The sequence below is a fragment of the Psychrobacter sp. KFRI-CH2-11 genome (assembly GCF_038239325.1).
Taxonomy (GTDB): Bacteria; Pseudomonadota; Gammaproteobacteria; order Pseudomonadales; family Moraxellaceae; genus Psychrobacter; species Psychrobacter celer.
In genome coordinates this window covers 1,384,113-1,441,783 of sequence record NZ_CP151283.1, presented here as the reverse complement: position 1 = coordinate 1,441,783, position 57,671 = coordinate 1,384,113, and the positions used below count along the sequence as shown (strand labels likewise).

The following is a 57,671-nucleotide window of genomic DNA, read 5'->3' as shown; positions in this document are numbered from 1 at the left end:
GCTACCAGCAACAAGCTTGTCAAGAAAACAACACACTGGGCATCAACTCTGCAATCAAAGTAGACAACTATATCGCAGGCAAAGTGACCGGCAGCCTCGATACGCTAGCGTTTTTGGATGTGAAGTATGTCAATGACTTGGGCATTGAGACACCGAACCTATTTACCACCTTTGCAGGTAGCTTTGAGAAAAAACAAGCGGGTACCCCGTGGCAAGGCAGCTTTGAGTATCAGGACGGTCTGGGCGGACAAACGCTAACCAGTAGCGAGAAAAACTGCAATGTCACTTATACCATCAGCGACCGCTCTAACTTTAAGACCTACCCACTTGATTACCGCCTAGGTGAGCTGAATGTAGATGTCAGCGGCAATGGCAGTCAAAAAGTCGCGACATGGCAAAACCCGCGAAACACACAATATATACTGGTCAGCCAAATCGATATCAACAAAGCAGAGACTGGCGCGAACGGCTATGTACAAAATCTGGTATTGTCCGCTGGTGAGACGACCTTTTCTCCGCTTATCCCAGCTAGCTCGACCAACTACGCTATCGTTGTACAAGCCTTTGACGCGGCAAACGATCTGATCGGCTATCAAGCGGTGGTGCAAGACTTGCCTGAATCATTATAGATAAGCGCAGCACAGCCTTTCTGTCTTGGCTCAAGCTTTGTAGCCTATGTCTCATAACCTATGACTTATAGTCTATAACTTGTGACTCATGGGCGACTACGCTCCGGTGGTGTTTTTACAGTCATATATGACGCGTTAAAACGTTGACATCGAGGGGCAGCTTCTTTACCATCTTATCTAATGATGACCTGTCAATTCCCCTAGTGAATTGACAGGTTATTTTTATTTTGGTGCCTAGACTTTTATTTTATCCTGAGGGCGTGTCTTTATTTCAAAAATGGTGATAAAAATGAGACAAATTGCGGTCAAACAAGGAAAATAGCGCCGTTAATATTGAGATATAAACCCGCTATTTAACGATGTTTGGCAAAATTTGGCCATTTTTAGCACATTTAGATAACTATCGAGTGAATTGAAGACACGCCCTAGTCTATATGCGCTTGTTCATATAAATTATCGGCATCATCATCTTATACCATTTTCAAAGAGTGCAATATATAGCTGATGGCAGTCTGCCAGTACGCTTCTTAGAGCAGCACGCCAATCGCCGTACGATACTTGCTGGCTTTAGTTTTTATGATTGAACGCTTTGAAAATGGTGTGGCTGTTTCCCTATTCATTTGTTGATGGCGCGTTTGACGCCTCAACGATCATTATCGTCAAGAATAAAAAGTTGCTCACTATGGTTTTCCCATTATCCTTTAGAGATTTTAGAAGCTACAGCTTACGCTTAGGCGTGCTGGCACTTCCTATTTTGATTACCCAGTTTTGTCAGGCGGCGCTGGGTGTGGTAGATGCCATCATGGCAGGTCAGGTATCCGCGCTTGATTTGGCGGCCGTGGCTGTCGGCTCTGGTATCTGGCTGCCGCTGTTTTTATTGGCCACTGGCATCTTGATTGCCACCACGCCTCTGATCGGTGAGGCCATCGGACAAAACGAACACAGTAAAGTACCTCATATCACCCAGCAGTCTTTGTGGACTGCTGGGGTTATCGGTATTGTTGGCTTCATTATTGTGAATTTGGCACCCAATATCCTTGGTATCATGGGCGTACCAGCAAACATCCAACCAATAGCGACACAGTACCTACATGGTGTATCGTTTGGGTTTCCTGCGCTGGCCGTTTATGCTGTCCTTCGCAGCTACTGCGAAGCATTGGGTCGGCCTGAGCCGGTAACCATTATCAGCATCATTGGTCTGTTAGCGGACATCCCACTTAACTATATCTTCATTCATGGTTTGTTTGGGATGCCTGAGATGGGCGGTGCAGGCTGCGGTGTGGCTACAGCTTTGGTACTATGGATAAACGTGCTACTGCTTGCTACCTATACCAGCTTTACCAAACGGCAACAATTTGCCAGTACCCGCTTTTTTTATGGTTTCGCTAGTCCTAACCGTCAGCAAATCAAAAAACTGCTAAAACTGGGCATTCCCATTGGTGTTTCTATCTTTTTTGAGGCGAGCCTCTTTAGTTTGGGCGCGCTTGTCATCAGTCCGCTCGGCGAGCTGGCGACCGCATCGCATCAAGTCGCACTGGCGGTGACCTCTCAGCTGTTTATGATACCGATATCGGTCGCGATGGCACTGACCATCATGATATCCAATCGTTTTGGCGAAAAAAACCTGCTGGCACTGCGGCAAGTACAGGCAACGGGGCTGACCTGGACGATACTCATTGCCCTCACATGTATGCTAGGGATTTGGCTATTTCGACCACAGCTGGCAGCAGCCTTTACCGACAACCCTGCGGTCATCGCTCAGTCTATGCATTTGCTGGTATTTGCTCTTGGTTATCAGCTGTTTGACGGCTGGCAGGTCAATGTCGCGGGGATACTGCGCGGTATGCAGGACACCACTGTACCGATGTGGGTGACGTTGTTTTGTTATTGGGTGGTGGCATTGCCGCTGGGTATTTATTTGGTACGTTTTACCGATGTCGGCGCTCAAGGGTTTTGGATGGCACTGATTACGGGGCTGTTTTTATCCTCTATCTTGTTGACGCTGCGCTTGCGTTATCAACAAAGACGTCTAACGGCGCTTTGGGGTTAGGGCTATCATACAAATGTACGACCGGACGCAGTACGATGTACAAGCAGCATGGCTCAAAAACCACATCGATAATGATAAATCGTAGTGGGTTTCTTACTAAAACAGCTAGATTACGTCAAAATATGTAAAAATTCTCAGTTAACAACTGTACATTGATTGCTCATTGGCCTGAATCTAGGTATCATTAGCAATCAAACAATATTTAGTTACACTATTTCTCGAATTTAGTACAAGGCAAGATAAAAACTATGGATATTGAAAAAATACGCACCCTCATCGCCCTCATGGAAGAAAGTGAACTGGTCAATCTAGAAATCAGCTCTGATGACGAACACATCAGTCTCACTCGTCACTATGATGCCCCTGTACCGACCATGATGGCCGCTCCTACTGCTGGCGCAGCACCAGTGGCTGCAGACACAAAACCAGCAGCAAAGGCAGGTAGCGTTGAGACATCGCCAATGGTTGGCGTTTTTTATTCTGCCCCAAGCCCCAATGATCCGCCGTTTGTTAAGGTCGGCCAAAAAGTACAAGCGGGCGACACGCTTGGTATTATCGAAGCGATGAAAATCATGAACCCTCTTGAGGCCACCCAAAGCGGTGTCATTGACGAGATTTTGGTAGATAACTCTGAAGTTGTGCAGTTTGGTCAACCTGTCATACGCTATAAAGCGTAACGATATTTGCCTCACTTTACTTCATACTGATTGAGTCTTTAGCACTTTATTTCGGCACCTTATTTTGGCACTTTATACCGTTTCACGTTGTTGTAAGCTGTCACTACCTACCGATGCCGAATACGGCTATCAAATGCCGAGGCTCCCCATCAAGGCTCAATCAATGTCTGCCGCGTCAAAAAGGATGACCCCATGATAAAAAAACTGCTCATTGCCAATAGAGGTGAAATCGCCCTACGTATCGTTCGAGCCTGTAAGGCGTTAGGTATCGAAACCGTCGGCGTCTACTCCACCGCAGATGCCAATCTTATGCATCTGCGCTTTGTTGACGAAGCTATCTGTATCGGCAAACCCAATGCCAACCAAAGCTACCTCGATATCAATACGATCTTGACGGCGGCAGAAATAACGGGTGCTGACGCCATCCATCCAGGCTACGGTTTTTTATCTGAAAATGCTGAATTTGCCGAACAAGTAGAAGAAGCAGGACTGACCTTCGTCGGTCCCAATGCCGATCATATCCGCTTAATGGGCAACAAAGTCTCGGCGATTAATGCCATGAAAAAAGCAGGCGTGCCAACCGTCCCAGGCTCTGTGGGCGCAGTCACCTTGCACAATGCCGAAGAGCAAGCCCGCAATATCGGCTTTCCGCTTTTGATCAAAGCTGCCTCTGGTGGTGGTGGTCGCGGCATGCGCGTGGTCGAGCGTTTTGATGAGCTGATTGGACAAGTACAAGCCGCCAAACAAGAAGCGGAACTGTGGTTCGGTGATGACACCGTCTATATGGAGCGCTATCTACAAAACCCGCGCCACGTCGAGATACAAGTGTTAGGAGATGGTAATGGTAACGCCATTCACCTCTATGACCGTGATTGCTCACTACAGCGCCGTCACCAAAAAGTACTAGAAGAAGCCCCTGCCCCTGATATCCCAGACGATGTGCGCGAGCCTATCTTAAAAGCCTGCGTAAAAGCCTGCGAGCTGGTCAAATATCGCGGCGCGGGCACCTTTGAGTTTTTGTTCGAAAACAACGAGTTTTTCTTTATCGAGATGAACACGCGCGTGCAAGTAGAGCACCCTGTGACTGAGATGATCACCGGTATCGATGTGGTCGTCGAACAGCTCAAAATTGCAGCCGGTTATGGTCTGTCTTATCGTCAAAGCGAGATCGAAGTACAAGGTCATGCGATTGAGTGCCGTATCAATGCCGAGGACGCTGCTACTTTTGTCCCCTGCCCAGGCACCATCTCTCAGCTGTTTACACCAAGCGGTGCAGGCGTGCGTTTTGATTCACACCTCTACCCTGGCTATGAAATACCGACCTATTATGACTCACTCATTGGCAAGCTGATTTGCCATGGTCAAACGCGCCAACAAGCGGTGTCCAAGACCCTGCATGCGCTTGATGAGCTCGTCATTGAAGGCATCAAAACCAATATACCGCTGCATCGCGATGTGATTTTGGCGGATGACAATTTTGTCCATGAAGCCCAAAACATTCACTACCTAGAAAGAGAGCTTTTAACGCCCAACAATGCCAAAGCCGACTCATAATTTGGCTTGCTGTATGACTCAATAAAAAACCGCCAATCAACGATTGGCGGTTTTTTTGACCAAATAAGACATATACAGATAAAGGCAAGGCTACTGATACTGATATAGACTTTATTGGCTGGCTGTGTTTACGCCGCTCGATACTGCGCAAACCCCTTCTAGCAGCAACGGTATCAATTTTTAGGGATTTAACCATGTCAGCCTTTATGAGAGCTTATGGCAGGATTCTATGAAAATTCATAAAGCATTCGTTACCCTCAGGATCTGCGCACCACTGCATTTGGTTGCCATCATGGTACAAAAACGCAATGAGTGCCTCATCGGTCTGATCAATTTGATTGCCTGAGCAGTCTACTTCGTTATTATCATAAACGGTCTTGAGGGCGATAATAGGCAGCCCTTCCTCGCGGTGTGTCACCAAGTAACGTCCGTACGTCCATTCCTTACCACTTACCGCCCACATCTCATTATCCGCACCAAAGTTATACAACTCACGGCATTGATTGGACTTAGCAGTTGAAGCGAGTAAGTTTTGATCGGTATTTGGCTCAGTCTGTAGGATACGCTCCTCGCTTTGTGTGAGTATCCCGCCTGCTGCGGCACCCTCCTTAATCTTCGGCTCGCTATTCGCTGACGCCAGTCTCTCTTTTCGGGCCGCTTGCCGCGCCTGCGCGTCTTTGGTCATCGTGATACTACTGTCCAAATCTATCTCCCACTGCCCCGCGATAGCAGGACTGATATGGGTCGTGATGGTCGGTTTGGTCACAACTTCACCATTAGCAGGCAATGAGGCCAAAATAGAGGCCAAAGTAAATGAAGCAAATGATATAGGTTCCATAATTAACCTTTGATTTATTGTTTTATAGTAGGTGCTATATACATTAGCGTAAGTCTTAGACACCAAAAACACAAGTAACTTTATGCTATTAGTCGTAACGCCACCAGTGCTGTCTGTGTCTCACACAAAACAACGCCATAGCGCCGCTTGCATGATGCAAAACGCTATGACGTTATAATATCCAATAGTAGGGCTGTATCACCTGCTGTCAGATTTAGGCGGCGACCGCACCGACTGCCTGAGCAAAGGCCGATAGCGCGCCTTTTAGCATCGCCGATACCGTACTGCTGCACGTACCGATACCAGAGTACACCTCACCATCGACATTTAACTGAATGTAAGCGGCGGCATTGGCGTTGGTTTTGTTGTCTCGATTGGTATCATCATCGATGCCGTGACCACTATTATGCTGCGGGTTGATTGCATGCTCAGCATAATTGATGATGTGCAATGACTTCCCTGTATGTTGGGCCAAACCATTGATAAAGGACGACAACGGCCCATTACCAGTACCATCGATGTCGATGATATCGCCATTCATCTGCACTTGACCATTAAAGTAGACCTCGCCGCCTTTATTATTGACACTATAGTCTAATAGCTCAAAACTGCCTTGCTGCAGATAGGTGTCTTCAAAGGTTTGCAAGATTTCGTCATTTTGCAATTCGCGCGCCACGCGTTCGGCTTGTCTTTGTACCACACCACTAAAGTCGATCTGCATCCAGCGCGGCAAGTTAAAGCCGTAGTTACGCTGCAAGATATAAGCGACGCCGCCTTTGCCCGATTGGCTATTGATACGGACGACATCTTGGTAGCTACGACCAATGTGCGCAGGATCAATTGGCAGATAGGCCACATCCCAGATATCGTCCGTCTCGTCTTGATGTCTTTCATTATAATCGAGCGATTTTTTGATGGCGTCTTGGTGCGAGCCACTAAAGGCGGTAAACACCAGCTCACCGACATACGGATGACGCGGATGCAGTGGCAAGTTATTGCACTCGCTCACCACCTGTACGATTTCGCTCATGTTGCTAAAATCAAGCTCAGGATCGACACCTTGGCTAAATAAGTTCATAGCCATGACCATGACATCCATGTTGCCTGTGCGCTCGCCATTTCCGAGCAACGTGCCCTCGATACGATCGGCACCCGCCAAGACGCCAAGCTCTGCGGCTGCCACCGCGCAGCCGCGATCATTGTGCGTATGCAAACTGACCGTCACATGCTCTCTGTGGGTGAGATGACGGCAAAAATACTCAACCTGATCGGCAAAGACATTGGGCATAGAGGCCTCAACCGTGGCGGGTAAGTTTAAAATCACTTCCTGCCCATTTTGGGGTTGCCATACCTCACAGACAGCATCGCAGACTTCTACTGCATATTCAGTCTCTGTCTGGCTAAAGCTCTCAGGAGAATACTGAAAGACCCATTCGGTTTCAGGATATTTGGCCGCATAATCTACCAATAGATTGGCCCCAGCGATTGCTATCTCTTTGATCTCGGCTTTGTCTTTACCATAGACTTTTTCGCGTTGGACACGGCTCGTTGAATTATAGACGTGGACAATCGCCCGCTTAGCGCCCTTCAACGACTCAAAGGTACGAGCGATCAAATGCTCACGCGCCTGTACCAATACTTGTAAGGTGACATCATCAGGCACATGGTTTTCTTCGATAAGTTTGCGGGCAAAATCAAACTCAACCTGCGCGGCCGATGGAAAGCCGATTTCGATCTCTTTAAAACCGACGGCAACCAAAGTCTTAAAAAAGCGCATTTTTTGCTCGATGGTCATCGGATCAATCAGTGCTTGGTTACCATCACGCAGATCCACGCTTGCCCAGATTGGTGCTTTGTCGATTGTTTTACTCGGCCATGTGCGATCTGGCAGCGAAGGAGCAAACGCAAATGGACGATACTTTTTATAATCAAAAGCAGCATTTTTTGGGGTAATCTTGGCAGCTGTGCTTGCCGCCTTGCGTGTGGCTTGGTCAGACATAATCAATCCTTAGATGATATCAAGGGTTATGGGTTTTACAGGATGGTTGATGATTGGATTTATGTTTATCATACGAGATAACCACTCTTTATGCCATCATAATATCAAAGTTTGTCAGCCGAAAATCAGCTTTCTTCTGTCTTATTTGAGGCTATTTTGGTGAAAAACTCCGCATTTATCACTATAATTAGTATATTTCACTAATAAGATGGATATTTATGTCAAACAGCCATATTGATAAAGGGTTTTCTGTAGAGATTGACGAGACCGACAGAGCGCTATTACGCTTGCTGCAGACGCAAGCGCGCATGAGTATCACGGAGCTGGCAGAGCAGGTCAATCTCTCGGCGACGCCATGCGCGCGCCGCATCAAGCGCTTAGAAGACACCGGTATCATCACCGGCTACCACATACAGACAGACGCGCAAAAGCTCGGCTACCCGCTTGCCGTCTTTATCGCCATCAGCATGGATCGTCATACTGCCGAGCGTTTTGAGATATTTGAGTCAAAAATTCAAAGCTTTGATGAAGTGGTGAGCTGTAGTATCGTCACCGGTCGTACAGAGGACTATCTGATTAAGGTGCGGGTACGCGATATGGCGCATTATGAAGAGTTTTTATTGCATCGCCTCAATCGTATCGAGGGCGTCGCCCAAGTACATACAAGCTTTGAGCTGCGAGAAGTGTTTAGCCGCAATGTGGTTTGACGGTTATATTAGGGCGTGCCGCGCTGGCAACTTAAATCTAACCAAGGACACGCCCTAGGTATAATAGGTGCAATAGATACAACAGCTACAATCATTTGTGATTTTAGCTCACCGTCTGCCCCAGCATCTGTACCCGCTGATCGCTAAACATGTCCATATCGGGCGCAAGCGTACGCATAAAACGATCAAAATACAGCATCTGCTTGGTCAATAAGGCAAAGTCCCGCGGGAAATGAATACCATGACGTTTGCCAACTTCCACGATTTCTAGCATCATCTGGTTGAGCTCGTCGGCTTGCTCTTTACTATTAAATGGCACACCGCTGGTAAAGGCTTTGTCCTCTGCCATGATGGTCTGCATCATGCGCTGCAAGTCATCGCCCAGTGCGGCGACATCCACCTGATGGCTCTCGTGCGTCATTTCCATATCGACCATATGACGTGCCATCGCTTGATAGTCACTGTCTTGCATGGCCTGCATCATTCCCATACAAGCGCGCCAGCTCTCAGCTTTGAGCCTACCCACGATTCCAAAGTCTAAAAAGCCAATGCGTCCATCGGTCAGCAGCATCAAATTACCCGCATGCAAATCTGCATGAAAACTATTACACAGCATCAAACTGGCAAACCAGGTGTTTAAGGTATCCGCCATCACCTGCGCAGGGTCGGCACAGTACTGACGCATCAGCACTTCATCGACCATTGATACCCCATACAATCGGCTCATGGTCAACACGCGCTTGGTGGTCAGCGCCTCATATACTTTGGGCGCGACCACGCGAGTATTGCCAGATACCGCTAAAAACTGCTGAAAATCTCGAATGTTTTGCGCTTCAGCGATAAAATCCGTCTCGGCCAGCATACGCAACCGAATCTCATCGATGATCGGTGCGATACTGGCAAATTTCATCGATGGCATCAGCAGCTCAAGCAGTTTGGTAACCCCATACAATACGCCCAAATCCGTCTGCATGATGGTCTCGACACCAGGTTTTTGTACCTTGAGCACCACCTCATCACCATTATGTAGGCGCGCAGCATGCACTTGGGCGATAGATGCCGACGCCAGCGGTGTCGGGTCGATATGCGCAAACTTATCCTCAAGCGTCATGCCATCCGTTGCCAGCTCTTCATTTAATATCTGCTCGATATAGGTGTACGACAATGGCGTGGTTTGATCCAAGCAGCTCTGAAACGCTTTGACATACTCACGCGGAAACAACGATGGCGTGCTGGCGATAAACTGGCCTATCTTGATATAAGTGGTGCCAAGCTGCTCAAAGGTTTCTTTTAATAGCCGCGCGTCTGGCTTTTCACCTTTGGCGACTCTGAGCGCCGAGAGGCCTGCCACACTTGCAGTTTGACGAACCCGATTGACGACATTGAAGGTGTGTTTTAATAAATGCGGACGATGAATTTTCATAAAAAATAACTTATACCACGATCGATTGAGTTTAGGCATGGGCGCAGACAGGGCACGCTGGGTCTGGACGATAGCCCATCAGCCGCTGCTGCATCTGGCTACCATCCCATATCAGTAGCTTATTTGTCAGTGGATTTTTGGTTAATCCTAGATATTGCAGCGCCGCATTGGCTTGTAGGTTGCCCATAATCGCGGTCGTACTTGCCAGCACACCCGAGTTGGCACAGTTTCGCTCATCTGCCTCTGCATCGATGAGCACCGAGCCAAAGACACAATGATAGCAGCCCGTCTGCCGATGCGGCTCATACAAGGCCAGCTGCCCTTGCATGGCGATCGCTGAGGCAGACAATAGCGGAAGCTGATAGCGCACACTGATGCGATTGATCATATCGCGGGTAGCAAAATTGTCTGTACAGTCCAATAATAAATCAGGCTTGCCAGATGCCATGCCCAGTAGCTCATAGGCATTGTCTTCGCTCAGCCTTGCCACTGACCCACGCGCCATTATCAACGGATTGATTTTTTCTAACATCTGCGCGGCTGTCAGGGCTTTGGCTTTGCCGATGTCACTAGGCAAAAACAGCGTCTGCCGCTGCAGATTGCTGGCCTCAATCACATCATCATCGATCAAATGGATTTGTCCAAGCCCCGCCCGTACCAGCGTCTCAGAAGCCGGACACCCAAGGCCACCGGCTCCTATCATAACGACGCGCGCTGATTTTAAACGTAACTGAGCATCGACATCCCAGCCCTCTAGCAGTATCTGCCGCGCATAACGCATCAGCTCGCTATCTGATAGCGGCTGTACCTCTGTCGCCTGCGTCATATCTTTCATCACACTCTTTCACCACGATTTGTTAGAAAAAATATCTAAAAAGCCCTTTATGCCAGATGCCCCAGCGTCACCCGATCGTTTCCGCCATAGTCTTGCACCGTCTGTACCGCGCCAAAGCCATGGGACGAGAGTATCTGACGCACCGCCTCACCTTGATCAAATCCGTGCTCTAGCGCCAGTATCCCGCCTACACGCAGATATTTAGGTGCCAGCTGCGTGATATGCTCGATATCAGCCAGACCATGATTGGACGCACTAAGAGCGCTCATTGGCTCGGCTCTCAAATGTGCCAAGTGCGCATCTTCCTCATCGATATAAGGCGGGTTTGAGACAATCACATCAAACATCATGTCGGTCGGCAGCGACTCATACCAACTGCTCTGGATAAAATCAATATCCCCCACTTCATTGATCAGCGCATTATACTTAGCAACCTCTAGCGCTTCAGGCGAGACATCGAGCGCAACGGTATGCCAATGATCATACCGCAAGTGATGCTTTAACTCATGCGCCAAACTGATCGCGATACAGCCTGAGCCAGTGCCTAAATCCAAAAGACGTTTGGGTGTAGGATGCTCGTCATTTATCGGCTGCGATTGTATCCATTGTAGTACTTGCTCGACCAATACCTCGGTGTCGGGCCGAGGAATGAGGGTATGCTCATTGACAGTAAAGCTAAGCGACCAAAACGCTTGTTGACCAGTCAGATATGCCAATGGGATACCGGCCTGCAGTTTTTCGATACCTGCATAAAACTGCGCAAGCTCACTTTCTGTCAGCTGATACTCTTCGTCAGTGATCAAAAATAAGGACGGTTTATCAATGACCGCCAGCAGCCAATCCGTAAACCAAAACGAAGGCAAACGGCTATTGTCAGCCTCATCCGATAGCTGGCGAATGTACTGTTTTAGATGTTTAATACTAGACATGACTACCGCTTATATTTTTCATATATATTCTCAAACGCCGACATTAACTACAGAGCCCTAACGATATAAATGACCACTACTCTGATGCACGAGGCGGCGCTTTGGTGTCAGCCAAGTTAGGGTTTGCCTTGGTCAATGAAGGCACGCCCGCACCATTATCATCATCGTCATTATCATTATCATAAATATCATCATTATCACCGATGACGATGTGTTTATCGACAAAATAAATCAGCGCCAAAATTGGAATACCAATGGCAAAGGTAAAAATAAAGAAAAACGGATAACCCATGCTATCGACGATAGAGCCAGAATAGCCGCCCATCACCTTAGGAATCAAGGTCATCAATGAGGAAAAAATCGCATACTGCACAGCCGTAAAACGTATGGACGTCAAAGCAGACAAAAAAGCGATAAACACAGCACTGGCCAGCCCTGCCGCCAAATTATCAAATATCACCGCCATATACATGATAGGCAGGCTGCCTGGATTATAAGTCAAAACCACAAACAATAAATTGGTCGCACATGCCAAGATGGCACCAATCATCATGGCATGCATGATACGAAATCGCTGCGCTAACAGTCCACCCAAAAAGCCACCAGCGATGGCCATAATCACCCCAACCAGTTTTACCGCATTGGCGATGTCGGTTTTGCTAAAGCCCATGTCTTGGTAAAACACATTGGATATGACCCCAGCGACGATATCAGAGATACGATATAAGCCGATCAGCGCCAGTAGCAAAAGCGCTTTCATACCATAGCGTCTAAAAAAATCAACAATCGGCTCAATCCATGTCGCCATGGCAATTTGTTTGTTGACTAGCCCCGCCTGCACCAGCGCAAAGCCTGCTACTAAAGCGACTGCCAAGCTCATCAATAAATGCAGCGTCTCACTAACAAAGCTGACAAACACCCCGTCAAACGCCGGCAAGAGCTGCCCTGTCAATACATAGGCGGCGATAAATGCCATGACAGCAAAGACAAACAATAATACAAGTCTGACATAGTCTTCACGCGTCTCGGCCACCAGCGGTGCTTTATTGATGATTTTTGGCTGATTGATAATAAAGTACAGCAGCAGCAGGGGCGCACAAGCAACCAATGCCAAAAAGTAAAACTTGATACTGGGCAGAGCGACCTGCGGTATCAATGCCACAGGAGTATCGAGCGCCAAGTTAATCAGCATATTGAGTAAATAAACCACACCAAACAACAGCCCTGGTATGAGCAGCAACGCTGAATAAATCAAAAAAACCTTTAAATTGCGATGTTGTTTGTTGCTTTGCAATATCTCAGCGGTCGGCTCATAGCTGGCAAACGTCGTCAAGATACCCAACGTCATGACCCCTGCCATAATATAATAGGTATTGCGCCATGCTTCATAACTATAAAAAGCCTCCGTCGAGCCAAAATAGTCCGCCAAGTACAGCGCACCTGCCCCAGCGACAATCATACCGATACGGTAGCCTGACACATAAATAGAAGACAAAATCGACTGCATAGACGGCGGTGCCAGCTCAATACGATAGGCATCAATGACGATATCTTGGGTGGCTGACGAAAAACCCAGCAATACCGCCGCACCTGCCATATAAATCAGCACATCTTCACTGACAGGATTGACGGTCGCCATCAAAAAGATCGCCAATACGATAAGCAGCTGCGACACCACCATCCAGCTGCGACGCCGTCCCAGCCACTTGGTCAAAAAAGGCACCGGCAGCGCATCAATCAAAGGCGCCCAAATAAACTTAAACGAGTAACCAAGTGCCGCCCAGCTAAACATCGTCACCACACTGCGATCTATACCCGCTTCTCTTAGCCATAACGACAGACTAGAAAATATCAGCAAGATAGGAATACCGGCTGAAAACCCCAAAAACAGCATCACAATGACACGCGAGTCCAAATAAGCCTTGGCGGCCTCGCCCCATGATTTTTTTGCACTCGGTTGATTGGGTGGCACAGATTTGACAGCAGACATAATAACTCACCAGCACTTAGGACAGATAACACACCATCATACAGCACCACACGCGCATTGGGCTTGTATGACGATAGTCATAATAACAAAATTGAATTATGGTACTTGAGAACGCTGACCTTGACTAGATATTTTTGTATGGGCTGGCAAGTAAATCTAATATTGAGGCTTTATGTTGTCCCTTTATCAATCACTGTATCCCTTTACCGCTTCTACCTTACTTTATTGTTAATCATATTTCTTATTCAACGCTGTATCTTGCTTCTTTAAACAGTTCTTTATTGCAAATACGGTATGACAGCTAATAAAGCTGAATGTGACGAAACTTTCTATATTCACAACCTATGTTTACAGCCTATATTCATAATTATCATAATTTGATAGCTATTTATTATATACAAGAATAATAACTTTGTTTTACACTAGGCCGTATTCGTACGTTTTCATTTTTATATACAAGCATTTTATATACAGGCAGGGTCTGTGTATTTATATAATAGGATTTAGTTATGGCAATCGACGTAGTGGTCAATCAGCGACATCTACAAATTCAGCTCAAACAGTTGGAGACGGTGTGGCACACGGTGATTAATGGCTATAACTTAAGCCAGGCTGCAACCGTACTACACACCAGTCAATCGAGCTTATCCAAACATATTGCCGCGCTCGAAAACCAGCTCAAGACCGAAGTGTTTATCCGTCAAGGCAAACGTCTGACTGGGCTGACGGCAATGGGTACGGCGCTGATGCCGCATATTGAGTCTATCTTTGCTGAAATCCGCACCATCGAAAACCTAAGTCTGGATTTTAATAATCCAAATATCGGTACTTTGACAATTGCCACCACGCACACGCAGGCCAGATACGTACTGCCAAAAGTGGTCAAAGATTTCAAAGAGCGATTTCCAAAAGTCAACTTGATCTTGCAGCAAGCGGATCCTGAGACCATCGCGCAGATGGTCATTCGTGGGCAGGCCGATATTGGTATTGCAACGGAGTCATTGCTCCATAATAACTACCTACGCTGTTATCGTTATTATGACTGGACACACCGCGTCATCGTACCAAGCGATCATGAGCTTGCAGGCTTAGAGTCCATTGATCTGCCGACGCTGGCCAGCTATCCGATTGTGACTTACCATGGCGGCTTTACCGGTCGCGGCGCTATCGACAAGACCTTTAACAATGCTGGTCTTGAGCCTGATATCGTTTTGGCCGCGCTCGATGCCGACGTGATTAGCACTTACGTGGGTCTAGGGCTGGGCATTGGGATCATCGCCGAGATGGCGTTTGAGCCCAGTCACTATCAAAACCTAACCGCCATCCCCGTCGATCATTTTGGACGATTTACCAGTTGGATGGCTGTACGCGATGATGCTGAGATTCGCCAATATGGCCGCGCCTTTATGACACTTTGTCAACAGCAGTTTAGTCAATCGCTATAGCAGCTGCTGACAGAGCGCCTATACTCTCTAGTCCCCTAGCCGAGATATAACAAGACAAAAAAACCTTTATACAGGGCACCGCCCCTCCATACAGAGCACCGCTATTGATATATAGCGGTGCTCTGTATTTTTATCAGCTCAACAAGCATATTAAAAAAATTTTAAGATTTGTTATTGCTACTTTTAAATTGCAGATGCGCCCTAATACAGTCAACTACAAATATAATCATACCGCTTAAAGGCGGTCACAAATATTAGGTGACTTATGAGTAATACTATCCCTTTATCGTTTTTGGATCTCGCCCCCGTACCCGAAGGTAAAACCATCGCTGACGGTATCGCCCAAACCGTGGCAACCGCTCAGCAAGCAGAAAAAGTCGGTCTCAACCGCTACTGGATGGCAGAGCATCACAACATGCCAGGTATCGCCAGTGCTGCCACCTCGGTACTGCTGTCGCATATCGGTAGCCAGACCAGTCGTATCCGTATCGGTGCAGGCGGTGTGATGCTGCCCAACCACGCCCCGCTGGTCATCGCCGAACAGTTTGGCACCTTACAAGCGCTTTATGGCGATCGAATTGATCTCGGCTTGGGCCGCGCCCCTGGTACTGATGGCGCGACATTTCAGGCGCTGCGCCGGCAGATGAAAGATGCTGAGCGCTTTCCGCAGGATGTACAAGAGCTGCAGTATTTTTTGGGCAACGATACGGACAACAGTCCTGTACAGGCGTTCCCTGGGGCCAAGTCTAATGTGCCCATTTGGATCTTAGGCTCATCGCTGTTTGGCGCGACATTAGCGGCGCACTTAGGCTTGCCGTATGTGTTTGCCTCGCATTTTGCCCCGCAGATGCTAGCGCAGGCGATTAATACCTACCGCGAGCAGTTTACACCTTCAGCATATTTACAAAAGCCGTATGTGATGCTGGCTGCCAACCTGCTACTCGCTGATGATGATGCCACCGCACAGTACCATTTTACCTCAGCGCAGCAGAGCTTTGTACGTTTGCGCCGAGGCGAAACGGGACAAATGCCCAAACCCACTCATGATATGGATAGCATCTGGAGTGCGGCTGAAAAAATGATGGTGGATAATGCGCTGTCAGTATCGTTTATTGGCTCGGTTGAAACAGTCAAACCAAAGCTTGCGCAGTTTTTGGCACAATATGAGCCAGATGAGCTAATCGTCACGGCCAACGTCTATGATCAAGCAGCGCGTTTACGTTCACTTGAACTTACACCTGAGCTAAATTTGTTTACTTTACAATAAGATAGGGCGCTTGCATAATTATTGATAAACCACTATGAGATCATACTTATGGAACCCTATGCTTTTATTGGTTCATCGATATTTTTGTACATTGCAGCGTTTATTGCCGTGCTGGTCGTTGGCGGTTATCTGACGTATCGCACTAGCCCCAAACGTAAGCAGCGCCGCGATAATAAGCGTGCAAAAGACGAGTAGGCATACACATGCAGTATGCCATTGTTCACATTTGCTGATTTCAATACGTGACGATGGCATTGATATAGACGGTGTATAGACCGCCTCATATAGCGCATGCGCCTTATTTAGATCGTCTATATCAGATCAAGGCCAATACACGCAGCATCGCCGCCCCAATCGCCATACCAAACATCCCCACCACTGTCGTAAAGGCCAAAATATTGGCCGCGAGTACATCATTGCCGCCCATGGCTTTTGCCATCACGTAGCTGGCGGCGGCGGTTGGTGACGCCACCATCAAAAACAGCACGCCCATATGCACCCCTGACAGCCCAAAGCTCAGTCCAACGGCGATAGCAACGATAGGCGCTATCACGATACGGCCGATACTTGCCTGCATGGACAAGCCCGATGGATGCAGCATCGATTTTAGATCAATACTCGCGCCAGCACATATCAGTGCCAGTGGTAGCGCCACAGCCGCCAGCAGATCGCCTGTCTTATGAACCACCCCCGTCAGCGGTGGTAGCATCAGCGCCTTGTAGGTAAATGCGGCCAGTAGAGCAAGTATCAGTGGATTGGTAAACAGCTTTTTGCTGATCATCACACTGCGGCTCACCCACGTATCGTCTATGTTTTTCGACACACGGCTGAGCGTAATGACAGCAAGGATATTAAACAATATAGTCACCACACCCATATAAACAGCGCCGATACTCAAGCCGCGCTCGCCATAGGCGTTTGCCACAGTCGCCAAGCCAATGATTGCCATATTGCTACGAAAGACACCTTGGACAAAAACCCCTTGATCGATGGGCCGACTGACAAAACGCTTGGCATAGAGCTCTGCACCGACAAACAAAATAAAGGTCACGACAATACCTGCCACGATCAGCGTGATTTGCTTAGCATAGTCCACTTCACTGTCGACCACACTAAAAAAAAGCAAGCACGGCAAGCAGTAATTAAACACAAAGCTTGAGGCCTGATCGATAAAAACCTGACTGGCCTCACCGCGCCTTTGCATAAAAAACCCCAACCCCATCAGCGCTAAGTTAGGTAAGACAATGGTAATCGCAAAAATGATGGCTTCTATCATAAAAAACTCAAAAAACACCATAGCCGCACAGCAGCACGTTTGCCGCCATGTCTCTATATCAGGTGATAAGGTGACTAGAAAATCAGATAAAGGCCTAATCTAGCATAAAATCGGCTGACATTTGGTCTATCGCCATGCAGCTATAGTCAATCCCACATAAAACTGGCAGGCAGGATACTGTGTGCTACGTGCTTCTGAGTGTCAGTAACTACATCTCGCTACAGGCCAAAAGCGTTATTTATGGTCTGGTTTTTTGACCCATTTGCCGTCCGAGTTTTTTTCGTAGACGTTTTCGACCGCCGCCCATGCCGTGGCAAACCAGCGTGACTCGTCGTCGTACTGCTCGCTTGCACTATTAAATGCCGCAAGAAATATCTCTTGTCCGTGTTTGGGTAGATGGTCTTTTACCGCCACTGGCAGCTCTGATAAGGTATTGTAAGGCATAATCGCACTCCTTTTTTGTCATTGATTGGCTTCATTGCCGATACAGTATTTTACCTGCTATTTTTGCTGTCGCCAAAAACCGCCAAGCTCTTAGCAACAAAAAACCCATAATAACGAATCATTATGGGTGTTAGGGCGAGCCTCTTGCTGTCTTATATTGAATGACAAATCTGTGTCACCATCAAACGCTAAGCGTCGCCTGTGCTTTTTTTTGTTTTTTGACCGTCATAGCCAGCAGCTGAACCGCCGCCGGCGTCACACCGCTGATGCGACCAGCTTGACCCAGCGTCGCAGGCCGTACTTGCGATAGCTTTTGTACGATCTCATTTGATAAGCCTGAGACCACACTATAATCAAAATCCATCGGTAATGCCGTACTCTCCAAACGCTTCATTTGCTCAATCTCTTCGGATTGACGGTCGATATAGCCGGCGTACTTGACCGAGATTTCTATCTGCTCACCCACTTGCTCATCGACTTGCGAGTCAGTCATCGCAGCAATATCCGCAAAGTGAATCTGCGGACGTTTTAGTAAGTCAAACGCCGTGGCTTCTTTGGATAAGACCTCACCGGTTTGCTCAGTAAGTTTTTTTCCAAGGGCATTGGCAGGCGTGGCCCACATGTCTTTTAGACGAGCAGATTCGGTGGCGATGGCATCCATTTTGTCTTGATATGCTTGCCAGCGAGCGTCATCAACCAAACCGAGCTTGCGGCCCGTCTCGGTCAAGCGCTGATCGGCGTTGTCCTCACGCAGGAGCAAACGATATTCAGCACGGCTGGTAAACATACGATACGGCTCTTTGGTACCGTGGGTGATGAGATCGTCGACAAGTACGCCCAGATACGCCTCGTCACGGCGCGGTGTCCACGTCTCAAACTCACTATTATTGGTGGTGACGAGTGCCGCGTTAGTACCAGCTAGCAGCCCCTGCACGCCCGCTTCTTCATAACCCGTCGTACCGTTGATTTGCCCTGCAAAGTACAAGCGATCGATAGATTTGGTCTCAAGCGTGGGCTTTAGGCTTTGTGGATTAAAGTAGTCGTATTCGATAGCATACCCTGGACGGGTGATGTGTGCATTCTCAAGCCCCTTCATACTATGAATAAAGTCTAACTGCACATCAAAGGGCAAGCTGGTTGAGATACCATTTGGATACAACTCATGTGTGGTCAGGCCTTCAGGCTCGATAAAGATTTGATGACTGTCTTTATCAGCAAAACGATGGATTTTGTCTTCGATAGACGGGCAATAACGCGGGCCGACGCCTTCGATTTTGCCAGAAAACATCGGCGAGCGATCAAGGTTTTCGCGGATGATGTCATGGGTACGCGCATTGGTATGGGTGATATAGCAATTGACTTGCTCAGGATGCATAGAGACATCACCCATATAGCTCATTACGGGCAGCGGTGTATCACCCGGCTGTACCGTCATGACGCTAAAATCCACCGTACGCGCATCGATACGCGCAGGCGTGCCGGTCTTTAGGCGGCCAACTGGCAGTTTGAGCTCACGCAAGCGGTCAGCCAGCTTGATAGAAGGCTGATCTCCTGCGCGGCCACCTTTTGCGTTTTCAAGCCCGATATGAATGACACCGCCCAAAAACGTCCCTGACGTCAGAACGACTGTTTCTGTCTTGAAAACAATACCTGTCGAGGTAACCACCGCTGTCGCGCGGCCATTTTCTACTAAGATATCATCGGCCGCTTGTTGAAATAAATCAAGATTGGGCTGGTTCTCAAGCGTATGACGAATGGCGGCTTTGTACAAGATACGATCCGCTTGTGCGCGCGTGGCACGTACAGCAGCACCCTTACGGCTATTTAACACCCGAAACTGGATACCTGCCTTGTCGGTTGCCAATGCCATCGCACCACCTAACGCATCTATCTCACGCACTAGGTGCGACTTACCAATACCGCCAATCGCGGGGTTACAGCTCATTTGTCCGAGCGTCTCAATATTATGGGTGAGTAGCAAGGTCTGCGCGCCCATACGTGCGGCTGCCAGCGCAGCTTCTGTGCCAGCATGACCACCACCGATCACTATCACGTCGTAATATTTTGGGTATTGCATGTATGCCTCACTTGACTCATAACGCGGCCCTCGCTTACTACTTTTTTGTCACGTAGCAAACGCCCAGCCCACAAACGTCAGTCGAATTAAAATCGAAGAAAAAATAAAAAGAGACAGCGGCTCAGATAAGCCGCTGATCAGGGAGTAGATGACCCATTATTATAACAATTTTTTGATGTGTAAAAAATGCTCAAACAAAAACTATTTATAGCAAATAACTGAGGAAGCCAAAGCAAATAATTACCAGTTACTTACTCATAAAGCCGTCTAAATGCCATTATTCTATGCTATTGCCAGGGCTTAGTGGCACGATACGGTCTTTTTGACTGCTACCAAGCATATGGTGACTGCCATAGCCTTCTGGGTTGATTTGCAAATACGCGTTCATTTGTCCAATCGCCTCACCATCATTGCTGGCCAAGATGGTCTCTTTGATATGATCGACAGGCGGTAACGGCAGATTTTTGAGTAAGGCCAAACGCTGCGTATTGTCACCTTTATTGACGACCAACTCAATCAGCTGGCGCGCATCGATGGGCAAATCAGGCGTGTTTTGTGCCAACAAGGCCAAGTGATAAGCACCTGCTGCATCTTGATCGGCCACAATACGCTGCTCAATAGCGATATAAGTCGCTTCAGTGGCACCGCCTGCCACACTGAGCTGATGGATACACTTAAGTGCCGAGTGTGGCTCATTATTCGCCATATCGATTAGACGCTGCGACTCAGCTTTTAAATGCTCGCGGCGCTTTTCAATAGCGGCTTGCTCGTTTTGCGGTGCGGTGCTTTTTTCAGGATGATTCATAAGTATCTCTTATTATTAAAATGGCATTTATCCTAAGCCCTATATGGGGCCAAAACCGCTAAAAACAATGCAAAATGCCGCATCACGCCCACAAAAAACCCGAGCCGTGCGTAGGCAGACTCGGGTCTTGGACAGATGTTGCGCCGTTATAGAGACCTTAGCGGCCACATCTTCATACAGATATTACGCTGCAGGACTGTTGGCTTCAACCAATGGCTTAAGCTCACCTGATTGATACATCTCTAAAATAATATCTGAGCCGCCCATCAGCTCGCCATTGATCCATAACTGCGGAAACGTAGGCCAGTTGGCAATCTTAGGCAAAGTAGCACGAATCTCTGGGTTTTCTAAGATATTCACAAAGGCAAATGGACGGCCGATTTGCGTCAAGACTTCGATCGAGCGTGCAGAAAAGCCGCACTGCGGAAATTGTGGCGTGCCTTTCATATAGATAAGGACTTTATTGTCACGGATCTGATCACGAATCAGTTGTTCGACATCATTTGCAGCGGTGTTTGGGGTTTGCTCACTCATAAAAGGCTCCTATTGATAAAGCGGTTTATTAAAAAGGTATGTGGGGTAACGGTATTGCCAATCATTCATTGGATAGACAAATAAATAAACAAAGAAATAAAGGCTATGGCTGATACATGGGGCGACGGTCCGTATATTACAAGCATGGCTTGCTAGCGTTTGATCCATCGCCTAAACATTGTCAGTTCTCATAAAAGAAGTGCCAATATTATATCCCTCATCATTGTATCACCCGTCATCATATCACCCATCACAGTCACGCTACCGAGGCTCAGCAGCGAGCAATAATACCACGGCACTGGCCATGATGCCCTCTTGACGACCGGTAAAACCCAGTTTTTCTGTGGTCGTGGCTTTTATGCTGACATTACTGATATCGGTTTGCAAATCACTGGCGATGTTGGCGCGCATCGCTTGATTATGCGGCGCAAGTTTTGGTCGCTCGCACATGACGGTGATATCGGCATTGCCCACTTTATATCCTGCATCGACTATTTTGCTATAGACATAACGTAGCAGCACTCTTGAATCAAGACCAGCATGCGCGTCATCAGTATCAGGGAAGTGCTGCCCGATATCACCGAGCGCTAGTGCGCCCAGTAGCGCGTCAGCAAGTGCGTGTAGCACCACATCACCGTCAGAGTGCGCCAGCAAACTGTGAGTATGCTCGATCGGCACGCCCGCTAGTATGACATATTGCTGCTGCTGACCATTATTATGAAATGCATGAACGTCGATACCTTGACCAATTTTTATCATTATTATTCCAAATACAAAACAGAGGATTAAAATAATTCAAAACCACTATCTGAATTTTTAAAGTGATTTTGCCAGTAACAAGATGCCATAGCTCGCCACCAGTTTCAATTAACTGGTATAATACGATGCTTAATTTTAACATAATACCCCGTTCAAAAGATGAGACGGCAGCAACATTGACTGCATTTGCCACGCTGATTGGTTTTGGTGATTGTCTGTATTTTGCTGTCCTCTTTGATATTGAATCACGTATAAATAGTTGAGCCGTCTTATGTCAGCCACCGCCTACCCCTCCACTTCTGTCTCTCATGCTTTTAGCGCCCAGCGTCCTTTGACGCTTGCCGACATCGACAATCCTAGCAGTAAGCATGTGATTGTCGGTATGTCAGGCGGTGTCGACTCTTCGGTATCTGCCGTTCTTTTGCAGCAAGCAGGCTTTGTGGTAGAAGGGCTGTTTATGAAAAACTGGGAAGAAGATGACGGCACCGAATACTGCACAGCCATGGACGATCTTGCCGACGCGCAAGCAGTCTGTGACAAAATCGGTATCAAGCTGCACACCGCAAACTTTGCGATGGAATACTGGGACCGTGTGTTTGAGCACTTTTTGGCCGAATACAAAGCCGGACGCACGCCCAACCCTGATATTTTATGCAATAAAGAAATCAAATTTAAAGCGTTTTTGGACTATGCGCTGACGCTTGGGGCTGATTATATCGCCACCGGTCACTATACGCGCCGCAGTGTCAACTATAGCAACGCTGATGGCACAGAAGTTGCCCAGCTACTGCGCGGCCTTGATAACAACAAGGATCAAAGCTACTTCTTACATGCAGTTGGCGGCGACAAGATAGCCAAGACTTTATTCCCAGTCGGAGAGTTAGAGAAGCCTGAAGTACGCCGCATCGCAGAAAAGCATGATTTAGTGACCGCGAAGAAAAAAGACTCAACCGGTATTTGCTTCATTGGTGAGCGCCGCTTTAAGGACTTTTTGCAGCAGTACTTGCCTGCCCAAAAAGGCGATATCATCACTGACGATGGCCATATCATCGGTCAGCATGATGGGCTAATGTACTACACCTTAGGTCAGCGCGGCGGTATCGGTATCGGCGGTGTAAAAGATCGTCCTGAGGAACCTTGGTTTGTCCTTGCTAAAGATTTAGAGAAAAACCAGCTAATCGTTGGTCAAGGTCACGAGCATCCTATGCTGATGAGTAATGAGCTACAAGCGTACAAACTCGACTGGGTCGATGGTCTTGCGCCAAAAGATAGCTTTAGCGCTGAGGGCTTACGCTGCATGGCAAAAACGCGTTATCGTCAACCCGATCAAGCCTGCACAGTTTTTGCTATCGATGAGCAAGGCCTTGAGGTCAAAGTTGTTTTTGATGAGCCGCAGCGCGCAGTGACGCCGGGTCAGTCTGCGGTGTTTTATATCGATGAGGTTTGTTTGGGTGGCGGCGTGATTGAGTCTATTGATGCGCCTTGTGGGCTTTGATCGTTTTATTTTAACTATACTATTCTGGACTGGTCATTTTTCTCGTCAGTATATGGCTGATAATGTATCGCTTATAAAATTACCGCAACCAATCGCGCCAATAAAAGCATCGATAACTTTGTCATGCAGGATATCTTGCAGCAAGCAAGAAAAAACAGTGCGACGGTAACATCACGATTGAGCAACCCTGCATATAATATCGCTGACTATGCGACCGATAGTGTCGCCATCGGCAACAATGGTACGGTCAAGACAATTCCCTTGTCTTTAGCGCCGCAGACGCAGCGTAGCTTTTATTTTAATACCAAATATGGTTCGACCATGACGCCCTAATTAGAGGCTGACACCAATAGATTGCTTTATTAAGTCTGTATTTCTGCTATATTACGCACATCAAATTTAACCATTCACTTATATAGCGATTTTCATTGGCTATAACTTTTGCAGTTTTTCATTTCATAACTATCGAGGCATCCTTATGACTCCACTTACCGCACTCTCCCCGATCGACGGTCGTTACGCATCGAAAGCCGACAGCTTGCGCCCTTATTTGTCTGAATTTGGCTTGATCAAAGCGCGCGTCACCGTCGAAATTCGCTGGTTACAGTCATTGGCGGACAACAGCGCCATCGGTGAGTTGGCAGCGTTTGATGCAGATACCAATGCCTTTTTGAATAGTATCGTTGATGATTTTAGTGAAAGTGACGCGCAGGCGATTAAAGATATTGAGGCGACGACTAATCACGACGTCAAAGCGGTTGAGTACTTTATCAAAGATAAGTTTCGCGGCAATCAGCAGCTAGAAGACAGCTTGGAGTTTATCCATTTTGCTTGTACCAGTGAAGATATTAACAATTTGTCTTATGCGCTTATGCTCAAAGACAGCCGCGAGCTTGTGGTTGCTAAAATGCAGCAAGTGACCGATAGCATCGTTGACTTGGCGATTACTCACGCTGATCAGCCCATGCTGTCACGCACGCACGGTCAAACTGCTAGCCCAACGACGCTAGGTAAAGAGATGGCCAATGTCGCTTATCGCTTAGCTCGTCAAATTAAGCAAATCGGTCAGGTTGAGCTACTCGGTAAAATCAATGGCGCAGTCGGTAACTACAATGCTCACCTATCAGCCTATCCAGAAGTCGACTGGCAAAGTCATGCTGAGCAGTTTATCAATCAAAGCTTAGAGCTGACGTTTAATCCTTATACGACTCAAATTGAGCCACATGATTATATCGCTGAATTGTTTGATGCAGTCAAACGTTTTAATACTATATTAATCGATTTTAACCGTGACATTTGGCAATATATTAGCTTAGGCTATTTTAAGCAGCGCCTAAAAGACGGCGAAGTCGGTTCATCTACCATGCCGCACAAAGTCAACCCCATTGATTTTGAAAACTCTGAGGGCAACTTGGGCGTGGCCAATGCCATGCTAGCGCACTTAGGGGAAAAGCTGCCTATCTCGCGTATGCAGCGTGATTTGTCAGATTCTACCGTCCTGCGTAATATCGGTGTCGGCCTGGCGCAAAGTATGATTGCTTATGATGCGTGCCTAAAAGGCGTGGGCAAATTAGAAGTCAATCCTCAGCGTTTAAATGATGACTTGGAGCAAGCGCAAGAGGTACTTGCCGAGCCGATCCAAACGGTCATGCGCCGTTACCGTGTCGAAAACCCATACGAGAAGCTCAAAGCCTTGACTCGCGGTAATGCCATGACTCGCGAAGCCATGCTCACCTTTGTAGAGAGCGATGAGTTGGCTGCTGTCTCAGATAGCGACAAAGCAAGCCTGCGCGAGCTGACGCCAGCTACTTATACGGGTAACGCTGCTGAGCAAGCACGCGCTATTCAAGACTGGATAGCAAAGCTTTGACTTCCTCCCCTCCCTAAAGTGAGGGGATTCCTACTAAAGACGGCCAAGCCCGACCGCGAGAATGTTTTTTGCTCCATTAACATCTCTGTTATGGGTCGTTTTACAAGAACGACAAAACCATGCTCTTATACCAAGACCTGATCTACCTTTCGGACTGTCTTGGCGGGAGCCGCAACACGAGCAGGTTTGGGTGCTGTACGCTTCATTGACTTCAATATAGTGGCAACCTGCGTTCGCGCATTTGTAGTCCAGTTGCCGCTTAATTTCAAACCAACCAGCATCATAGACGGATTTGGCCAGTTTGGATGAAGTGAATGAGTTTGATTTAATCTTTCCAACAATGATTAGGCTGTTGGCCTTAACAAGCTTTGATGTGAATTTATGGATCAGATCTTGACGGGTGTTTTTAATCTTGGCGTGAATCGCCTTAACCCGCTTTTTGTTTTTAGCTCTTTGGGCAATGGCCAGTTTTTCAGCATATTGATGGGTTAGCTTAGTGGTTAGAACATCGCCCTCACTACTGACTGCTGAATCTTTGCAGCCTAAATCAATACCGACTTGGCCATCACCGCAGTTGGTTTTTGGAAATTCTTTGACGGTGATACAGGCATACCAATGGCCGCGATTGTCTTGTACCAATTCACAGGTGTTGATGCTGTACAGGGCTAGGTTATAGCTGTCCCATAGATCTATAGTAAGTTTTTTGCCTTTAGCGAGGCTTAGCTGAATGGTAGATTTAAGGCTTGTCTTGCCTGATTGACGAGTTGCTAGGTGCTTAATGGCGGTCTTTTTAAAGGGAATCCAGCCCAAGCTTCTTCTCTTGGCTTTTGGGTTGTTGGTGCGCCAGTTGAGTTTGGCTTTTTTAAACTGTTTACGGGATTTAGCGTGAACCTCACTAATCGCTTGCAGGGTTTGGCTGTGCAAGTTTAAATACTCGCCACTGCCTTTGGTATAAGCGGCCAAGTCATAGGCTGAAAAGAATTGACCTGTACGCTTAAGATGTTTAAAACTAAGCTCATTGACGTAATTCCAGACAAAGTTAACCGACCCAGCCAAGATATTGAGCTGAGTGGCATGTTTGTCTTTGATGCGTAGCTTGAGCGTTTTCATGGATTAATTATGATCTCAATGGGTTTGGGTATCAAGGGGTTCGCCATACTGGGCGACAACGACTGACGCCTGATATCCACGCCCTAGAAGGATGTGGTTTTACGGCGTTAGATGATAAAGTTTGCTAAGGTGAATTGAATATCTTAAAGCAATAGAGATAAGGCACAATTGCCTCATCTCTATTTGTTCAAACTGGCTATACATTCGCCTAAGTCTATAAAAAAACAACCTTACTTTGCATGCTATGATGATCTTAAAAACTCATAGGTGATAAGTAAGGTTTTATTTTTTATCCTTTTTATCATCATCGTCATCACTGTCGCCTGGTATGATAGCCTTGCCGACCGCGACCGTGCCTTTGACTACGCCTTTGGTGGTTTTATAAGCAACTTTGGCAGGTACAGTGACAATTTTGTGGACACAAGCTTGTAGGACAAATACGCTGGCGATAATGACGATGAAATGCAACTTTTTCATAAACTTCCTATAATTTTAAGATAAGCCGATAGTCTTTGTATTAAGCTATCGAAAAGTCATCATAAACGATTAAAACTCTCCTATAAAGTCATCCTGACTATTAATTTTTCCTAATTTTTATATGGATTTACCAATGAGCGCTATACCCCTTTGTTTACCTGATAATATGACCCCTGAGCAATTCTTAAACGAGTATTGGCAAAAAAAGCCATTGCTGATCAAGCAAGGTCTGCCGCAACTAATCGGTATGTTTGAGCCAGAAGATATGCTCGGCCTAGCGCTTGAAGAAGAGGCCTCTGCCCGCCTGCTCACTCAAGCGGCAACTAAGCCTGTCGATGAGCCGCAGTGGCAACTTAAAAAAAGCCCCTTAAGCCAAACCGACTTTGACAACCTGCCAGCGCAGTGGACAGTCCTTGTGCAAAACCTTGAGCAATGGTCGCCTGAGCTTGGGCAATTGTGGCAAGCGTTTGACTATATTCCACAGTGGCAGCGTGATGACATTATGGTCTCTTACGCGCCTAAAGGCGGCTCGGTCGGCAAGCACTATGATGATTATGATGTGTTTTTGGCGCAAGGCTATGGCTCTCGCCGTTGGCAGCTAGGTAAATACTGTGATAAGAATACGGAGTTTGTCGCAGATGAGCCGATAAGACTGTTTGATGATATGGGCAACATTATCTTTGATGAGATATTAGAAGCGGGTGACGTGCTTTATGTGCCGCCCAAACTCTCGCATTTCGGCGTGGCGCAAGATGATTGTCTGACTTTTTCTTTTGGCTGCCGTCGTCCAAATTTGATGCAAATTATCGATAGCTTAGCGGATATCGCCACCAACGATAGAGATTTTTTTATTCCGCTGCTATTGCCGCAAGCACTACAGGCATCTGGCGCATTGCAATCAGAGAGTATCAGTGCGATCAAAGAGCAGCTCTTGCACATGCTACAGTCTGAGCGTGGTGACGATATCATTCGTCAGGCAGTATCTGAGGTCGTCAGCAAGCGTCAATATGACGCGCTGGTACCTGAGGAGACTCTAACGACCGATGAGCTCATACAAGCCATAACGGAAGGCGCGACCTTGCAAGCAGATTACAGCAATCGGCTGCTCTATCATAAACATGCCGGTGAACTCACCCTGTACGCTAATGGTCAACGCTTAGATGGTCTAGATACTATTGCCAAACAGACATTGCAGCGCTTGGCAGATGGTGAAGCTTTGCAGGCGGATGATGTTGCAGACATCGATCCCGATGACTTAATGGAGTGGCTGGAGAACGGCTGGGTTTGGCTTGATTATGCTGAGTAACTGCTCATTATTTTGTACAAGTTATTTTATATAGGCCATCTCAGTCTGTCCTCAATAAAACAACCGATACCTGAGCTTTCAGATATCGGTTTTTATTATTACTGTTGGTTTTATCTTGCGCACTCACCGCTTAGTATCATCTATCTATATGATTTAAGCCGCGATGCAAGAAATAACCCTAGTCGGTACCAAGCTCAAGCAAGCTGGCATTACCACCGATCGCGGTGGTGTTGATGGTTTTGACGCGCTCAGTGACAAACCGATGCAGATAGTCAGGCGTGAGCATCTCTGACATGCCGTCCATATCGGTCACACTAATGACTTGCGTCAAGATACCATCGGTGTTGGCCAGCTCTTGGCTGATGGCTTGCACTTCACTATTACTGCCTGCCACTGCGACCTGCGCGAGGCGATCGATGTATAACAGTGTGATGGTTTGTGAGTCGTTGGCGACGCTTAAGACATCATCGCTCACTCCTATCTCATAAAGCACTTTTGCCGCTTCATCGCACATCTCCACCTGACTTGGGCAGTGTAGTATCACTTCGTTACCCGTCAGCAGGGCGGCGATTAGCTGACCAAGCACTGCCATCGTACGCGCTGACTCACTACCGATGACCATGGTTTTGCCACGAGCCGTCACGTACAAATCGTTGGACTCTCCTGTCGCGCCTGTCATGCGGTGCACCTCATCTAAGCTTGGCGCAGCGCTCAACAAATGGTTGAATAAACGCTTGGCTTTATTGGCATCGCCCGTCAACAAGGCCAACCGAGGAATGGCTGCTTGCAGATAAGCGGCGCGATTGACCGCGCCAAGTAATCGCCAAGACTCACAAACTTGGGCATGATTTTTTTTAAATTCAGTCGCCATCTTGCTACTCCTTATGCGATTGCTGATTGCGTGGATATTGAAGGTTGATTGTCGCTATCTAATTTCATCAGGCGCGCCACATAATGCGGGCCACCTGCTTTGGGGCCAGTACCTGAGAGGCCACAGCCACCAAATGGCTGGACGTTGACCACCGCGCCGATTTGGTTGCGGTTGATATAAGTATTACCCACCAGCACGCGGCGCTCGATATGCTCGGCGGAGTTTTCGATACGGCTATGAATACCCAATGTCAGACCAAAGCCGGTGCTATTGATGGCATCGATCAGCTTGTTTAGATCACGTGCTTGATAACGCAAAACGTGCAAGATAGGACCGAAGTGCTCACCGCCTATCACATCAATGCTTTTTACTTCTATCGCTGTCGGTAAGACAAAGGTCGATTTTTCTTGACTGACGACCGAGCTGACACTCATGGGCGTCTGTGCCAGAATAGTCGCGGTTGGCTCAGCACGCATACGCTCGATATGTGCTTCTAGGCCATTTTTGGCATCGGCATCGATTACCGGACCGACATCCGTGGCGGCGTACAGCGGATTGCCGACTGACAGCTCCGCCATATTGCCTTGTAGCAGCTCAATCAAATCATCAGCCATCTCTTCTTGTACACACAAGATACGGCATGCTGAGCAGCGCTGACCCGCTGAGCCAAAGGCAGATAGCACAGCGTCTTTGACCACTTGCTCAGGCAAGGCGGTTGAGTCAACGATCATCGCATTTTGTCCGCCTGTTTCGGCGATTAGTATTGGTAGCTCACCACTGCTTTGTGCATGACTGTTTAAGCTTTGGTTGATACGCTGGGCGGTCTGGGTAGAGCCTGTAAATATCACACCTGCGATATTGTCAGCGGCCGTCAATGCGCCGCCTACCTCACCTGCGCCTATTACCAACTGCAACGCTTCTACCGGCACCCCTGCTTGATACATCAGTTGTGCACCAAAATGCGCAATCAGGCTGGTCTGCTCAGCAGGTTTAGCGACCACGGTATTGCCTGCGGCCAGCGCCGCCACGATTTGACCGGTATAGATGGCCAGCGGAAAGTTCCAAGGACTGATACAAACAAAGGTACCGCGCGCTTTATACACTTGACGTGCAGGCTTACCAGACAAGTCTGTAAACTCGTGCACCACCTCATCTAGGCGCTCTGCTTCATCCGCATAAAAACGGCAAAAATCGACCGCCTCTTTGATCTCATCGATACTGTCTTGCATGGTTTTGCCCGCTTCTACTTGGCACAGTGCCATGAGCTCAGCGTAGTTTTCTTCATACAAATCAGCAATCTTACGTAGTATGGCTGCGCGCTTGGCCGCTGACTGCGCTTGCCATGCTGCTTGTCCTGCCACGGCCGCTAGGGTCGCTTGTTGTGCCAGATCAGCATTGGCATAAACCACTTCACCAGCGATCACGTCGTGATTCCAAGGCGCGCGTACTGTGTGCGCTTCAAGCTTGTTGACTTGACCATCCACTTTATACTCATCAATCGCCGCGCCATTGATGATAGAAGTCGCTGACCATGTTTTGTGCAAGTGACTATCAATTGCCGCTTTAAACGGTAGCCACTGCGACTCTACAAAGATATTAGGGCCAAAGCTGGCGCGGCGCTCGCCATAGATATCTAATGGCAAAGGAATCTCTGGATTGTGCAATGTTGCGTTGGCCAGGAGCTTATCAAAAGGGTGCACGGTCAGCTTATCAATCGGATAAGACTTGTCTAGTAGCTGATGGACAAACGAGCTGTTGGCACCGTTTTCGAGCAAACGACGTACCAAGTATGGTAGCAAGTCTTTATGAGCACCGACTGGCGCATAGATACGCACCGGAATCTGATAGGCTTGCAAGATATGATCATAAAGCGCATCGCCCATGCCATGTAGACGCTGAAACTCAAAGTCTCGATGCGCACTCATGGTCATGACTGATGCTAGCGTATGCGCATTGTGCGTCGCAAACTGCGGCCAAATCAGCCCGCGCAGATGATCTGATAACAAGAAGCGCGCGCACGCCAGATAGGCTGTGTCGGTGCCTTCTTTTCGTGTCCAGACAGGATAACCTGCCAGCCCTTTTTGCTGAGCCAATTTGATCTCCGTATCCCAGTACGCGCCTTTGACCAAACGTACTGGAATGCGATCACCCATTTCTGCCGCTAACTGCGCCAGCCACGCCAAAACCGCAATCGCGCGCTTTGAGTAGCCCTGCACCACCAACCCTAAGCCATCCCAGCCGGCAGTCAAATTGTCACGATACAAAGACTCAAACAGTTTTAGCGAAATCTCAAGGCGATCCGCTTCTTCGGCATCGATACTGATATCGACATTGACGGCGCGCGCCGCTTCGATCAGTAGCAAACAGCGCTGGCGCAGCAGTCCCATCACTTGCGCTTCTTGCGTGGCCTCATAGCGTGGATGCAGCGCCGACAGCTTGATAGATACTGACGGTTTTGGCATGCCCTCAGCCACTTTGATATCTGCGGTGGCTTTGATGGCGTGCAGATAATCATTGAAGTACTTTTCAGCATCTTTATGCGTGATGGCCGCTTCACCCAGCATATCAAATGAATAGGTGTAGCCTTTATTGCGATACGGCTGACTGTTTTTATTGGCGCCCTCGATGGTCTCCCCCAATACAAACTGATGCCCCATGATGCGCATGGCTTTTTGCATGGCACTACGAATCACCGGCTCGCCCATCTTTTTGGTCATACGATCCAAAAATCCTGTGGCCGTGGTGCTGCTATCGATACTCACGACGCGGCCAGTCATCATCATGCCCCATGTCGAGGCATTGACCATAAAACCATTGTCATTTTTGATGTGTTTTTTCCAGTCAGCCACGCTCATCTTGTCATGGATCAAAGCATCAGCCGTATAATTATCTGGTACGCGAATCAAGGCTTCAGCCAAGCTCATGAGTAAGATACCTTCTTGGGTATCAAGGCTATACTCAAGCAATAATGAGTCCACCATTTTGACGGCTTTGCCATCATTGCGTACATGCTCGACCAGCTGGCGTGTTTGCTCAGCAGCGTCGTCACGCTCTTTGTCGCTGGGCTTAGCAAGTGGCAACAGCTCTGACAACCAGCGCTCTTCATCCACACAATATAAAGGTGAGATACACGCGTATAGTGCTTTTGACGACTGGGTAATATACTCTGGCGCTAGCAGATCGACAGGCTTAAATAAAATCGGCTCTTGCGGGGTAAACTGGTCTACTGGGTTCATAACAACTCCATAACTATCGTTTAAAAACCATCATAAATGGGCTTTAGGAAGTCTGATCGTCTTGTATCACCGCTAATGACAGCAGTTAAATAAATAGCAATCACAATATATGCATGCAGCGATAATCAAAAGACCAAACGGCGCCATCACAAAACGAGAAAATCCAGCATAGGCTGGAAACGGTTAAGTAGGTCGTTCGAGTGTTAAACGGGCTACGTTAACAATACAAAGGCAACAACGAAAAGTTAAGCGGCATTAGTGCCTTCTTCTTGTTAGTAGTGAAAGGAGTGCGATGAGCAGGTTTTGCGATAGCAATATCAAACATCGACGTGTCAAATATGGCGAATCTCTGTCATCTAAGATAATGCAAATTCACTGTAAGAAAAACCTCTACGGCGTTGATTGAGGTGATGCGCTTAACGTCGCTATAATATCATGAAAAAAATTTTCCAACTAACGATATCGCGTATTTTTGACAATTAATATCTTGCTAAAAAACAATCAGTTACTAGCACATTTACCATCATGACGCCTGAGTTATATTTTTGTGTTTACTATTGTGTGTTAATTGTTTTTTAATCAAATACTTGGACGCGCCAGTTGCTAAAATCTGTAACCTAAAAACCGCTACTGCACCCACATAAAAACCCTCTTTATCCATGTCAGATAAAGAGGGTTTATACGGACTACAACGCAATATTGAGCCGTTATATCAAGCGTATTTGTAACGCCAAATACTTATAGCAGTACCAGCTTGGCAAGCAAAATAGCCGTCAACACCCATACAGGGATGCTAATCTCTGAAAACTTACCCGTCATCAGCTTGACAGCAGTAAAGGTGATAAAACCAAGCGCGATACCATCAGCGATAGAGTACGTCAGCGGTGTGAGTAGCAGGACTACCGCCACTGGTGCCGCTTCAGTTAAGTCTTCCCAGTTGATATCTTTTAGTGTAAACAACATCAATACCGAGACATAAAAAATTGCGCCAGCAGTCGCGTATGCAGGAATCATCCCAGCAAGGGGTGCAAAGAAAATACTCAGCACAAACATCACGCCCACGGTCACGGCCATCAGGCCTGTACGGCCACCTGAGGCCACACCTGAGGCGCTCTCGATATAACTGGTTGTCGATGACGTACCTAGCATAGCGCCTGCGACCGTCGCTGTTGAGTCAGCAAGTAGCGCCTTGTCCATGTTAGGAATATTACCGTCTTTATCGACCAGACCTGCCTTGTTGGCGATGCCCACCAGACTGCCTGCGGTATCAAACAAATCGACAAACAAGAAAGCAAAAATCACACTGATCATACCGACATCAAAGGCACCTGCGATATCGAGTTTCATAAAGGTTGGTGCGACAGATGGCGGCGTCGACATGATGCCTGTAAACTGTGTATGCCCTGTAAACAAACTGATCAGAGTAATCGCCAAAATACCAATCGTCACCGCGCCTGGGACTTTTTTGTAGACCAAGCCGATAATAATAAAAAAGCCCAGCGCCGCCATCATCGGTGCAAACGCGGTCATATCGCCTAGCATCACTAGTGTCGCATCACGGCCAACGATGATGCCTGAGCTTTGTAAGGCAATAAAGGCCAAAAACGCACCAATACCCGCCACAATGCCTTGCTTGAGGCTGGCTGGAATGGCATTGATGATCCACTCGCGAATCTTAAATAGGCTTAAGAGAATAAATAAACAACCTGATAAGAAAACAGCGCCTAACGCGGTTTCCCACGCATAGCCCATCCCTAAAACGACGCCATAGGTAAAAAAGGCGTTTAAGCCCATACCAGGAGCCAATGCCACAGGCAATCGGGCATAGATACCCATGATAAAGCAGCCTAATGCCGCTGCCAAACAGGTAGCAACAAACACCGCCCCTTTGTCCATACCAGCTTCTGCCAATACGTTGGGGTTGACAAAGATGATATAAGCCATCGTCAAAAAGGTGGTTATACCAGCGAGGATTTCCGTTTTGACCGTGGTGTTTTCACCGTTGATCCCAAAATAGCGTTCAATTGCATTCATAAGTGTCGCGCCCAGCTTGCTAAGGTATGGTCTTATTTAAACATCAAAATATATAAATAGACCGTATCTTAGAGAAAGAACAAATTTATTGGTGCCTAAAATAAATATGACGTCAGCAAATAGATTGCGACGTCATTATCAAAACGGCAACGGTAACAAAGTGCAACATTTTAGAGAAATTGGCGTACAAATTCAATCATTACCCGTGCCTGATAAGTGCAAACAGCCGTTTTCGCTTTATTTATGACTTTTTTGTGGTTTAGGTCATGTGATAAGTCATCAAATCAATCGCAAATAACAACGTATCATTTGTACCGGTTTTATTTACCGTTTAACACTTTAATAAATGACCTTTTTTTCATTTCACAGTACACTACACTAGGACGTGTCCTACCAGTTGTTATTCATCACTCATGAGTCAAATACATGCCTGAATCATTAAACATTATCGACCTTATTACCCAAGCCAGTTTGCTGGTACAAATCGTCATGGCGTTGTTGTTATTGGCCTCGCTACTTAGCTGGGTGATTATTTTTCGTATGAGTGCACGGCTGGGTACTGCCAAAAACTTCGACCAACAATTTGAGACATGGTTTTGGTCGGGTGAAGACTTGGCCAAGCTCTATCAAGGCGTACAAGGCTCCCCTGATCGGCAAGGGCTTGAGCAGATTTTTTATGTTGGGTTTTCTGAATATTTAAGAATGCATAAAAAACGCCAGCCCAAAGACGATATCATCGATGGTGTGGAGCGTAAACTACGTGTCGGGTTGGGTCGTCAGCAGTTGTTACTAGAGTCAGGACTGACCACGCTTGCCAGTATTGGCTCAGTGGCGCCTTATATTGGACTGTTTGGGACGGTTTGGGGCATTATGAATGCGTTTTTGGGGCTATCACAAACTGAACAAGCCACTCTCGCTGCGGTCGCTCCTGGGATTGCCGAAGCACTGATCGCCACTGCTATGGGTTTGTTTGCTGCGATCCCTGCTGTACTGGCCTACAACCATTTCACCGCCAAGTCTGGCCGTCTGTATGAGTCGCGCGCGCTGTTTTGTGATGAAATGACTGGTATGCTCCAGCGTGAGACCAGCGCTGAGCGCAGCACAAACCGCGAAAACAACCCAAGCTCAGAGGTACCATCGAGTGCCAGTCAGGTGCAAGGACGCTAAGTATATGAGACACAGCCCCTATCGCCGTGAAAAAAAACCCCTAAATGCAGAGATGAATGTCGTTCCTTATATCGACGTCATGCTGGTACTACTGGTGATATTTATGGTGACCGCGCCGCTGCTCATCACTGGTGTCGATGTGGATCTGCCCAAAGAGCAGACCAACACCATGAGCCAAAGTCAGCTACCAGTCATTGTGTCTCTAACGGCGAGCGGCGAGCTATTTATCAGCTATGAAAACAACATTGACATGCCGATTAGTGAGCCTGAGCTGATCCATACGCTGTCCAATCTTCAAACACAAAACAGCAATACTGGCAAGCCACCGGTACAAGTGATGATCAATGCCGATCAAAACAATCAGTATGGCGCTATCATGACATTGATGGCCAGCCTACAACAAGCAGGGATCGAAAAAGTCGGACTACTCACTGGTGCGCCTTTACCGACCCCATCGCTGTGATTGTCTCGCTATTTGTGCTAATACAGTGCCAAGCAATGATACAGCAAACCATAGCAAACAATCTGATATACCACGCTCATGAGTAATCACACCATGCATAATGCCCCTGTCGTTTATGTGCCCACCGAGCCTGAAGGCAACGGGCTCACCTTACCTATGCTGCTGAGCTTGCTCGCACATGGGCTGGTGCTGGGCATCTTGATATACGCGTATCAACATACCGATGTAGAGACAGCAGGTAGTATCGAGACGGTCATGGTCTCGCCAGAGCAGCTCGCTGAGATGCAAGGACAGATATTGGCCAACCGAGCTGCCGCTGCAGAGGCCATGCAAACCGACAGTAGTACAAACGGTATATCCAGCACCTTGCCCCCTCAGACATTTGATAGCGGCTCTACCAGCCAAAGCACTGACCAACCGAATGCGCAGCGAGCACCTGTATTCACACGCTCTGACGATCCTGCGAGTGCACCAATTCTCATGAGTGAGACGCAGCACCAACGTCTGCTTGAACAAAATCAAGAATATGAACGCCGTATGGCAGAGTGGGCAGCCAAGCTTGATGAAGCCGTATTAGAAGAACACGAAGCAGTTGAACAAGATAAAAAAAAGCAGCTGATAGAGGAACAAAGGCGGCTGGATGAGTTTCATCAAAAACAAAACAACCCACCCAAGATTACTCGTCCTACACCTACCGACCGAAACCTAAAAATTGATACTAGTGGTTCTGGTAGCGCAGGTAAAACCTTTGACTTATCAGAAGGTCAATCAACGGCTGATAGCAAGCCTGCTAGTACCCGTAGTAGCGCTTCGGCTTCTGCGGATGATTTTAAGAACAGCATAGCCGCTAAAATTCAGAGAAATTTAAAAGCACCGCTTGAAACCCAAGGTATTACTGCTAAAGTAGCTTTAAGATTAGATAATCAAGGTAACGTATTATCCGCCAAAGCTACTGGCGCTAATAGCGCTGTTAATGATGCTGCAGAAAAAGCCGCTTTTGCCGCAAGCCCCCTACCTATTGATTTGACTAACCCTGCCAGCTTTGCGGCTTTAACTATCAACGTTATGGTTCAATAGATTAAGGTAAAAAGTATTTGAGGGCTAGTGTCAAAGAGGGCGACATTAGAGCTTTCTGACATTTATCTCATACCGCCGATTATTTTAAAATTTTTAACTTAGGGTATTCACCTATGAAACCATTATCTTTAAAGCTACCAACCTCAAAGATCACCACCTTCTCCGCGTTAAACCTCGCTTCGGCTTCGCTATTGGTTACGCCATTGCTGTTTGCTCCTTTATATTCTGCTACTGCTGCGCCTATGGAGATCGATGTCACGGTGGTTGCGCCAAGACAACAAAACCAAGTCGCGTTTGTACCCTTTGCAGGAGACTCGGTACTATCGCCGATTATTCTCAATGACTTGAGCAAAACAGAGCTAAAAGTCACCAGCAAAGACTTGCCGCAGCAGCCGCATAGTAGCAGCGAGCTGGCAGGCAGCTTGCCGGTCTGGCAAAGCATGGGTATTCCTTATCTGGTGGTGGGCAGCACTCGCAGCAATCGCGGTAAAGTCATCACAGAGTATGAGGTCATCGATGTCAAATCAGGTCGGGTGCTACAAGGCAAGCAAAGCCTCAGCGCTGACAACAACAAAGACAGCATGCGCTATGCCGGTCACGTCATCGCTGATAAGGTGTATGAGCTGATTACTGGTACGCCAGGCGACTTCTCAGGACGCATCGCCTATATCGAAGAAGTAGGCACCGGCAAACAAAAAGTCTCACGCCTAAAAGTGATGGATGCCGATGGCGAAAACGCCAAGACCATCACCGAAGTGGCAGGCTCTATCTTCTCGCCTGCTTGGTCGCCTGATGGCAACCGCATTGCCTATGCTATCCAACGCGACCAGTCTTATCCGGTGATTTATATCCAAAACGTGAGTGGCGGCGGTGCCAGCGCACTTACTCCATTTAAAGGCAGCAATCTTAGCCCGTCGTTTTCGCCCGATGGTAGCAAGATACTGTTTTCTAGCAGCTTTGAAGGTAGCGCGCATATCTATGAGATGAGTACCAGCGGCAGCCAGCCCAAAAGACTGACCAACTGGCCAAGCAGCGAAGTACAGCCAAGCTACGCCCCAGATGGCAAATCGTTTGTGTTTGTCAGTGACCGTGCAGGCTTTAATAAGCCGCAGATTTATCGCTATGAGTTTGGCTCAGGACGCACGACCAAAGTCTCAAACAGTAGCTATGCTACCAGTCCGCAGTTCAGTCATGATGGCACGCAGATCGCCTTTTTGAGTGGGCGAGCCGCAGCGGTGATGAATAGCAATGGCGCGGTGACAGCCAATTTAGGCAATACGGGTATTGATGAAGCGCCAAGCTTTTCGCCAAATGGCAAGCGCGTGGTATATGCCGCTACCCAAGGTGGCAAAGGAGTGCTAATCATCAAGTCCCTAAACGGCGGCGAGTCCTTTGGCAAGTCTGGTCAAGGCGTGATACGCTCGCCCGTTTGGTCAGCCAGCCCGCAATAGACTCTCATATCATCAATCCGCTATAAAAACGATACAGCGAGATGAAACGTTTTTTGCGCAGCCTCTGTCGGCGTAGGCACAGCACGCAAGAAAAACAACGTTTCATTGAGCGTCTCGATAGCCATGTATCTGATTTATTTGGATTCGACCATAATAAACCACAGCACATACAGAACGGTTAGGAGCTAGAGCACAAGTACGCAGCAACTTTATCTTGGCGACCACAGCACCCACAAAAAACGCCTGATAGTTAATCAGGCGTTTTTTTATGCCAGCGAGCTACTCGCTTGGATCATAGCCTGGTGGATTGGCGTGTCTTAATTTGGCAACATCGGCGGCGGTCACCGTATCGGTAAACCCATTGAGATCGCTGACCACATATTGCGTGACAGCAGCCATTTGCTCATCGTCCATCATCATATGAAAAGACGGCATACCGCGAAAGCCATTAATCAAGATATCGATAATATAATATTTTGACTGCATCTTGCTGTTGTTCGCCAGCGGCGGGTAATATCCTGCCCCGTACGCGCCTTGACCTTCGTGCATATGACAGCCTGCACAGGAATCGTGGTATAGCTTTTTGCCATCGGTGGTGACAAAAGCATTGGTGCCCTCAAACTTTGCCTCCCATTTACTAAGGCTGGCATCTTGCGTCATACTTGGCAACGAGCTGTCATCGACGACGTTGATCTGCGGGGCTTTTAGCTCGTCGCGACTCATATAGACACCGCCCCAACTGCCCGTATTGCGGCTGGCTTGATAATCTGGAGCAAGATCAGCTTCTTGTACACTAGCCACCGTCTCCACATCATCTGCTTGCTGGCTACAGCCCATTACCACCGCGCCACTCATCACACTCAGCAACATCACAGGCAGCATTTTTGATGTTGTATTCTCCCTGATTGTTTTTTTTACGATTGCATTGTCCATGATAGCCTCTGAATTTTATTGTTATCAATATTAACCAAGCATTTTTGCTTTTTTATGCAGGCGATTGGCGGCGTCTATGCCAGATAAAATAGCGCCTTCTTGCCATGCTGGGATATGAGAGCAATGCTCGCCAGTTAGGACGATACGATTGTCTATGCTGCACAGCGTATCGTAGTGCTGTTTGCGGCTAGATTCGCTCCAGATACCATAACAGCCCAAAGTCCACGGAATGCGATGCCAGACCACTGATGTCCCAGCACGAAACTCTTTGGGATACTGTGGGTGGATGTACTTACCATAAGCCAGTGCGACGTTGATGCGCTCCTGCGGCGTTAGGGTATTAAACTTATAGGAAGTAGCGCCAAAGCCATACGCCCCTAATAAAACGCCTGTGCCATCCTTAAACATATCCTCAGAAGGATAAGCGATTTGGGTAATTGGCATATTGGTATAGGTTAAGCCGCCATAGATCCACTCATCCTCTTCCCAAAAACGGCGCTTAAATTCTAGGCCGACTTTATAAGAAGTATCATAAGGCACCGCCGCCATCGCCTGCTTCATAGGCTTTGAGACATTGATATCAAGCTGGGTCAAAACGGTCAGAGGAATATTACAGACACACCAGTCCGCCCGTACCGTCTTCACCGCCCCTTCTGGGTTGTTGCTATCTACATAGCTGACTGTCACGCCCGTCTCATCTTGGTGAATCTTAGTAACCTTGGCATTAAATTCGATCATATCGCGGCACTCACGCGTAAAGGCGTCGCCTATCTTACCCATGCCACCTACTGGCTGAAACATCGTGGGCTGATGCGCATACGTCATATGATTGCTATAAATATCAGACCACATGCCTGAGTCTAGTATCTCACTCATCGGTAATGGTTTTGAGGGTGTCTCTGTCGGCATAAGTCCACCGCCTGGCAAGACGCTATAGCCGCGGTGCTTGCTGGTCGCATTGCTCGCGCGATAACGATAGTCTTTGTCCAGCACGCCCCAACCTTTTAAGCCTTCTAGTAGCTTTTCTTTATCTTCGGTATTGACTGAGCGATCCAGGCCGCCGACGTTGACCACCTTGGACATCAGCTCTGCGATATTGCCTTGAATATCGTTTTTGACATCCCCTAGACGCTGAGGGACACCGCCGAAGTGATTGGTCCGATGCAAATAAGCTCGATCATTGGTTTGGATAAACGGCTGCATTTCTACGCCAAATTTTTTGCAGTAATGAAACACTGCATAATGATGGCTCGGTAATCGCCAAGGCCCACCATTAAAATAATTACCTTCTTCAAAGTCGCATGTCACTTCCGCACCGCCAAGCTCGGTATATCTATCTCCGCTATTTAGTGTCCAGCTACGCCCGCCACCGCGGTTTTGAAACTCCAAAACCTTGACATTATAGCCTGCCTGACGCAGCTCATAAGCGGCCGTCAGACCACCCAAACCTGCCCCAAGGACGATAATACTAGCGCCTGGAGGTGCCCCTTCAAGTTCCATGGACTCTTGAAATGTCGACTCAGAGGCAAACCCTAGCGTGGTCATCGCCTGATACATCGCCGTTGCTCCGGCTGTTTTACCGATCATGGAAAGCAATTGGCGCCGTGTTGGGGATTGGAGCATGTCTTTCATAATTATATCCTTAAAGTTGGTGCATGACGGTCCGCTTATGGTTTTTTTGCTCTGTGTGGCACCGCCAGTTTGAGTATTGATAGGCTGTTTTCCTACGAAGCTATCAGCTTGGTAGCAGACTGATGGTTCTGCTATAAGATACTCAGCGTGTGCGCGGCCGTCTGCCCTATTATTATTTGTGATTGGTTTTGCTAAATAGTCTAGCGTCACTTAGCAACATCCATGACAAAAGACAGCAAGGTTACGGATGGCGTCTTTTGCGCATGATGGCTCGTATTATGAATATGATGAGCAAAATCGCCACAATGATGCCAATAATCGCCAGCAAACCTGCGTATTTTATTAAAAACGGCTGCTCATTCCCGGCCGACGCAATACGTTCGACATCAGCAGCACTGACGTCGCTGTCTGTCAGTCCGCCGAAGTTTACGCGCACATAATTGGCGATACTAGCAACCTGCTCACTATCAAGCTGGTCGGCAAACCCAGGCATAATCGGTGAGGTATTGGTGCTGCCGACTACCCCATGCAAGATGATATTGACAAGCGCGTCAGGGTTATCACGGCGAATACTGCTCAGACCAACGATAGGAGAATACTGAGCATCCGGTTGACCATAGCCATTGATACCATGGCAGCTGCCACATGTCACTAGGTACAAAGACTCAGGCGAATTACTGCTATTGCCCGCATCTGCTTTGGCCTGAGCCAGATAGTCTTTTTGTGCCAAAAGATCATGAGTGATCGAGTCATTGATGGGGGTTGGCAAGCGTGCCACATCGACAGCTGATACTTTGTCATCTGTCTGCACCGCTGGGATGGCTTTTAGATAAGAGGCGATCGCGCTTAAATCTTCGTGTGTGAGGTACTGCGTACTATGAGCCACGGCCTCGCCCATCGGACCGCCAGCATACGCTCGCTGATCCAGCTCCCCTGTCCGTAGATAGGTGATGATATCCTGCTCACTCCAACTCCCGATACCGCTTGACTCATCAGGGGTGATATTGGGTGCATACCAATGCCCGAGCTGGGCACCAGATAGGTATTTTTCTTTATCAAACCCCATGGTACTGTTACGCGGCGTATGACAAGTACCGCAATGCTCGAGATTATTTACCAAATACTCACCGCGCTGCTGCGTTGGGCTCAGGCCTTCACGGTTTTCGGTCGATGGCACGTTTAAGAAGTTCCAGCCCAACATTAGGGCGCGGATATTAAAGGGAAACGGCAAATCAGTCTTTTGTTTGGGCGCCTCATCGACAGCGGGCACCGTTTGCAAATACGCAAATAGTGCCTTGATGTCTTCATCCTTCATACCATGATAAGAGGGATATGGCATAGCAGGATAAAGCATATGCGTAGGAGCACGGCCTTTTTGCAAAGCATTTTTTAGGTCTTTTTCGGTATAATCACCGATGCCATAACGTTTTGAGGGGGTGATATTGGTAGAGTAAATATCTCCCATGGGAGTCTCTATGGCGGTCCCGCCTGTATAGTCCTCGCCGTGACAGGCCATACAGTCAGCCGCCCGTGCGATATAAGCGCCGCGATTGACCAGCTCGCTATTGGCGGGGCTGACATTGGGCAAGCTGGCATTTGGTAGGGTGGCGCGGGCAACGTTACTGCCTTGCGCCATGACGGTACCAGAGGTCATACCGATGACGAGCATCGACAACATCATAGACAGTGGCTTCATAATATCCTCTTATAGCTGGCATCTAGTTTTAATGATTTAATATTTTTAATTCACTAAGATGTTTTCATTATTGTTATCTTTTAATATTGGCTTCCTGACGTATCTTAAAAATCCATTTCTCCAGCATATGACTTATCAAATAATTTTTGACCAGATAATACATCTGCGTTGACCATCACTTATTTAGCACTGTATATCTTCTTTAAAGCAGCAGATAACACACTCATGGCCAGTATATTGCGCTTAGTTGTTATCTTTTACTGACTAATATCTTTTACTGATTAATATCTGGTCTAAATCAGCGTTATAAATGGTTACTCGATACTCTCTACTCCCTTACTAATGTAAAGCTATTTTTCTACTATTGCTTGCGTAGTAACTTATTACCTCCATTTTTTTACAAAAGTTAAAAAACAACCTGCGCCAACTCGCTGTATTTTTAAATAATATATAAAAGAATATTTTATAAAACAGTTTAGAAATATAACAATCAAAAACAATAGCTTATCTTAAACATTCATTTTTATATTTTATTAAAACGCGCCATAATCTTGTATAATGCTAAAAAACTGGCGTTATTTTTTACTTTGTCCTGCCTTTACTGTACATAATAGATACATTGCTGGATGCTGTATCCCCTATCAGACCTGTTATACAGTGATATCGCTTGCTTGTTTGTCGCAGGCAGGGCTCTTTTTGAGATTTTATTATGAAGTCACTATTTGCTTTATTGAGCACGACGATGCTGCTATCAGGCTGCCAGTCGTTTCAGTTTGTCGAAAGTCCTATTCCTGTCGCCTCTGCGACTACCACTCTGCACGCTCACGTTCATGAGGCCAAATAAAAATCTCTATAGTCGATTGAGTATAAAACCAAAAAAAGCAGACAACTTTGGCTGTCTGCTTTTTGGGTACTATTTAAGTTCAGAGAGATTATTTTAAGAGAGAATAGTCACTGATGCTCGAACCATCCTCAAACCGATATAATCAGCTTAAAAAAATATTGTTAGAAATGTAGGATGCGCCGCCTCCGTGGGTGCAGCACGCACATAAAACTTATACCAGTAGCGCCCTGTCACCTTTAGAGTAAATCGACTGTATGATATAAATAGCCGTATGATATGGCAAAGCTGATATTAGGGTCTACTATCGGCTGGCTGATGTTTGATAATGGTCTTAGCCAAATGATTGCCAAACCAAATCGCGGTATCGATATCGCCGGGTCCTGGCGTCGTTTCAGGCGGCCCATCAAGCGACTGGGTCATCAAGCCCAAAAAGCTCGACAAACGGTTGAGGTCTGTCGCTTCGTGGCCCGTTGGCATCAGCGGTAAGCCAATCCAGTTCATACCATGCTGCATCGCATACAAGGATATCTGCTGTAAGACTGCGAGCTTATCCCCGCTTAAACCGCCCGAGTTGGCAAAAGCGGCAGCCCACTTGCCTTCCCATTTTCGGTGGTACCAGCGCTTTGAGGTCTCGTCCATAAAGGTTTTGAACTCAGCGGTGACACTGCCCATATAGACCGCACTGCCAAATACCAACAAATCTGCCTGATCAACAAACGCCCAATCGATGTCGTGCACATCAATCGCGCGTGCCTGATCGGCGGGCAACTGAGTACGCGCACCTTGTACGATCGCTTCTGCGACGCGCTTGGTATGACCATAGTTACTATGATAAATAACCGCCATCGTTACGTTAGGCAGGCTTTGGGGAGCGGCAGATGGTGCGGAGTCTTTGGTTGATGTGTTCATACAAACTCTATAATGATAAATAAACAAATAAAAAAACGAAAATAAATAAAGGCCAAATCAGTGATCAATCAAACAGCGTATCGTCTATGACATCTCGCCGCCCGTATGGCTCACAGCGCCACGCACGATAATCAGTGCCATCCGCCCAGTCGCAGGCTGCTGCAAGTGGGTTTGCCGACGATAGGAGTAATAGTGCGAATCGGCATAGCTGCAGCTAATCGGCGCTTTGTTTGCTAGGTTCACGCCCGCATGGCTGAGCTGGTCGGCGGCTATCTTAGGCAAATCTAGTGTGATCTTATCTTTACAGGCAGCAGAATCGGTGGTTTGATGCGCCGCTGACGTGGCCACATACAACTGATCAAAACGCTCCGTACCGCTTAGGGTCTGCACAGGTAATGCCTGACTGTCTCGGCATCCTGCCAGCAGCTTGTCTCGCACGCGGCTGTCTACTTCGTAGTTGGCTTGGCTGATACACACCCCTATCCACGCCTGGATTTCTCCTGCCTGCGTAAAGCGCTCCACCGCCGCTGGAATGACACCGCCCGCCAACCCTTGCCAACCAGCATGAATCGCGGCAATCCGACCACTGGCGGGTTGGTACAGTACCACAGGCACACAGTCAGCAGTCATGATAGCCAGCCCTAACCCTGCTTGTTGACTGACCATGGCGTCCGCTGCCGCGGGCTGCATACTTAGCGGACAAGCATCGACATCATAAATATGCTTACCATGAACCTGATCGACCCAATGCAAACGCTTGATATAGCGGCCTTGGGCGCGGTCAGTCGCTAAAGCGTCAACTGGCCTGAGCTGCTCGTTGATGGCCGCCAATACGTGCATGCGGTTGCCTAGTACTTTAGCTGCCTGATCATTGACATGCAGGCCTAAATTCAGCGCACCGTAGTTTGCCTGAGCGGTTGATTGCTGGCTTTGATATAAATCACTGCTAATATCCGTATCTGTTTCAAGACAAGCGGCCGTTTGAAAGACCACCACATCATCAATGTGTGCCAGCACTGTCATTGGCAGGTTTTTTGTCATAGCAGCCTCCTGTCTTTTAGCACGCGTTAACGATAGCACGAGTTAACGATAGTATGACGGTTACTCGTCATCGTAACCATCACTTAATACCGAAATAAGCGTTTGCACGTCTTCTGGCAGCGGGGTGGTGACTTCGATGTCCTCGCCTGTGGTCGGATGGACGAACCCTAACGCATAAGCGTGCAACGCCTGACGCGGAAAGCTGCTAATCGCTTGACGCTGGGCATCGCTTAAACCTGCGCGTAATTGACGACGCCCGCCATAGACACGGTCACCAACTATCGGATAAGTAATATGGCTCAAATGTACACGTATTTGGTGGGTACGGCCCGTCTCCAGACCGACGTCTAATAGACAGTAGTTTTCATTCAGCGGGGTCACCTCTAACAAATGAGTGACCGCCTCACGCCCTGCTGTCATTACAGTCATTTTTGTACGCTGGTTACGGTGGCGACCGATTGGCGCATCGATACGGCGATGACGTAGCAGGCTTGCCGCATCTCCTGCGACCACACACTGATAATGACGATAGACAGACTTGTCTTTTAACTGTTCCATCAAGGCCATTTGGGCAGGTTTGGTTTTTCCTATCAGTAGTAGCCCTGAGGTGTCTTTATCGATACGGTGCACCAGACCTGCACGCGGCAGATGGTGCTGCTGCGGATAATGATAAAGTAACGCATTGACCAAGGTGCCCGTCTGATTGCCCGCGCCAGGGTGGACAACCATACCGACAGGCTTGTCAATCACCAGCACATCATCGTCTTCGTAGACGACATCGATGGCGATATTCTCCGGTTGATCTTCGCTGTGCTGCTGCAAAGTCGTGGACAGATGCAGCACATCTCCAGCTTTGACACGTACTTTGGGTTTTTGGACTTGGCCATTGTGTAGCAGGCTACCATCACTGATCCAGCCTTGTAACTGCACTCGCGAAAAATCCGTAAAGACTTGCGAAGCCAGCTTATCAATACGCAGACCAGCCTCATCTTCTGTGACAGTATGGGTCACATTCACCACAGCTTTGTCAGCGGCTGGCGCATCATCATCCTCACTATCATCAATGACATCACCTTCGTCGCTGTCATCGCCCTCTTCATACGCGAATATCTCGCTATCTTCGGGCGCTACCTCCTCTGCTGCTACACTATCATGTAGCGGCTCATTGGGTGTCATCTGCGTGTCATCAGTTGGCTTACTATCATTCAAAACATCATTTGGCATCGGGTTTGGTGACTCTTGCGCTGTTGAATCAGTCATGAGCGAGTGATTCGATATTGGATGGGTGGAAGGGTTTGTCATAGCATCATTATTCATCATATGGTCATACCGCTGAGATAGGCCGATAAGTCGATTTTGTCAGGCGGTCTTTATCTGCTTTCTTTATTTACGGTGGACATACTTTGGCTCAGATATCCTGATAAAACCCTATATTAACTGCTTGTTACAGACTATCGTTCGTTCAAAATAATATGTCATTTTTAAAGTGTATCGACTATCACCAAAGCACTGCCCTCACAAAAAAAAGCAAAAACAATATCATCATAGTGTATCATGCTCAGCGCCTAAGCCCTATAGATGCAGTACAGTATCTGTCAGATTTTGCGCCTCATAGGTCAGTCAGCAATATCGCTTAACTCTCTGAAATATAACATGGCTGTAATTTACTGTATATTTGTCATCGTCAGGGGTATTGCTTATCGCTCGCTAAGGCCGCTCATGCTAAACTGCAAAAATCATCGAGGGTCTGCTATATTGTCAGTGTCAAGCAGGCGCAGCACAAGCACGCAGCCACCAAAACATGGCATGTATGGTGATGGGCATAAAGATAAACCATAGACGAAGCACAAGTTATTATATAAAGTAAGCCATATTTTGCTGTATGCTATGGGGCTGTCTTTTGATATTGGCATGCTCAATAACAGACCATGAGCCGGTGCCTAAGCATCGTTTTTTATTATTAACCTTTTATATAGCATGGTAGCGCCGCTACTATTATGCGTCCTGTGTCGGAGAAAAAGTATGCAAGCTGTTGGCAATACGTTTATCAAACTGTCCTCAATCACCCTACTGGCGCTGAGCGTAAACCTTGTGGGTTGTCAGACCTTTAAAAATCTGACTGGCGGCAAAGACGTCGACGCGGTAGAAACGGCAGAAAAATCCGAGCAAGCTTACTATAATGATGCGATTACCCAGATTGATAAAGGACGCTATACTCAAGCGATCGAAGATTTGACCAATTTGCGCACTTTTTATCCCACCGGTCAGTATGCAGAGCAAGCGCTGCTCGATATGATGTATGCCCAATACGAAAGCGGCAAATATGAGATGGCGGCGGCCAGTGCTGAGCAGTTTATTCGTCTATATCCTTCTAACCCACAGGTCAGTTACGCTTACTATGTGCGCGGCGTTGCCAATATGCAAGGCTCATCTGAGGGTCTTAAGCTGTTTAAGCTCAATCAAGCCGAACGTGATACGGCCTATTTCCGTCTGGCCTTTGCCAATTTTCAAGAGCTTATCAACAAATACCCAAACAGCCCATATACGCCAGATGCCGCGCAGCGCATGACGTTTATTTATAATCAATTTGCCGAAAGTGAGATGAGTGCAGCCAGCTGGTATATCGAGCGCGAAGCCTATGTGGCAGCAGCCAACCGTGCCAAATGGGTGTTTCAATACTATCCACTTAGCGAATCTATCCCAGAAGCCATCGCTGTCCTTGCGTATAGCTATGACAAGCTTGGCATGACGGACTTGGCAAGTGAGTATAAGACGCTGTTGCAGATCAACTACCCCACGTGGCTGACCCGTGATGGCCGCGTGAAGCTAAGCACCAAACGCGACCGTAGCTGGTTTAATAAGTTTACCTTTGGTCAGCTTGGACGCTCAGGCATGAAAGACACCTCGGTGGCAACAGGTGAGTACAATGGCGCAACCAAAACCCAAATAGTGCGCAATGCCCATCAGCTCAGATTGCCCGCGAACAACACAGCAAATACCAATACAGCGCCAAACAGCGCATCGACTAGCAGCGCGCCTACCCATGACCGCGGTATCAATATAGGTCTGGGCTTGCCTGAAGCTGAAACGGAGCGCGTGACCGATCAAGCCAGCACAGGCTCTACCGCCAGAGAAGCAAACGTCGATCCGCAAAACACCAACCCAGTACGCCGTACGACACCCGTAGAGTAGGCTGTTTTTTAGCCCACAGTCTTTGACATCATAAAATAAGGTCAACACATTGTTGGCCTTATTTTTCTGTTTTTGTATGATAGCCAGACGCGCATAAACGCATATAGACACATATATCCATCAAAACCACTGACCTATGGTAAACTGTTTTTTGTATGAGCATCCCTAACCATATCCTTGAGCAATTAAACAGCCAAGCTGACTTGATCAGCATCATTGGTCGTCATACCACGCTCAAACGTGCAGGTAATGAGTATAAAGGCTGCTGCCCCTTTCATGGCGAAAAATCGCCGTCGTTTTATGTCAATCCACAAAAAAACATCTATCACTGCTTTGGCTGTGGTGTCGGTGGCAATGCCATCAGTTTTTTGCGTGATTATGAAAGCCTTACCTTTATCGAGGCGGTCAATGAGCTATCCAAACAAACGGGCATTGAAGTCCCGCAAGAAGAACAGCGAAATGTGAGCTATCAGCGCACCAAGCAGCCGCCTACTACTAAATCAGCGGCGCGGCCAATTAGCAAGTCACAAGCTGACAACCCCTCGTCACCACATAGGTCTTTTGATAATCAAGAGCAAGCAAACCATACCCACTATGCCGAACAGCCCGACCAAGCTCGCCATGGCTATGACGATTATCCACCCTTAGCAGCCTATGACTTGGCCCCTTATGCAGCAGAGGACTATGGCTCAGACTACCCAAACGACGCCAGCTACCCGCCCGCTTGGCTAAGCGACTCAGATAGTGGCATGGGTTTTGATAGTGTCAACAGTATCAATGACGGGGCGCTTGACCAAGAAGGCAACTTGTACGACCTGCTCGAACAAATCCAGCAGTTTTATCAGCGCAATTTGACCACACATCCGCATGCCAAGCATTATTTTTTGTCACGCGGTATCACAGAAGATACATTTGAAACCTTTGGTCTTGGCTACGCGCCCTTTGGCTGGCAGCACCTTGAACATCAGTTCCCGCAGGACATCGAAGGCCTAAAAGCCCTAGGACTGGTGCGGCAGTCTGAGTCTGGCCGCGACTACGACCTACTACGTGATCGAGTGATTTTTCCGATTCGAGACAACCAAGGGCGCACCATCGGCTTTGGCGGTCGAGCGCTCGATGACGAGGTAAAACCCAAATACATCAACTCCTCAGACTCGCCTGTATTCCATAAGCAGCATGTGCTATATGGTTACTATGAGTCTCGCCAGCAGCGCGCCGACAGCTGGCTGGTGGTCGAAGGCTATATGGATGTCATAGCTCTCTACCAAGCTGGCATCTATGGCGCGGTGGCGTCCATGGGCACCGCCATTAATGAAAGCCAGATATCGCGATTACTAACGCTCAACCCGACCCTCACCTTGAGCTTCGATGGCGATAGCGCAGGACAAAAAGCGGCTTGGCGCACCCTTGAGGTAGCACTGCCAGTACTCAGTGACGACAAAGAGCTGCGCTTTTTGACCCTGCCCAATGGCCATGATCCTGATACCTTTATCAAGGCTCAGGGCAGCGATGCCATGCGCGAGCAAATCATAAACGCCATGCCATTGTCGCAGTATATTTTTGCCTATCTCAGTGAGCGCCACGATTTATCCTTGGCAGAAGGCAAAGCCAAGCTGATGTCGCAAGTACGCTCATTGACCGCGGCATTGCCCAAAGGCAGTAGCTTTCGTTACTTGCTAAACAACGATATTTACCAAAAGCTTGGCGGTAGACGCAACCAAAACAAAGACGCCAAAGATGCGCTGCTAGATTTTGATGGTGAGATGACCATCAGCCAGCAGTTGCAGCTGTGTTTTTTGTTTCAGCCGCGGGCATTGCTCGATGACCCAATAGAGTCGATTTGGCGACAGGCAGGTATTCATGATTTGCAGCTACCTGCCCATATCAGACAAAAAACCTCAGCCGATACCCTGCGGCCTTTAGCGTGGCAAGACTTGCAAGATAACGAATTGCTGGATATCGTCAGTACCATCACGCGCTGCTTAAAGTACTTGCCTGCAGATGTAAACGCGGCTGCTCATTTTGTCATGTCCAATGTCCAGCCTGACACGCAAGAAAACCTAAGCCGTAGCTGGAGCGGTTTTTATCGCGCCTTGACGGCTCGCAATATCTTAAGCCTCGATGGTCTCATTGAAGAGCTGGTCAGCCAGCTACTTGAGCGCAGCATGAAGAAAAAAATACAAGATTTGATAAAAAACCCTGACCATATCAAGCTGGCGATTGTCCGTAAGCAGACCCAACTGCTAAACGACTGGCTACGCGCGCAGCAAGCAGAGCAGTCAGCACAGATGACCACGGTCTAGGGTCGATTGATGTATGGGGGATGACAGCTTTGAAAATGTCATTTTTAAAAATAATGGCATTTAAAAATGCCTCTTTAAAATAATAATTAGACCTGCTAAAAACCGCTAGTTTTTATTAAAAAAGCACATCCCCTTTAAAAGCAAGGCCGCCGCCCCCACTACTAGTGATTATGCCAAATAGCCTGCGCACGACTTGATGAGCGGCTAAATAAAAAGACCGCAAATAATCGGTAAAAAACCGTTGGTCACCATCACTACCTCGTGCTTGATGACTGCGGTCTGTGGTAAACTGTGGCGCTGCGTATTGACAGCCTTGTTTGCTATCTGCTGATTGGCAGGTGTCTTTAGATAGATTTTAGGGCGCGTCCTCATTTTTTAGCCCATTTATGTGACTATCGACTGAATTGAGGGTACGTCCTAGTACCGATATTGCGTCTTGTTTTAGTACTTGATGTTTTTTGAGTTTTTAGCTGTTTTTAGCAAAATTATTGTAGTGTTTTGAGCCTTTATTCATATCCACTCATTTTTGATATTATTGACAACCTCTACGCCCTATTTTGATCATTCCATTGATAAGATCAACGCACCCCGTAAGCGATAGTGAGTCACAATATAAAAATGTCCGATGCAAGTAAGCGAGTATTTATGAACGATAAGTCAGTTTCTAAGTCCACATCTCAACTGGCCACCTTAATCCAAATGGGTAAAGAGCAGGGGTATCTAACCTATGCTGAGGTGAATGACCAACTGCCAGACTCTATTACCGAAAGCGATCAGATCGAAGATATTGTGCAAATGCTGACAGACGTTGGTATCAAAATCTTCGAATCTGCGCCTGATGCCGATGACATCTTGATGAACGATGATTCAAGTGATGATGACATGGCAGCAGACGAAGCAGCTGCTGTACTCGCCTCTGTTGAGACTGAGCCTGGTCGTACCACTGACCCTGTGCGTATGTATATGCGCGAGATGGGCACGGTCGATCTGTTGACCCGCGAAGGCGAGATTGCTATCGCCAAGCGTATCGAAGAAGGTATTCGCGACGTGCAGCATGCCATGGCTTACTGGCCGGGTACGGTGCAGTTCGTGCTTGACGAGTATCAAAAAGTCCAAGATGGCGAAAAGAAGCTCTCTGATGTCATCACAGGGTTTTTAGATCCTGAAACCGAAGAGGACAAAATCGCCGCGCAAGAAGCCAAAGACGCAGCAAAAGAAGAGCGCGAGCGCATCAAAGAAGAAAAAGAAAACCCGCCACCTATCAAAGCAAAAGCCAATGCTAAGCTGGCATTAGATGACGACGATGAAGAAGAGGAAGACGACGTCGAGGAAGAAGCGGAAGAAGAAACCAGCGGCCTTGATCCAGAAGAAGTCCGTCTGCGCCTAGAAGAGATCGAGCACTTATTTATCAAAGCCAAACAAGCCTTGCTTGATTATGGCCGTGGTAGTGTCGAAGCAGATGCTGCCTATGCGCTATTGGCTGAGCGTTTTATGATGCTCAAACTCAATAACCGCCTATCAGATCAAGTCATGGCCATCATGCACGATGTCTATGACGATGTGCGTAAGCTGGAGCGCCAAATCATGCGTTTGGTGATTCGCCGTGGTCGTATGCCGCGTGATGAGTTCCGTAAGACCTTCCCTAGCAACGAAACCAACGTCGATTGGCTCATTGAGCGTATCAAAGGTAAACCTGCGTTTGCCGGCACCCTAGAAAAAGTCGCTGACGATGTGATTTTATTGCAGCGCCGCATTCGTGACTACGAGCAGCAGCTCGACATGAAGATCCACGATATGAAAGACGTCGCCCGCCGTATGGCTGTCGGTGAAGCAAAAGCACGCCGCGCCAAAAAAGAGATGGTCGAGGCCAACCTGCGTCTGGTCATCTCTATCGCCAAAAAATACACCAACCGTGGTCTACAGTTCTTGGACTTAATTCAAGAAGGTAACATCGGTCTGATGAAAGCGGTCGATAAGTTTGAATATCGTCGTGGTTATAAGTTTTCGACCTATGCGACATGGTGGATTCGTCAGGCGATTACCCGCTCTATCGCTGACCAAGCGCGTACCATCCGTATCCCTGTGCACATGATTGAGACCATCAACAAGATAAACCGTGTCTCACGTCAGCTGCTACAGGAGATGGGACGCGAGCCGACGCCTGAGGAGCTAGGCGAACGCTTAGAGATGGACGAAGTCAAAGTCCGTAAAGTGCTCAAAATTGCCAAGGAACCGATCTCGATGGAGACGCCTATCGGTGATGACGAAGACTCGCACCTAGGTGACTTTATCGAAGATGGTACCATCTCAAGCCCTGTCGATGACGCAACGGCGGCTGGCCTACAAGAAGCCACGCGTGATGTATTGGGCAATCTCACCGAACGTGAAGCGCGCGTGTTAAAAATGCGCTTTGGTATCGATATGCCAACCGATCACACACTAGAGGAAGTCGGCAAGCAGTTCGATGTCACCCGTGAGCGTATCCGTCAGATCGAAGCAAAAGCCCTGCGTAAACTGCGCCACCCTTCGCGCTCTGAGCACTTGCGCTCTTTTTTAGAGAACGACTAAGTTATCAGGAATATACGGAGTCTAGCTAATAGGTCTCAAGTATTTGCTAACACTAAACTTGCTAACATAAAAAAGCTGAGTATATCTCAGCTTTTTTTGTGTCTACTCATTGTGTCGGTCTATGTATCGAGGCCGCTTATTCATTAGACCTCTTGCAAAAGTAGTTGTAAGACACAACGTATATTATTGAACTCTACTTACTTAATAGATATGCCAAACATAGATAAGCTACTCAAACAAAGTGACGCTGGTTTTAAACGCTACACTGGCATTCATAAAGCCACCTTTTATGACATGCTTGAGGCCATGCAAAAGCATGAAGCATCTAAGACCAAATCAGGTAGACCAAGTGTGCTCAGTCTTAAGGAGCAGATACTACTAGCCCTGACTTATTGGCGTGAATACCGCACGCTTTATCATATCAGTATGGACTTTGGTATTCATGAGTCTTCTGCTAGCCGTATCATTCGTAAAGTAGAAGACACACTGATTGACTCTGGTAAGTTTGAATTACCTAAAAAGCTGCCTAGTAGAGTCGATGACGACATCAATTGGTCAGTCGTCATTGTCGATGCTACCGAAACCCCTATTGAGCGTCCAAAAAAAACCAAAGAGACTACTACAGCGGTAAGAAAAAACAACACACCTTAAAAGCGCAGGTTATCGTTCATTGGCAAACTGGTTTGATACTTGATGTGCAAACCTGTGAAGGGTCAATCCACGATTTTAAGCTGTATAAAGATACTTGTCCTGATTGGTTACCTGAGAATACTAACTATCTAGCAGACAGTGGTTATCAAGGGTTAGCAAAGCTACATAACCAAACTTTCACACCATTTAAGAAACCTCGTGGTGGTCAATTGTTAGAGCTCTGCAAACAAGCCAACCACTATCTGGCAAAGTTTCGTATTGTGGTTGAGCACAAAATAGGCTTAATCAAGTTGTTTAAAATCGTGGCTCATAAATATCGCAACCGTCGTCAGCGCTATGATCTTAGAATGAAGCTGTTTGCTGGTATCATTAATTCCGAGCTTAATCTATGACTTTTGCAAGAGGTCTATTATGTCTACTTATTGATGAGTACCATACAGCTTTCATTGATTAATCAATAAACCGTCTTTGCATCTCATCATCTATCCTCTCAAAAGCATTTCATTCAAAAAATTATTGCCTTTATGTATTATTAAGCGTATAACTACCTACCGTTCGGTAGTTATACAATTTAATAGTGCATAGTACAATTTTATGAATCAGCAAACCCGTGTAAAACACATCAGTACCAAAACCGTCATCTCTCTTGCCATCATCGTGGCGCTCGGCCCAGCAGCGATTGATATGTACTTGGCCTCTATGCCAAACATGGCAAGAGATCTCCACACCTCCTACGCCACCACCCAAATCACTTTAACCGTCTTTCTCATCTTTATGGGCTTAGGGCAGTTGGTTTTTGGCCCTGTCTCTGACGCCATCGGGCGCATCACACCATTGTTTATAGGGCTGCTCGCATATATCGGCGCTTCTGTATGGGCGATGTGGTCGCACAGCATCGAGAGCCTAATTTTTGCCCGTATTCTGCAAGGTCTTGGCGCGTCGATGGCTATCGTGGTGGTGATGAGCATGGTGCGTGATCTCGTCGATGGGCCAAAAGCGGCGCAGATTTATGCAATATTAAATACCATTGTGGCGCTTGGCCCCATCGTGGCACCCGCCATCGGTGGTATCGTCGGCGCGCATCATGGCTGGCGCGGCGTGATGTTTATTTTGGCAGCATTGGGCCTGCTGGTGCTTATCAACACCCTCATCCAAATCAAAGAAACCTTACCAAAAGACCAGCGTATTCAGTTAAATATAAAAAATATCACCAGCATTTATGTCGGTATCTTAACAAACAAGACCTTTGTCTTTAATTTGTTTGCTCTATCTGCGGTGTATTTCTTTTTGTTTGCTTATATTGGCGGCTCTGCGTATGTCTACCAAACCGACTACGGCCTGAGCCTAGCGCAATTTGGCTTTGTCTTTGGTTTGACCAGCATCAGTCTGATTTTGGGCGCATCCTCTACCGCGTATTTGGTCAAAAAAACATCGTCATCGCATCTGGCCCTAATCGGCGCTGGGGTCATGATGCTCGGTAGTGCCGTCTGTATCGCAGCCTATTTACTATCGCTGGGTTTGATCGGTATTGTGACTGGTATTGCTTTAGGACTCTTCGGTCTTGGCGTACTAGAGGCGACATTGATGGCGATTGCGATGGACTCACAGCGTAGCGCTTTGGGGTCGAGTGCGGCTTTATTGGGCGCCATTCCTATGTTACTCTCATCGACTGCCACACCCATCGCTGGACAACTGGTCGAGAGTCATACGTTATATTGGTTGCTCTTGCTAGGGGCTATGGGACCGATTATTTTGGCATTGGTATATCTGGGCTTAAAGTCTCAAAAGCCACACACCACTGCCGCGACCCCATCATTAGAGGAGGCTTATGCAAAGCCATAAACCACGCTCAAGCGCAAAGCTGCGTATTATAGATGCCGCGTTTGCGCTTTTTTTTATGCATGGCTATGAGGGCGCGTCACTCAGTGACATTGCCAAGGCTGTGGGTATCCGCAAAGCCTCGATTTACACGCATTTTGCCAGCAAAGAAGCCATATTTTTAGAGTTACTACAAGACGCGCTCGAGTCAGAGTGCGCGTTTGTTAAGTCATGCTTTGCAGCAGATAGTAAGCCTTCCGCGCCTGGCGAGGCGTATTGCCACGCGTTTGAAGCGCGTTATGAAAACGCGATTACCCTGCGGTTTTTAATTCGCATGGCTTATGCGGCACCTGTGCACCTGACCGATAGCAGTGCAGCGACGTTTAATGTCTATATTGCCGCCTTGACTGAGCAAATACAGCAAGCGCTGCAGCCTTATCAGCTTGACTCTGCACAGCTAGCGCTGTATACCGATGCGTATCTGGGCGTCATCGACAGCTTGAGTGTGGAGCTACTGTATGCAGAAGGACTGTATGAGCGGCGTTTTAAAGCCATGCTCATGCTTTATCGCACTGCTATTGCACAGCTGACAAAAAAATAGATTTTTAAATGTAGGTCACTTTTATATATGGTTATTTGAGCATCACTTGCTAATGGTAGCTATTCTCGCCTATCATAGAGCGGATTTACTTTAAACACTATTTTATCGTTATTATCAAAAAACAAACCTTGTCGGGGTGCTTTGATTTTTTGTCGTCAATCAAAATCATGGCTGAGAGTTACCCGCGAACCTGATGCAGTTAGCACTGACGTAGGAAACAAGCGTGCCGATATATAAGCCACATTGACGCCACAATTTGCCAATCTATATTATTTAGACTGGCGAATGAGTCATGTCTTTTCACCTATGCGCCCTACGCTTTGCTTACTGGTATTTTATAAAGGTAAGTAAAAACCATGAACTACCAAACACTACGTCATAACTGCCCCACGTGGGATGACTATATTCAGCATGACTTTGTCAAACAATTGGCCGCCGGCACCCTCGCCCCTGATAGCTTTCGTCATTACCTTGTCCAAGACTACCTATACTTAATTCACTATGCTCGCGTGATGGCGCTGAGCGTGTATAAGAGCGATACACTGGCACAAATGCGCGTCGGTCAAGCAGGACTAAACGCCATGCTCGATATGGAGATCGGCATGTATCTAGACTTTTGCCGTCTTTGGGACATCCCTTTGCACGAGGTCGAGCACGCGCCTGAATCTGCTATTACCATCGCCTACAG

General features: G+C 47.5%; 47 protein-coding genes, 1 pseudogene and 1 riboswitch (2 of these 49 cut by a window edge). Of the genes and pseudogenes, 25 read left to right on the top strand and 23 right to left on the bottom strand.

The annotated features are described in order from the left end of the window. The 4 genes from AADH33_RS06025 to accC form a co-directional block, all read left to right on the top strand. Nucleotides 1–629, top strand: partial view of a hypothetical protein gene (locus AADH33_RS06025; protein WP_348549885.1) — the 3' portion only. Its footprint begins 412 nt before the window's first position; the window shows 629 of its 1,041 coding nt (coding positions 413–1,041); the start codon falls outside the window, past its left edge; it ends in the stop codon at nucleotides 627–629. 682 nt (nucleotides 630–1,311) lie between these two features. After that, on the top strand, nucleotides 1,312–2,679 hold the full coding sequence (locus tag AADH33_RS06020) for an MATE family efflux transporter (RefSeq protein ID WP_075102448.1): 1,368 nt from the start codon (nucleotides 1,312–1,314) through the stop codon (nucleotides 2,677–2,679). Nucleotides 2,680–2,927: 248 nt separating this feature from the next. Then, nucleotides 2,928–3,356, top strand: coding sequence for an acetyl-CoA carboxylase biotin carboxyl carrier protein (gene accB / locus AADH33_RS06015; RefSeq protein WP_075102426.1), 429 nt, complete (start codon nucleotides 2,928–2,930; stop codon nucleotides 3,354–3,356). Between the two features lie 192 nt (nucleotides 3,357–3,548). Next, nucleotides 3,549–4,910 carry an acetyl-CoA carboxylase biotin carboxylase subunit gene (gene accC / locus AADH33_RS06010; RefSeq protein WP_075102425.1) on the top strand — a complete coding sequence of 454 codons (1,362 nt, stop codon included), beginning with the start codon at nucleotides 3,549–3,551 and terminating at the stop codon, nucleotides 4,908–4,910. A gap of 214 nt (nucleotides 4,911–5,124) precedes the next feature. On the opposite strand, the gene AADH33_RS06005 is transcribed toward accC, so the two are convergent. Next, nucleotides 5,125–5,748, bottom strand: a complete 624-nt coding sequence (locus tag AADH33_RS06005; protein ID WP_075102424.1) for a hypothetical protein — start codon at nucleotides 5,746–5,748, stop codon at nucleotides 5,125–5,127. Between the two features lie 214 nt (nucleotides 5,749–5,962). After that, a complete protein-coding gene (leuA, locus tag AADH33_RS06000) occupies nucleotides 5,963–7,747 on the bottom strand; it encodes a 2-isopropylmalate synthase (RefSeq protein ID WP_348549884.1) in 1,785 nt (594 codons plus the stop codon). 218 nt (nucleotides 7,748–7,965) lie between these two features. Between leuA and AADH33_RS05995 the strand changes: the two genes are divergently transcribed. Continuing rightward, nucleotides 7,966–8,454 (top strand): Lrp/AsnC family transcriptional regulator, encoded by a 489-nt coding sequence (locus AADH33_RS05995; RefSeq protein WP_348549883.1) that lies wholly within the window; start codon nucleotides 7,966–7,968, stop codon nucleotides 8,452–8,454. A gap of 103 nt (nucleotides 8,455–8,557) precedes the next feature. Here AADH33_RS05995 and AADH33_RS05990 read toward each other — a convergent pair whose 3' ends face one another. From AADH33_RS05990 to AADH33_RS05975, 4 genes are all read right to left on the bottom strand, one after another. After that, complete coding sequence (locus AADH33_RS05990; protein ID WP_348549882.1) at nucleotides 8,558–9,877, bottom strand: ABC1 kinase family protein; 1,320 nt, start codon at nucleotides 9,875–9,877, stop codon at nucleotides 8,558–8,560. A gap of 31 nt (nucleotides 9,878–9,908) precedes the next feature. Beyond that, entirely contained in the window at nucleotides 9,909–10,712 is an 804-nt protein-coding gene (locus AADH33_RS05985; RefSeq protein WP_348549881.1) for a HesA/MoeB/ThiF family protein, read from the bottom strand. A gap of 47 nt (nucleotides 10,713–10,759) precedes the next feature. Continuing rightward, the gene (gene prmC / locus AADH33_RS05980) at nucleotides 10,760–11,641 is read right to left on the bottom strand and encodes a peptide chain release factor N(5)-glutamine methyltransferase (RefSeq protein WP_348549880.1); all 882 of its coding nucleotides are present in this window, start codon (nucleotides 11,639–11,641) and stop codon (nucleotides 10,760–10,762) included. A 76-nt stretch (nucleotides 11,642–11,717) separates the two neighbouring features. Further along, on the bottom strand, nucleotides 11,718–13,631 hold the full coding sequence (locus tag AADH33_RS05975; RefSeq protein WP_348549879.1) for an AmpG family muropeptide MFS transporter: 1,914 nt from the start codon (nucleotides 13,629–13,631) through the stop codon (nucleotides 11,718–11,720). Nucleotides 13,632–14,140: 509 nt separating this feature from the next. Here AADH33_RS05975 and AADH33_RS05970 point away from each other — a divergent pair. The 3 genes from AADH33_RS05970 to AADH33_RS05960 all read left to right on the top strand — a co-directional run bounded on the left by AADH33_RS05970 (nucleotide 14,141) and on the right by AADH33_RS05960 (nucleotide 16,538). Then, a complete protein-coding gene (locus AADH33_RS05970; protein WP_348549878.1) occupies nucleotides 14,141–15,076 on the top strand; it encodes a LysR substrate-binding domain-containing protein in 936 nt (311 codons plus the stop codon). A gap of 265 nt (nucleotides 15,077–15,341) precedes the next feature. Continuing rightward, nucleotides 15,342–16,343: an LLM class flavin-dependent oxidoreductase gene (locus AADH33_RS05965; protein WP_348549877.1), complete on the top strand. Its 1,002-nt coding sequence runs from the start codon at nucleotides 15,342–15,344 to the stop codon at nucleotides 16,341–16,343. Between the two features lie 48 nt (nucleotides 16,344–16,391). Next, the gene (locus AADH33_RS05960) at nucleotides 16,392–16,538 is read left to right on the top strand and encodes a hypothetical protein (protein WP_348549876.1); all 147 of its coding nucleotides are present in this window, start codon (nucleotides 16,392–16,394) and stop codon (nucleotides 16,536–16,538) included. Nucleotides 16,539–16,659: 121 nt separating this feature from the next. Here AADH33_RS05960 and AADH33_RS05955 read toward each other — a convergent pair whose 3' ends face one another. The 6 genes from AADH33_RS05955 to ispF form a co-directional block, all read right to left on the bottom strand. Next, the gene (locus tag AADH33_RS05955) at nucleotides 16,660–17,619 is read right to left on the bottom strand and encodes an AEC family transporter (protein ID WP_207970259.1); all 960 of its coding nucleotides are present in this window, start codon (nucleotides 17,617–17,619) and stop codon (nucleotides 16,660–16,662) included. Nucleotides 17,620–17,853: 234 nt separating this feature from the next. Next, complete coding sequence (locus AADH33_RS05950; RefSeq protein WP_207970258.1) at nucleotides 17,854–18,063, bottom strand: ChaB family protein; 210 nt, start codon at nucleotides 18,061–18,063, stop codon at nucleotides 17,854–17,856. 181 nt (nucleotides 18,064–18,244) lie between these two features. Continuing rightward, on the bottom strand, nucleotides 18,245–20,140 hold the full coding sequence (gene mnmG / locus AADH33_RS05945) for a tRNA uridine-5-carboxymethylaminomethyl(34) synthesis enzyme MnmG (protein WP_075102415.1): 1,896 nt from the start codon (nucleotides 20,138–20,140) through the stop codon (nucleotides 18,245–18,247). Between the two features lie 277 nt (nucleotides 20,141–20,417). Further along, nucleotides 20,418–20,945, bottom strand: coding sequence for a hypothetical protein (locus tag AADH33_RS05940; protein ID WP_075102414.1), 528 nt, complete (start codon nucleotides 20,943–20,945; stop codon nucleotides 20,418–20,420). A 183-nt stretch (nucleotides 20,946–21,128) separates the two neighbouring features. Beyond that, entirely contained in the window at nucleotides 21,129–21,479 is a 351-nt protein-coding gene (grxD, locus tag AADH33_RS05935; RefSeq protein ID WP_075102413.1) for a Grx4 family monothiol glutaredoxin, read from the bottom strand. Nucleotides 21,480–21,740: 261 nt separating this feature from the next. Beyond that, a complete protein-coding gene (gene ispF, locus AADH33_RS05930) occupies nucleotides 21,741–22,238 on the bottom strand; it encodes a 2-C-methyl-D-erythritol 2,4-cyclodiphosphate synthase (protein WP_075102412.1) in 498 nt (165 codons plus the stop codon). A 271-nt stretch (nucleotides 22,239–22,509) separates the two neighbouring features. Here ispF and mnmA point away from each other — a divergent pair, with 271 nt between their 5' ends. From mnmA to purB, 3 genes are all read left to right on the top strand, one after another. Further along, nucleotides 22,510–23,733: a tRNA 2-thiouridine(34) synthase MnmA gene (mnmA, locus tag AADH33_RS05925; protein ID WP_348549875.1), complete on the top strand. Its 1,224-nt coding sequence runs from the start codon at nucleotides 22,510–22,512 to the stop codon at nucleotides 23,731–23,733. Nucleotides 23,734–23,856: 123 nt separating this feature from the next. Continuing rightward, nucleotides 23,857–24,066 carry a hypothetical protein gene (locus tag AADH33_RS05920; protein ID WP_348549874.1) on the top strand — a complete coding sequence of 70 codons (210 nt, stop codon included), beginning with the start codon at nucleotides 23,857–23,859 and terminating at the stop codon, nucleotides 24,064–24,066. Between the two features lie 145 nt (nucleotides 24,067–24,211). Further along, nucleotides 24,212–25,603 carry an adenylosuccinate lyase gene (gene purB / locus AADH33_RS05915; RefSeq protein ID WP_348549873.1) on the top strand — a complete coding sequence of 464 codons (1,392 nt, stop codon included), beginning with the start codon at nucleotides 24,212–24,214 and terminating at the stop codon, nucleotides 25,601–25,603. A gap of 33 nt (nucleotides 25,604–25,636) precedes the next feature. On the opposite strand, the gene AADH33_RS05910 is transcribed toward purB, so the two are convergent. After that, nucleotides 25,637–26,713 (bottom strand): RNA-guided endonuclease InsQ/TnpB family protein, encoded by a 1,077-nt coding sequence (locus tag AADH33_RS05910; RefSeq protein WP_348549872.1) that lies wholly within the window; start codon nucleotides 26,711–26,713, stop codon nucleotides 25,637–25,639. A gap of 282 nt (nucleotides 26,714–26,995) precedes the next feature. Next, nucleotides 26,996–27,190, bottom strand: coding sequence for an NF038104 family lipoprotein (locus AADH33_RS05905; protein ID WP_100749484.1), 195 nt, complete (start codon nucleotides 27,188–27,190; stop codon nucleotides 26,996–26,998). 133 nt (nucleotides 27,191–27,323) lie between these two features. Between AADH33_RS05905 and AADH33_RS05900 the strand changes: the two genes are divergently transcribed. Further along, nucleotides 27,324–28,496, top strand: a complete 1,173-nt coding sequence (locus tag AADH33_RS05900) for a cupin domain-containing protein (protein WP_348549871.1) — start codon at nucleotides 27,324–27,326, stop codon at nucleotides 28,494–28,496. A gap of 178 nt (nucleotides 28,497–28,674) precedes the next feature. On the opposite strand, the gene AADH33_RS05895 is transcribed toward AADH33_RS05900, so the two are convergent. From AADH33_RS05895 to AADH33_RS05885, 3 genes are all read right to left on the bottom strand, one after another. Continuing rightward, entirely contained in the window at nucleotides 28,675–29,367 is a 693-nt protein-coding gene (locus AADH33_RS05895) for a 1-pyrroline-5-carboxylate dehydrogenase (protein ID WP_348549870.1), read from the bottom strand. 11 nt (nucleotides 29,368–29,378) lie between these two features. Further along, nucleotides 29,379–32,603, bottom strand: coding sequence for a bifunctional proline dehydrogenase/L-glutamate gamma-semialdehyde dehydrogenase PutA (gene putA / locus AADH33_RS05890; protein WP_348549869.1), 3,225 nt, complete (start codon nucleotides 32,601–32,603; stop codon nucleotides 29,379–29,381). A 738-nt stretch (nucleotides 32,604–33,341) separates the two neighbouring features. Continuing rightward, nucleotides 33,342–34,637 carry an NCS2 family permease gene (locus AADH33_RS05885; protein ID WP_348549868.1) on the bottom strand — a complete coding sequence of 432 codons (1,296 nt, stop codon included), beginning with the start codon at nucleotides 34,635–34,637 and terminating at the stop codon, nucleotides 33,342–33,344. A 426-nt stretch (nucleotides 34,638–35,063) separates the two neighbouring features. On the opposite strand from AADH33_RS05885, the gene tolQ reads away from it, so the two are divergent. The 4 genes from tolQ to AADH33_RS05865 all read left to right on the top strand — a co-directional run bounded on the left by tolQ (nucleotide 35,064) and on the right by AADH33_RS05865 (nucleotide 38,795). Then, the gene (tolQ, locus tag AADH33_RS05880; protein WP_348549867.1) at nucleotides 35,064–35,804 is read left to right on the top strand and encodes a protein TolQ; all 741 of its coding nucleotides are present in this window, start codon (nucleotides 35,064–35,066) and stop codon (nucleotides 35,802–35,804) included. 4 nt (nucleotides 35,805–35,808) lie between these two features. Further along, entirely contained in the window at nucleotides 35,809–36,267 is a 459-nt protein-coding gene (tolR, locus tag AADH33_RS05875) for a protein TolR (RefSeq protein ID WP_348549866.1), read from the top strand. Between the two features lie 78 nt (nucleotides 36,268–36,345). Next, complete coding sequence (locus AADH33_RS05870) at nucleotides 36,346–37,344, top strand: TonB C-terminal domain-containing protein (protein WP_227526439.1); 999 nt, start codon at nucleotides 36,346–36,348, stop codon at nucleotides 37,342–37,344. 113 nt (nucleotides 37,345–37,457) lie between these two features. Then, complete coding sequence (locus tag AADH33_RS05865; RefSeq protein WP_348549865.1) at nucleotides 37,458–38,795, top strand: translocation protein TolB; 1,338 nt, start codon at nucleotides 37,458–37,460, stop codon at nucleotides 38,793–38,795. A 279-nt stretch (nucleotides 38,796–39,074) separates the two neighbouring features. Here the strand turns inward: AADH33_RS05865 and AADH33_RS05860 are convergent, their stop codons facing one another. The 3 genes from AADH33_RS05860 to AADH33_RS05850 all read right to left on the bottom strand — a co-directional run bounded on the left by AADH33_RS05860 (nucleotide 39,075) and on the right by AADH33_RS05850 (nucleotide 43,056). After that, complete coding sequence (locus tag AADH33_RS05860; protein WP_075102399.1) at nucleotides 39,075–39,728, bottom strand: c-type cytochrome; 654 nt, start codon at nucleotides 39,726–39,728, stop codon at nucleotides 39,075–39,077. Between the two features lie 30 nt (nucleotides 39,729–39,758). Next, on the bottom strand, nucleotides 39,759–41,360 hold the full coding sequence (locus tag AADH33_RS05855; RefSeq protein ID WP_100749476.1) for a flavin monoamine oxidase family protein: 1,602 nt from the start codon (nucleotides 41,358–41,360) through the stop codon (nucleotides 39,759–39,761). A gap of 241 nt (nucleotides 41,361–41,601) precedes the next feature. After that, the gene (locus AADH33_RS05850) at nucleotides 41,602–43,056 is read right to left on the bottom strand and encodes a cytochrome c (protein ID WP_348549864.1); all 1,455 of its coding nucleotides are present in this window, start codon (nucleotides 43,054–43,056) and stop codon (nucleotides 41,602–41,604) included. Nucleotides 43,057–43,765: 709 nt separating this feature from the next. Here AADH33_RS05850 and AADH33_RS05845 point away from each other — a divergent pair. Beyond that, the gene (locus AADH33_RS05845; protein WP_348549863.1) at nucleotides 43,766–43,900 is read left to right on the top strand and encodes a hypothetical protein; all 135 of its coding nucleotides are present in this window, start codon (nucleotides 43,766–43,768) and stop codon (nucleotides 43,898–43,900) included. A 291-nt stretch (nucleotides 43,901–44,191) separates the two neighbouring features. Here the strand turns inward: AADH33_RS05845 and AADH33_RS05840 are convergent, their stop codons facing one another. The 3 genes from AADH33_RS05840 to AADH33_RS05830 form a co-directional block, all read right to left on the bottom strand. Then, nucleotides 44,192–44,809, bottom strand: coding sequence for a flavodoxin family protein (locus AADH33_RS05840; protein WP_207969991.1), 618 nt, complete (start codon nucleotides 44,807–44,809; stop codon nucleotides 44,192–44,194). 84 nt (nucleotides 44,810–44,893) lie between these two features. Continuing rightward, nucleotides 44,894–45,850 (bottom strand): polyphenol oxidase family protein, encoded by a 957-nt coding sequence (locus AADH33_RS05835; protein WP_348549862.1) that lies wholly within the window; start codon nucleotides 45,848–45,850, stop codon nucleotides 44,894–44,896. Nucleotides 45,851–45,910: 60 nt separating this feature from the next. Next, nucleotides 45,911–47,110 (bottom strand): RluA family pseudouridine synthase, encoded by a 1,200-nt coding sequence (locus AADH33_RS05830; RefSeq protein ID WP_348549861.1) that lies wholly within the window; start codon nucleotides 47,108–47,110, stop codon nucleotides 45,911–45,913. Nucleotides 47,111–47,872: 762 nt separating this feature from the next. Between AADH33_RS05830 and AADH33_RS05825 the strand changes: the two genes are divergently transcribed. The 8 genes and pseudogenes from AADH33_RS05825 to tenA form a co-directional block, all read left to right on the top strand. After that, nucleotides 47,873–49,042: an outer membrane protein assembly factor BamD gene (locus AADH33_RS05825; protein WP_348549860.1), complete on the top strand. Its 1,170-nt coding sequence runs from the start codon at nucleotides 47,873–47,875 to the stop codon at nucleotides 49,040–49,042. Nucleotides 49,043–49,197: 155 nt separating this feature from the next. Further along, nucleotides 49,198–51,345 (top strand): DNA primase, encoded by a 2,148-nt coding sequence (locus tag AADH33_RS05820; protein ID WP_348549859.1) that lies wholly within the window; start codon nucleotides 49,198–49,200, stop codon nucleotides 51,343–51,345. A gap of 645 nt (nucleotides 51,346–51,990) precedes the next feature. Next, nucleotides 51,991–53,913 (top strand): RNA polymerase sigma factor RpoD, encoded by a 1,923-nt coding sequence (gene rpoD / locus AADH33_RS05815; RefSeq protein WP_207970000.1) that lies wholly within the window; start codon nucleotides 51,991–51,993, stop codon nucleotides 53,911–53,913. 210 nt (nucleotides 53,914–54,123) lie between these two features. Further along, on the top strand, nucleotides 54,124–54,564 hold the full coding sequence (locus AADH33_RS05810; RefSeq protein ID WP_348549858.1) for a transposase family protein: 441 nt from the start codon (nucleotides 54,124–54,126) through the stop codon (nucleotides 54,562–54,564). Between the two features lie 8 nt (nucleotides 54,565–54,572). After that, a pseudogene (locus AADH33_RS05805) lies at nucleotides 54,573–54,956 on the top strand (transposase family protein); the annotation flags it as partial. 202 nt (nucleotides 54,957–55,158) lie between these two features. Further along, on the top strand, nucleotides 55,159–56,406 hold the full coding sequence (locus AADH33_RS05800; RefSeq protein ID WP_348549857.1) for a multidrug effflux MFS transporter: 1,248 nt from the start codon (nucleotides 55,159–55,161) through the stop codon (nucleotides 56,404–56,406). Next, nucleotides 56,393–56,983, top strand: coding sequence for a TetR/AcrR family transcriptional regulator (locus tag AADH33_RS05795; protein WP_348549856.1), 591 nt, complete (start codon nucleotides 56,393–56,395; stop codon nucleotides 56,981–56,983). The genes AADH33_RS05800 and AADH33_RS05795 overlap by 14 nt, the downstream gene beginning before the upstream one ends. 122 nt (nucleotides 56,984–57,105) lie before the next feature. Then, nucleotides 57,106–57,217, top strand: a riboswitch (TPP riboswitch). Between the two features lie 122 nt (nucleotides 57,218–57,339). Then, nucleotides 57,340–57,671, top strand: partial view of a thiaminase II gene (gene tenA / locus AADH33_RS05790; RefSeq protein ID WP_348549855.1) — the 5' portion only. 316 nt of this gene lie beyond the right edge of the window; 332 of the gene's 648 nt are visible here — the first part of the coding sequence; its start codon is at nucleotides 57,340–57,342; the stop codon falls past the right edge of the window.

What these genes read in the sequence shown, in the direction of transcription:
- AADH33_RS05855 (WP_100749476.1), bottom strand. Translation starts at nt 41,360, where the DNA reads ATGAAAGACATGCTCCAATCCCCAACACGGCGCCAATTGCTTTCCATG.
- AADH33_RS05885 (WP_348549868.1), bottom strand. Translation starts at nt 34,637, where the DNA reads ATGAATGCAATTGAACGCTATTTTGGGATCAACGGTGAAAACACCACG.
- AADH33_RS05860 (WP_075102399.1), bottom strand. Translation starts at nt 39,728, where the DNA reads ATGGACAATGCAATCGTAAAAAAAACAATCAGGGAGAATACAACATCA.
- prmC (WP_348549880.1), bottom strand. Translation starts at nt 11,641, where the DNA reads ATGTCTAGTATTAAACATCTAAAACAGTACATTCGCCAGCTATCGGAT.
- ispF (WP_075102412.1), bottom strand. Translation starts at nt 22,238, where the DNA reads ATGATAAAAATTGGTCAAGGTATCGACGTTCATGCATTTCATAATAAT.
- mnmA (WP_348549875.1), top strand. Translation starts at nt 22,510, where the DNA reads ATGTCAGCCACCGCCTACCCCTCCACTTCTGTCTCTCATGCTTTTAGC.
- grxD (WP_075102413.1), bottom strand. Translation starts at nt 21,479, where the DNA reads ATGAGTGAGCAAACCCCAAACACCGCTGCAAATGATGTCGAACAACTG.
- AADH33_RS05990 (WP_348549882.1), bottom strand. Translation starts at nt 9,877, where the DNA reads ATGAAAATTCATCGTCCGCATTTATTAAAACACACCTTCAATGTCGTC.
- mnmG (WP_075102415.1), bottom strand. Translation starts at nt 20,140, where the DNA reads ATGCAATACCCAAAATATTACGACGTGATAGTGATCGGTGGTGGTCAT.
- AADH33_RS05810 (WP_348549858.1), top strand. Translation starts at nt 54,124, where the DNA reads ATGCCAAACATAGATAAGCTACTCAAACAAAGTGACGCTGGTTTTAAA.
- AADH33_RS05905 (WP_100749484.1), bottom strand. Translation starts at nt 27,190, where the DNA reads ATGAAAAAGTTGCATTTCATCGTCATTATCGCCAGCGTATTTGTCCTA.
- AADH33_RS05795 (WP_348549856.1), top strand. Translation starts at nt 56,393, where the DNA reads ATGCAAAGCCATAAACCACGCTCAAGCGCAAAGCTGCGTATTATAGAT.
- AADH33_RS05825 (WP_348549860.1), top strand. Translation starts at nt 47,873, where the DNA reads ATGCAAGCTGTTGGCAATACGTTTATCAAACTGTCCTCAATCACCCTA.
- accC (WP_075102425.1), top strand. Translation starts at nt 3,549, where the DNA reads ATGATAAAAAAACTGCTCATTGCCAATAGAGGTGAAATCGCCCTACGT.
- AADH33_RS05995 (WP_348549883.1), top strand. Translation starts at nt 7,966, where the DNA reads ATGTCAAACAGCCATATTGATAAAGGGTTTTCTGTAGAGATTGACGAG.
- AADH33_RS05820 (WP_348549859.1), top strand. Translation starts at nt 49,198, where the DNA reads ATGAGCATCCCTAACCATATCCTTGAGCAATTAAACAGCCAAGCTGAC.
- AADH33_RS05870 (WP_227526439.1), top strand. Translation starts at nt 36,346, where the DNA reads ATGAGTAATCACACCATGCATAATGCCCCTGTCGTTTATGTGCCCACC.
- AADH33_RS05965 (WP_348549877.1), top strand. Translation starts at nt 15,342, where the DNA reads ATGAGTAATACTATCCCTTTATCGTTTTTGGATCTCGCCCCCGTACCC.
- AADH33_RS05895 (WP_348549870.1), bottom strand. Translation starts at nt 29,367, where the DNA reads ATGGCGACTGAATTTAAAAAAAATCATGCCCAAGTTTGTGAGTCTTGG.
- AADH33_RS05830 (WP_348549861.1), bottom strand. Translation starts at nt 47,110, where the DNA reads ATGACTGATTCAACAGCGCAAGAGTCACCAAACCCGATGCCAAATGAT.
- AADH33_RS05955 (WP_207970259.1), bottom strand. Translation starts at nt 17,619, where the DNA reads ATGATAGAAGCCATCATTTTTGCGATTACCATTGTCTTACCTAACTTA.
- purB (WP_348549873.1), top strand. Translation starts at nt 24,212, where the DNA reads ATGACTCCACTTACCGCACTCTCCCCGATCGACGGTCGTTACGCATCG.
- AADH33_RS05910 (WP_348549872.1), bottom strand. Translation starts at nt 26,713, where the DNA reads ATGAAAACGCTCAAGCTACGCATCAAAGACAAACATGCCACTCAGCTC.
- AADH33_RS05960 (WP_348549876.1), top strand. Translation starts at nt 16,392, where the DNA reads ATGGAACCCTATGCTTTTATTGGTTCATCGATATTTTTGTACATTGCA.
- rpoD (WP_207970000.1), top strand. Translation starts at nt 51,991, where the DNA reads ATGAACGATAAGTCAGTTTCTAAGTCCACATCTCAACTGGCCACCTTA.
- AADH33_RS05840 (WP_207969991.1), bottom strand. Translation starts at nt 44,809, where the DNA reads ATGAACACATCAACCAAAGACTCCGCACCATCTGCCGCTCCCCAAAGC.
- putA (WP_348549869.1), bottom strand. Translation starts at nt 32,603, where the DNA reads ATGAACCCAGTAGACCAGTTTACCCCGCAAGAGCCGATTTTATTTAAG.
- AADH33_RS05850 (WP_348549864.1), bottom strand. Translation starts at nt 43,056, where the DNA reads ATGAAGCCACTGTCTATGATGTTGTCGATGCTCGTCATCGGTATGACC.
- AADH33_RS06005 (WP_075102424.1), bottom strand. Translation starts at nt 5,748, where the DNA reads ATGGAACCTATATCATTTGCTTCATTTACTTTGGCCTCTATTTTGGCC.
- AADH33_RS05900 (WP_348549871.1), top strand. Translation starts at nt 27,324, where the DNA reads ATGAGCGCTATACCCCTTTGTTTACCTGATAATATGACCCCTGAGCAA.
- AADH33_RS05940 (WP_075102414.1), bottom strand. Translation starts at nt 20,945, where the DNA reads ATGAATCATCCTGAAAAAAGCACCGCACCGCAAAACGAGCAAGCCGCT.
- leuA (WP_348549884.1), bottom strand. Translation starts at nt 7,747, where the DNA reads ATGTCTGACCAAGCCACACGCAAGGCGGCAAGCACAGCTGCCAAGATT.
- AADH33_RS05970 (WP_348549878.1), top strand. Translation starts at nt 14,141, where the DNA reads ATGGCAATCGACGTAGTGGTCAATCAGCGACATCTACAAATTCAGCTC.
- AADH33_RS05975 (WP_348549879.1), bottom strand. Translation starts at nt 13,631, where the DNA reads ATGTCTGCTGTCAAATCTGTGCCACCCAATCAACCGAGTGCAAAAAAA.
- AADH33_RS05865 (WP_348549865.1), top strand. Translation starts at nt 37,458, where the DNA reads ATGAAACCATTATCTTTAAAGCTACCAACCTCAAAGATCACCACCTTC.
- AADH33_RS06020 (WP_075102448.1), top strand. Translation starts at nt 1,312, where the DNA reads ATGGTTTTCCCATTATCCTTTAGAGATTTTAGAAGCTACAGCTTACGC.
- AADH33_RS05950 (WP_207970258.1), bottom strand. Translation starts at nt 18,063, where the DNA reads ATGCCTTACAATACCTTATCAGAGCTGCCAGTGGCGGTAAAAGACCAT.
- accB (WP_075102426.1), top strand. Translation starts at nt 2,928, where the DNA reads ATGGATATTGAAAAAATACGCACCCTCATCGCCCTCATGGAAGAAAGT.
- tolQ (WP_348549867.1), top strand. Translation starts at nt 35,064, where the DNA reads ATGCCTGAATCATTAAACATTATCGACCTTATTACCCAAGCCAGTTTG.
- AADH33_RS05985 (WP_348549881.1), bottom strand. Translation starts at nt 10,712, where the DNA reads ATGAAAGATATGACGCAGGCGACAGAGGTACAGCCGCTATCAGATAGC.
- AADH33_RS05920 (WP_348549874.1), top strand. Translation starts at nt 23,857, where the DNA reads ATGCAGGATATCTTGCAGCAAGCAAGAAAAAACAGTGCGACGGTAACA.
- AADH33_RS05845 (WP_348549863.1), top strand. Translation starts at nt 43,766, where the DNA reads ATGAAGTCACTATTTGCTTTATTGAGCACGACGATGCTGCTATCAGGC.
- AADH33_RS05835 (WP_348549862.1), bottom strand. Translation starts at nt 45,850, where the DNA reads ATGACAAAAAACCTGCCAATGACAGTGCTGGCACACATTGATGATGTG.
- AADH33_RS05800 (WP_348549857.1), top strand. Translation starts at nt 55,159, where the DNA reads ATGAATCAGCAAACCCGTGTAAAACACATCAGTACCAAAACCGTCATC.
- tolR (WP_348549866.1), top strand. Translation starts at nt 35,809, where the DNA reads ATGAGACACAGCCCCTATCGCCGTGAAAAAAAACCCCTAAATGCAGAG.